At 44.3% G+C, this 47,135-nt stretch carries 41 protein-coding genes; 29 read left to right on the top strand and 12 right to left on the bottom strand.

From position 1 onward, the window contains the following. Positions 1-161 precede the first annotated feature (161 nt). Entirely contained in the window at positions 162-1,301 is a 1,140-nt protein-coding gene (gene nspC, locus AB4307_RS15325; protein ID WP_017063550.1) for a carboxynorspermidine decarboxylase, read from the top strand. Positions 1,302-1,387: 86 nt separating this feature from the next. Here nspC and AB4307_RS15320 read toward each other — a convergent pair whose 3' ends face one another. Continuing rightward, positions 1,388-1,900, bottom strand: a complete 513-nt coding sequence (locus AB4307_RS15320) for a glycine cleavage system transcriptional repressor (protein ID WP_372132334.1) — start codon at positions 1,898-1,900, stop codon at positions 1,388-1,390. A gap of 267 nt (positions 1,901-2,167) precedes the next feature. Continuing rightward, positions 2,168-3,076: a DUF3943 domain-containing protein gene (locus tag AB4307_RS15315; protein WP_017069173.1), complete on the bottom strand. Its 909-nt coding sequence runs from the start codon at positions 3,074-3,076 to the stop codon at positions 2,168-2,170. A gap of 212 nt (positions 3,077-3,288) precedes the next feature. Between AB4307_RS15315 and AB4307_RS15310 the strand changes: the two genes are divergently transcribed. Next, the gene (locus tag AB4307_RS15310; protein ID WP_372132331.1) at positions 3,289-4,527 is read left to right on the top strand and encodes a CinA family nicotinamide mononucleotide deamidase-related protein; all 1,239 of its coding nucleotides are present in this window, start codon (positions 3,289-3,291) and stop codon (positions 4,525-4,527) included. Positions 4,528-4,701: 174 nt separating this feature from the next. Here AB4307_RS15310 and AB4307_RS15305 read toward each other — a convergent pair whose 3' ends face one another. The 3 genes from AB4307_RS15305 to AB4307_RS15295 are packed head-to-tail and all read right to left on the bottom strand — an operon-like array spanning position 4,702 to position 8,619. Further along, on the bottom strand, positions 4,702-5,547 hold the full coding sequence (locus AB4307_RS15305; protein ID WP_017091586.1) for a dimethyl sulfoxide reductase anchor subunit family protein: 846 nt from the start codon (positions 5,545-5,547) through the stop codon (positions 4,702-4,704). A gap of 1 nt (position 5,548) precedes the next feature. Further along, on the bottom strand, positions 5,549-6,169 hold the full coding sequence (locus tag AB4307_RS15300; RefSeq protein WP_004733360.1) for a DMSO/selenate family reductase complex B subunit: 621 nt from the start codon (positions 6,167-6,169) through the stop codon (positions 5,549-5,551). A gap of 11 nt (positions 6,170-6,180) precedes the next feature. Continuing rightward, positions 6,181-8,619: a DmsA/YnfE/YnfF family dimethyl sulfoxide reductase gene (locus tag AB4307_RS15295; protein WP_017069171.1), complete on the bottom strand. Its 2,439-nt coding sequence runs from the start codon at positions 8,617-8,619 to the stop codon at positions 6,181-6,183. Positions 8,620-8,817: 198 nt separating this feature from the next. Between AB4307_RS15295 and AB4307_RS15290 the strand changes: the two genes are divergently transcribed. Both AB4307_RS15290 and napF read left to right on the top strand, forming a co-directional pair. Further along, entirely contained in the window at positions 8,818-9,384 is a 567-nt protein-coding gene (locus AB4307_RS15290) for a molecular chaperone TorD family protein (protein ID WP_372132327.1), read from the top strand. Then, entirely contained in the window at positions 9,384-9,899 is a 516-nt protein-coding gene (gene napF, locus AB4307_RS15285; protein WP_137001113.1) for a ferredoxin-type protein NapF, read from the top strand. The genes AB4307_RS15290 and napF overlap by 1 nt, the downstream gene beginning before the upstream one ends. A gap of 172 nt (positions 9,900-10,071) precedes the next feature. Here napF and yfaE read toward each other — a convergent pair whose 3' ends face one another. The 4 genes from yfaE to ubiG form a co-directional block, all read right to left on the bottom strand. Continuing rightward, positions 10,072-10,350: a class I ribonucleotide reductase maintenance protein YfaE gene (gene yfaE, locus AB4307_RS15280; RefSeq protein WP_137001112.1), complete on the bottom strand. Its 279-nt coding sequence runs from the start codon at positions 10,348-10,350 to the stop codon at positions 10,072-10,074. Beyond that, positions 10,350-11,483 (bottom strand): class Ia ribonucleoside-diphosphate reductase subunit beta, encoded by a 1,134-nt coding sequence (gene nrdB / locus AB4307_RS15275; RefSeq protein WP_017063554.1) that lies wholly within the window; start codon positions 11,481-11,483, stop codon positions 10,350-10,352. Before nrdB ends, yfaE begins: the two co-directional genes overlap by 1 nt. 103 nt (positions 11,484-11,586) lie before the next feature. Next, a complete protein-coding gene (gene nrdA / locus AB4307_RS15270) occupies positions 11,587-13,869 on the bottom strand; it encodes a class 1a ribonucleoside-diphosphate reductase subunit alpha (protein ID WP_017060992.1) in 2,283 nt (760 codons plus the stop codon). A gap of 508 nt (positions 13,870-14,377) precedes the next feature. Continuing rightward, positions 14,378-15,121 (bottom strand): bifunctional 2-polyprenyl-6-hydroxyphenol methylase/3-demethylubiquinol 3-O-methyltransferase UbiG, encoded by a 744-nt coding sequence (gene ubiG, locus AB4307_RS15265; protein ID WP_372132323.1) that lies wholly within the window; start codon positions 15,119-15,121, stop codon positions 14,378-14,380. Positions 15,122-15,379: 258 nt separating this feature from the next. Here ubiG and gyrA point away from each other — a divergent pair, with 258 nt between their 5' ends. After that, positions 15,380-18,022 carry a DNA topoisomerase (ATP-hydrolyzing) subunit A gene (gyrA, locus tag AB4307_RS15260; protein WP_017072500.1) on the top strand — a complete coding sequence of 881 codons (2,643 nt, stop codon included), beginning with the start codon at positions 15,380-15,382 and terminating at the stop codon, positions 18,020-18,022. A gap of 169 nt (positions 18,023-18,191) precedes the next feature. After that, on the top strand, positions 18,192-18,821 hold the full coding sequence (locus AB4307_RS15255) for a tetratricopeptide repeat protein (protein WP_017066842.1): 630 nt from the start codon (positions 18,192-18,194) through the stop codon (positions 18,819-18,821). A gap of 25 nt (positions 18,822-18,846) precedes the next feature. Here AB4307_RS15255 and AB4307_RS15250 read toward each other — a convergent pair whose 3' ends face one another. Both AB4307_RS15250 and nrfA read right to left on the bottom strand, forming a co-directional pair. Next, positions 18,847-19,191 (bottom strand): rhodanese-like domain-containing protein, encoded by a 345-nt coding sequence (locus AB4307_RS15250; protein WP_017063559.1) that lies wholly within the window; start codon positions 19,189-19,191, stop codon positions 18,847-18,849. A 125-nt stretch (positions 19,192-19,316) separates the two neighbouring features. Continuing rightward, positions 19,317-20,747: an ammonia-forming nitrite reductase cytochrome c552 subunit gene (gene nrfA / locus AB4307_RS15245; RefSeq protein ID WP_372132320.1), complete on the bottom strand. Its 1,431-nt coding sequence runs from the start codon at positions 20,745-20,747 to the stop codon at positions 19,317-19,319. Between the two features lie 482 nt (positions 20,748-21,229). On the opposite strand from nrfA, the gene nrfB reads away from it, so the two are divergent. The 15 genes from nrfB to AB4307_RS15170 all read left to right on the top strand — a co-directional run bounded on the left by nrfB (position 21,230) and on the right by AB4307_RS15170 (position 36,108). After that, the gene (gene nrfB / locus AB4307_RS15240; RefSeq protein WP_008222036.1) at positions 21,230-21,814 is read left to right on the top strand and encodes a cytochrome c nitrite reductase pentaheme subunit; all 585 of its coding nucleotides are present in this window, start codon (positions 21,230-21,232) and stop codon (positions 21,812-21,814) included. Positions 21,815-21,817: 3 nt separating this feature from the next. Next, positions 21,818-22,504, top strand: a complete 687-nt coding sequence (gene nrfC, locus AB4307_RS15235; RefSeq protein WP_017060985.1) for a cytochrome c nitrite reductase Fe-S protein — start codon at positions 21,818-21,820, stop codon at positions 22,502-22,504. Positions 22,505-22,506: 2 nt separating this feature from the next. Beyond that, a complete protein-coding gene (nrfD, locus tag AB4307_RS15230; RefSeq protein WP_372132317.1) occupies positions 22,507-23,481 on the top strand; it encodes a cytochrome c nitrite reductase subunit NrfD in 975 nt (324 codons plus the stop codon). Between the two features lie 167 nt (positions 23,482-23,648). Next, entirely contained in the window at positions 23,649-25,565 is a 1,917-nt protein-coding gene (locus tag AB4307_RS15225; RefSeq protein WP_372132314.1) for a heme lyase CcmF/NrfE family subunit, read from the top strand. Continuing rightward, complete coding sequence (locus tag AB4307_RS15220) at positions 25,546-26,100, top strand: DsbE family thiol:disulfide interchange protein (RefSeq protein WP_017063563.1); 555 nt, start codon at positions 25,546-25,548, stop codon at positions 26,098-26,100. Before AB4307_RS15225 ends, AB4307_RS15220 begins: the two co-directional genes overlap by 20 nt. Next, positions 26,097-26,537, top strand: a complete 441-nt coding sequence (nrfF, locus tag AB4307_RS15215; protein ID WP_372132311.1) for a heme lyase NrfEFG subunit NrfF — start codon at positions 26,097-26,099, stop codon at positions 26,535-26,537. The genes AB4307_RS15220 and nrfF overlap by 4 nt, the downstream gene beginning before the upstream one ends. A gap of 89 nt (positions 26,538-26,626) precedes the next feature. Next, positions 26,627-26,803 carry a hypothetical protein gene (locus AB4307_RS15210; protein WP_017063565.1) on the top strand — a complete coding sequence of 59 codons (177 nt, stop codon included), beginning with the start codon at positions 26,627-26,629 and terminating at the stop codon, positions 26,801-26,803. Positions 26,804-27,052: 249 nt separating this feature from the next. Beyond that, positions 27,053-27,649 carry a GTP cyclohydrolase II gene (locus AB4307_RS15205; protein ID WP_009848836.1) on the top strand — a complete coding sequence of 199 codons (597 nt, stop codon included), beginning with the start codon at positions 27,053-27,055 and terminating at the stop codon, positions 27,647-27,649. A 176-nt stretch (positions 27,650-27,825) separates the two neighbouring features. After that, positions 27,826-29,085, top strand: a complete 1,260-nt coding sequence (locus AB4307_RS15200; RefSeq protein WP_017063566.1) for an imelysin family protein — start codon at positions 27,826-27,828, stop codon at positions 29,083-29,085. A gap of 111 nt (positions 29,086-29,196) precedes the next feature. After that, positions 29,197-30,585: a di-heme oxidoreductase family protein gene (locus tag AB4307_RS15195; protein ID WP_372132308.1), complete on the top strand. Its 1,389-nt coding sequence runs from the start codon at positions 29,197-29,199 to the stop codon at positions 30,583-30,585. Positions 30,586-30,744: 159 nt separating this feature from the next. Further along, entirely contained in the window at positions 30,745-31,806 is a 1,062-nt protein-coding gene (locus AB4307_RS15190; protein ID WP_372132306.1) for an imelysin family protein, read from the top strand. Continuing rightward, positions 31,796-32,884, top strand: a complete 1,089-nt coding sequence (locus AB4307_RS15185; RefSeq protein WP_372132336.1) for a DUF1513 domain-containing protein — start codon at positions 31,796-31,798, stop codon at positions 32,882-32,884. Before AB4307_RS15190 ends, AB4307_RS15185 begins: the two co-directional genes overlap by 11 nt. Positions 32,885-32,964: 80 nt before the next feature. Next, positions 32,965-34,503, top strand: a complete 1,539-nt coding sequence (locus AB4307_RS15180; RefSeq protein ID WP_372132303.1) for a L,D-transpeptidase family protein — start codon at positions 32,965-32,967, stop codon at positions 34,501-34,503. 197 nt (positions 34,504-34,700) lie between these two features. Next, on the top strand, positions 34,701-35,249 hold the full coding sequence (gene mepK, locus AB4307_RS15175) for a peptidoglycan L,D-endopeptidase MepK (RefSeq protein ID WP_017060953.1): 549 nt from the start codon (positions 34,701-34,703) through the stop codon (positions 35,247-35,249). 205 nt (positions 35,250-35,454) lie between these two features. Continuing rightward, complete coding sequence (locus AB4307_RS15170; protein ID WP_017060954.1) at positions 35,455-36,108, top strand: MBL fold metallo-hydrolase; 654 nt, start codon at positions 35,455-35,457, stop codon at positions 36,106-36,108. 111 nt (positions 36,109-36,219) lie between these two features. On the opposite strand, the gene AB4307_RS15165 is transcribed toward AB4307_RS15170, so the two are convergent. Then, on the bottom strand, positions 36,220-37,020 hold the full coding sequence (locus AB4307_RS15165; RefSeq protein ID WP_372132301.1) for a DUF2982 domain-containing protein: 801 nt from the start codon (positions 37,018-37,020) through the stop codon (positions 36,220-36,222). A 220-nt stretch (positions 37,021-37,240) separates the two neighbouring features. Between AB4307_RS15165 and AB4307_RS15160 the strand changes: the two genes are divergently transcribed. The 8 genes from AB4307_RS15160 (at position 37,241) to AB4307_RS15125 (ending at position 47,019) form a co-directional block, all read left to right on the top strand. Continuing rightward, on the top strand, positions 37,241-37,633 hold the full coding sequence (locus AB4307_RS15160) for a hypothetical protein (protein ID WP_017060956.1): 393 nt from the start codon (positions 37,241-37,243) through the stop codon (positions 37,631-37,633). 553 nt (positions 37,634-38,186) lie between these two features. Then, the gene (locus AB4307_RS15155) at positions 38,187-39,281 is read left to right on the top strand and encodes a TRAP transporter substrate-binding protein (protein WP_017060957.1); all 1,095 of its coding nucleotides are present in this window, start codon (positions 38,187-38,189) and stop codon (positions 39,279-39,281) included. A 197-nt stretch (positions 39,282-39,478) separates the two neighbouring features. After that, complete coding sequence (locus tag AB4307_RS15150; RefSeq protein ID WP_017060958.1) at positions 39,479-40,024, top strand: TRAP transporter small permease subunit; 546 nt, start codon at positions 39,479-39,481, stop codon at positions 40,022-40,024. 9 nt (positions 40,025-40,033) lie between these two features. After that, positions 40,034-41,317 carry a TRAP transporter large permease gene (locus AB4307_RS15145; RefSeq protein WP_029235146.1) on the top strand — a complete coding sequence of 428 codons (1,284 nt, stop codon included), beginning with the start codon at positions 40,034-40,036 and terminating at the stop codon, positions 41,315-41,317. 104 nt (positions 41,318-41,421) lie between these two features. Further along, entirely contained in the window at positions 41,422-42,777 is a 1,356-nt protein-coding gene (locus AB4307_RS15140; protein WP_019821218.1) for a cache domain-containing protein, read from the top strand. Further along, positions 42,770-43,408 (top strand): response regulator transcription factor, encoded by a 639-nt coding sequence (locus AB4307_RS15135; RefSeq protein ID WP_017060961.1) that lies wholly within the window; start codon positions 42,770-42,772, stop codon positions 43,406-43,408. Before AB4307_RS15140 ends, AB4307_RS15135 begins: the two co-directional genes overlap by 8 nt. A gap of 169 nt (positions 43,409-43,577) precedes the next feature. Next, positions 43,578-45,176, top strand: a complete 1,599-nt coding sequence (locus AB4307_RS15130) for a BCCT family transporter (protein WP_372132298.1) — start codon at positions 43,578-43,580, stop codon at positions 45,174-45,176. Between the two features lie 271 nt (positions 45,177-45,447). After that, positions 45,448-47,019 carry a BCCT family transporter gene (locus AB4307_RS15125; RefSeq protein WP_017060963.1) on the top strand — a complete coding sequence of 524 codons (1,572 nt, stop codon included), beginning with the start codon at positions 45,448-45,450 and terminating at the stop codon, positions 47,017-47,019. Positions 47,020-47,135: the final 116 nt, after the last annotated feature.

The raw sequence follows: 47,135 nt of genomic DNA, 5'->3' as shown, positions 1-47,135 counted from the left end.
ATGGATTGTTCCCTTTTCGATGATGATAGCCTTGAAGCTTTGGTATCATTTATTTTGATTTTGTAACTCACTGCGCTCGGACAGGACAAAATCAAAATAAATCACACCAAAATTGTTAATTTACCTTTCCATCTATTGATGCTGCTTGAGTGTTTACAAAAATGACGTTTAAGAAAGAAGAACTAAAAACCCCATATTTCATGATCAACGAAGACAAGTTGATTGCGAACTTAGAAAAAGCCAAGCAACTGAAAGAGATTTCAGGTGTGAAATTGGTACTTGCGCTTAAGTGCTTCTCGACTTGGGGCGTGTTTGACATCATCAAACCGTACCTAGACGGTACTACTAGTTCTGGCCCTTATGAAGTGAAATTAGGTCACGAAACTTTTGGCGGTGAAACTCATGCTTACAGTGTGGGCTACAGTGAAGATGACGTGAGAGAGGTTGCTGACATCTGCGACAAGATGATCTTCAACTCTCAAAGCCAACTTGCTGCTTACCGTCATATTGTTGAAGGTAAAGCTTCACTGGGTTTACGTTTAAATCCGGGCGTGAGCTACGCAGGGCAAGACTTGGCGAATCCAGCACGTCAATTCTCGCGTTTGGGCGTGCAAGCTGACCACATCAAACCAGAAATTTTCGATGAGATTAATGGTGTGATGTTCCACATGAACTGTGAGAACAAAGACGTCGATGCGTTTATCGGCCTGCTTGATTCAATCTCAGAACAGTTTGGTGAGCACTTAGATAAGTTGGACTGGGTGAGCATGGGCGGAGGTGTGTTCTTCACATGGCCTGGCTATGACATCGAAAAACTCGGTCTTGCGCTGAAAGCCTTCTCTGAAAAGCACGGTGTGCAGATGTATCTTGAGCCGGGTGAAGCGATCATCACTAAAACAACCGACCTAGTTGTGACAGTGGTCGATATTGTTGAGAACGTGAAGAAAACAGCGATTGTGGATTCAGCGACTGAGGCGCACCGCCTTGACACGCTTATCTACAATGAGCCCGCATCAGTATTGGAAGCATCAGAAACAGGCAGCCATGACTACGTGATTGGTTCGTGTTCATGTCTTGCGGGCGATCAGTTCTGCGAAGCGAGCTTTGATGAGCCACTTAAGATTGGTCAAAAGCTGCATCTGTTAGACAGCGCGGGTTACACAATGGTGAAATTGAACTGGTTCAATGGCCTTAAAATGCCTTCAATCTACTGTGAACGTAGCAGTGGTGAAGTTCAGAAGCTAAATGAATTCGGCTATGAAGACTTCAAACGCTCATTATCACAATGGTCAGTTAAGTAACTGAATCACAAGTTCAGAGCAATACAAAGAGCAGCTAATGAGCTGCTCTTTTTTGTTCTTTAATTTTGTTCTTTAATTTTGTTTATTTAGCTTTCAATCATCACACGAGTATCTTCACTGAGCGTTTCGAGTTCATTAACTACGTCGTCGATCTGTACTTCGATTGGCAGCTTAACGGCGATTTTTGATGTGAATAGACTTGAGCTAACACCGCCGCCACCAGCGATAAAGACGCGGTGACAATCCATATCGAGAATACTGATTCCTTGTCTATCCAATACATGAGTCACTTCGTTGACGATACCTGCTCGGTCGTTAGAGTCGAGTCTCAAGTGATGGACCGTGTCTTGAACATTGTGTGTATGATCGGAATCGACAAACTGCACGATGAGATCTGGATTGGTGCTGAACGCTTCTTTTACAATCGATTCGTTGATGGCTGGAAGTTGAACCTTTAGTACGCCTGCGACTTGGTCTTCAATAAAGTTCACTTTACTGATGAGCCATTTGCCGTCGTTTTCGTGAGTAACCGCAGCAAGCTGTTTGATTGTTGCTGGTGATGCTTTTCCGATAAAGTTTACGATAAATGTACTGTTCATATCAGCCCCCAAGGTTTCAATTATTCTTTGCTAATTAAATGTTTGATATCACGCGATAAAGTTCTTTAATTTCAGTGTAGAAGGTTACATCGAACAATGTTTGACCTAGGTCAATTTTTGAAACTAAGCTTCGATGCAAAAAAAGAGAATGAAGAGTAGGGCACAAAAAAAGCGGCTAGAGAGCCGCTTTTTAGAAGAGTTGTCACTGTGATTGATGATTCAGCAACTTATACTCAATAACTTATATTGAGTAGTACTAGAGACGAATTAGAACGTTACTTTGAAGTTCATACCAACAAACTGAGAGTCGTATGGTGCGCCAGCATCGTAAGCAAAACGTGCAGCGTCTTGGTTATCCCACCAAGGGTTAGTATTCAGGTTAACTTCTGCATCACCGCCCCATGCGTCACTTACCCAGTAGTGAATGTGTCCAACAGGGTTAAGGAAGAATAGCGACACATCACCCATGGTTTGAGAGCCCATCACTTCGCCACCTGAAGCAATGATATCCTGCTCTGCTTCTAGCATCATTTCACCGACAACCGCACCGAAGAAAGGTGTGATGAAGAGATCTTGCCATGAAGGTACTTCTGCAAACGCTTCTACGCCGTATTCCCAGAAGAACGTCGACATAGTCCAAGAGTATAAGAATGACTCAAACTCGTCGTAACCTGCGTGTCGAGCTGCGGTGTAGTAAACACCACCGAAATATGGGTGCATTACGTAGTTTAGGAAGTGTTCGTCACGGTCCCATGTTGGACCAGCAGAAACGTTATCTTTCCACTTTTTACCTAATGAGCTGATATCACGTTGGTCATCATCCCACTTAGTAATACTTTCAGGGAGCAGAGTCATTAGACCCACTGTCGCGACACTCAAGCCAAGAATGGTGTAGGTTTGACCCATTAGGTAATCCCAATCTTTCTCCTGACTCACCAACATGTGTTTTGGTTGTTGGATTGAGAAGTCGTACTCATCACTCGATTCGCTCAGTGCGTAATTGGTACTAGGCTTGTAGGTGTACAAGTTGTCATTAAAACAGTAATCTTGAGCACATTCATCCGAGTAAGAAAGGTTGATTGGCTGGTCGAAGTCGTATTGGCTTGCAACCGAGTTAACTGACATTAGCATTGAAAATGCGGCAGTAACCTTTGCTAGTAACGGTGATTTGGCCACAAGGGTCTCCATGAGAAAGTTTGGAATTGATCAGGGTCACAATTATCTATTAAATGCCTGATTTAGGGAACTAATAATTTTTATAGCTTTTCCTAAGAAAACCTTAGGTTTAACATTATTAATATTAGTGAAAAGGCGAATTGCTCCAAATTCAACCATAGACCAGTTTGTAAATAATGCAGTGTCTTTTTATGACAACAAGGGATAGAAATATGACGAAAATCGCAATGTTAAGCACAGGTGAAGAAGTTCTTCATGGAGACATTGTAGATACAAACGCAGCTTGGATGTCTGCTGAGTTTTATCAGCATGGTTTTGCGCTTGCTAAGCGCTCAACTGTGGGAGATCAAATGAATGCTCTTGTTGAAGAACTGCTGATGCTGAGCTTTAACTATGATGTGGTTATCGTTAATGGTGGTTTAGGCCCGACAACCGATGATATGAGTGCTGCCGCCGCTGCAGCTGCTTCCGAGCAGAAACTCGTCATGTTCCCTGAATGGCTTGCTCGTATGGAAGAGATGTTCTCTGGACGTGGCATGCCAATGCCAGACAGCAACCTTAAACAAGCTTTGTTACCTGCGAGTTCAAAGATTGTCGATAACCCTGTGGGGACGGCTTGTGGCTTCAAACTGAAAATTAACGATGCGACTTTCTATTTCACGCCGGGTGTACCAAGTGAATTCAAGCGCATGGTGACGTTTGAGATTCTTCCTGACTTGTCGTGTACCTACCCTCAAGTGGTTGCCTCTGAATGCAGTCGACTGTTTACGTTTGGTTTGTCTGAGTCCGGTATCTCTGATGTTTTGGATCAACTAAAGCTGCCAGAAGGTTATGAACTTGGTTATCGCTCTTATCTGCCGTTCATTGAGGTCAAACTGTTTGGTCCTAAGGCAGACTTAGAAACTCGCGTTAAGCTTCTGCAGATGGTTTACAAGCTGCTAGAGAGTAATGTCGTTAGTGTTGATGAGCCGATGATTGACCATATTGGACACATCATGGCGGAAAAAAAGAAGACGTTATCTGTGTCTGAAGTGTCGACCAAAGGTTCACTGTCAGCGTGGCTGCAATTGAATGAGCAGATAGAAGATTGCTTCGGACACTCATGGGTGATGGCTGAGCCAAAAGAGAGCGAACTTGAAAAGAGCGATCCATTAGCCGCGACCTTTGCGCTGGCTGGAGCAACAAGAGATAAGTGCGGAACTGAATTGGCTTTGGTGACTGGTAAGCTGGAAGGCAACACATTCAGCGTTGCATTGTCGACTGAAGCAGGCGAGTGGGGGCAGGTACTTGAGTTTTATCGTCAGTACTCGCGTGAAGACCAACGCAACGTGATTAAGACCGTTGCCGCCGATATGCTGAGAAGGCATTTAGATAACAAACCGATGTTTGGTACTTATTCTTCGGTTAAGCGATTAAAAGACATGTTTATTCCAGCGGCTATCATTAAGTAGCTATGTAAGCTAACGATGTAAGCGAACTCGCTAAGTCTGTATTAAAAACGCTAGAAAAAACGAAATAAAAAGGCCCAACATCTAAATAGGTGTTGGGCCTTTTGTTTATCTAGCCTTCTAGATAACCAAACAAGCAGCGATGTTTACACGCAACTCATGTCTGTAAGAACTCGATTACAAACCGCTTGTCATATGTAGGCTGTAGAACAAACCACGGCCGATTAACTCTGAAGCCAAGAACAATACTAGTGCTAAGCCAAGGTTAACTGGGTTCACTTTTGCTTTGTTCAGCATCGGTAGAATCCAAACTAGCAAGCTTGCCATCAGCAGTGCCACTTGAAGAATCACATAGCTGCCTAAACCGTCAACCAACTCAGACGCTTTAGCTACTGAAGTTTGGATGTCACCGATTAGGTTCAGTTTTCCTACTGTCACAATCAAGCTAATAGCAACGGCAATAACAGCCAGCATCGTGATGTTACGGTCAACCGTAAAGCGGCTGTCGTTGGCGAATACAATCACGAACTGAGACAGCAGCAAGCCGCCCACAACCATCGTCATGATGAAGCTCAGTGGTGTGTAGATGTTGTCCCACGTCGGTACAGTGTTGATCATGTATACGTTGATCATCGCGTACATGAAGATAACACCCAGTACCATCGCGCCAACCATCAGTGCTTTCTGGATAGCAACGCCACCTTTCTTAAGCACAGACAATAGCCATTGCAGGCCACCGACAGCGAAGAATGCCGCACCGAAGAACACTTCGTTAGACAACCAAGCAGAGCCTAGTTGGTTAAAGGCATTAAACGCGCGCAGTGGAGAACCAAGGTGCGTTGTCGAGAACATGAAGCCAAGACCCATTAGTGCCCACAGAATGAACATTGGAACCTTGTAGCTGTTCAGCTTCTCTTCGTCATGACCAAGTACCAGTGCACGTGCGCCAATCAGTAAGTAACCACCAACCGCAGTTTGCGCCAGCACAGTAAAGAAGATTAAAGACCACTCATGAAAAATCATCTTACACCTCCTTCGGGTTTGCTAGGTGACCACTGGTATCGCCAGTCGGCTTCGCGTTTTTGTTCAGCTTAATCACGATGTTCGGTAGCGTTTCTGTTGAAGATGGCAGTGGAGCCACATCCGCACCAGAGCCGTACTTCTCGCGAAGTGTATTGATTTCGCCAAACTCCAACGCGCGAAGTGGGCAAGACTCAACACAGATAGGCTGTTTGCCTTCAGAAACACGTTGGTAACAACCATCGCATTTCGTCATATGACCTTTCTTAGCATTGTATTGTGGTGCGCCGTAAGGACACGCATTGCTACAGTGCTGACAACCAATACATACGCTCTCATCAACCACAACCAAACCGTCTTCATCACGTTTGTGCATTGCGCCCGAAGGACACACTTTCACACACGCTGGGTTAGTACAGTGGTTACAAGCGATAGATAGGTAGTAAGAAAAGACATCTTTCTGAACCCAGGTATCACCATCTTGAGTGAAGCCACCACCGGCATATTCGTATACGCGACGGTAGTTCGTTTTGATGTCTAGATCATTATAATCTTTACAAGCAAGCTGACAGGTTTTACAACCCGTGCATTTACTTGAATCAATGTAAAAGCCGTATTGTTTCATTCCAACCTACCTTATGCTTTCTTTAGCGCTTTGATTTGAACTAGGTTTGTATGCTGAGGGTTACCCTTAGCAAGTGGGCTCGGGCGCTGAGTCGTCAGCACGTTGATAGAGCCTGCATGGTCGATCTTCTGACCATCTGGTGCGTACCATGCACCTTCGCCTAGTGCGACAACTCGAGGAAGAATCCTAGGTGTCACTTTCGCTGGAATATGTACTTCGCCACGGTCGTTGAAAATACTCACCATGTCGCCGCTATCAATACCACGTTCTTTTGCATCGATTGGGTTGATCCACAACTCTTGCGGTGCTGCTGCTTTGATTTCTGCAACGTTGCCGTAAGTCGAGTGAGTACGAGCCTTGTAGTGGAAACCGGTTAGCTGAAGTGGGTACTTCTCTGCTAGTGGGTCGTTATGACCTTCGAAAGAGTCCGCGTAAATCGGAAGTGGGTGAATCACTTCGTCTTCTTTCAGCTTCCAAGTCTTCGCGATATCAGCCAGTTGCTCTGAGTAGATCTCGATCTTGCCACTTGGTGTGGTCAGTGGGTTCGCTTCAGGATCTTTACGGAAATCTTCATAAGCGATGTAGTGGTGGTCGTAGCTACGTTTGTAGATACCCAGCTCTTTCATCTCTTCGAAGGTTGGCAGTGTTGGATCGTTCTTACGAGTTTCTGCGTAAAGGTGCTCAATCCATTGCTCTTGAGTACGGCCTTCGGTGAACTCTTTTTCTACGCCCATTCGTTTCGCAAGCTGAGTACACATCTCGTAGATAGATTTTGCTTCAAACTGAGGCTCAATCGCTTTCTGCGCGTAGATGAAGTAAGGCATGTTCGCCGCTTTACCGTCCATACACCAGTCGTCTTGCTCAGACGTTGTTAAGTCTGGCAGGATGATATCGGCGTACTTCGCTGAAGACGTCATATGGTTATCAACCACGACAATCATTTCACACGCACTTTCATCTTGAAGAATCGCGTGAGTCTTGTTGATGTCTGAGTGTTGGTTAATGATGCAGTTACCTGCGTAGTTCCAGATCATCTTGATTGGGTTCTTAAGGCGCTCTGCACCGCGAACACCATCAGTGATGTCGGTCATTTCATGGTGACGGTAAATCGCGTCTGTCCACATGAACATTGAAATAGACGTTTCAACTGGGTTTGGCACAGTAGGGAAGCGCACAAATGGAATGTTGATGTCGCTTTCACGAGCGCCTGTTGAACCGCCTGATACGCCCACAGAACCAGTGAGCAGTGACAGCATCGCGATTGCACGACACGCTAGTTCACCGTTCGCAGTGCGTTGTAAGCCCCAACCTTGGTGAATCGCACATGGTTTCGCTGTGCCCATTTCACGGCCAAGCTTAACGATGGTGTCAACTGGAATACCCGTGATCTTAGAAGCCCATTCTGGTGTCTTCTCTACGCCATCTTCACCTAAACCTAGGATGTAAGATTTGTAGTCGCTGTTTTTAGGCGCTGATGCAGGAAGGGTCTTCTCATCGTAACCGACACAGTATTTGTCTAGGAACGGTTGGTCGACAAGGTCTTCAGTGATCATCACGTGTGCAAGACCCGCTACCAATGCCGCATCTGTAGAAGGACGAATTGGGATCCATTGATCTTCACGGCCACCGGCAGTATCGGTGTAGCGAGGGTCGATGATGATCGTTCTTGCGTTTGATTTGTTTTTGCTTTCAACGTAGTGGTGGATCTGGCCGCCACCAGACATACGTGTCTCAGCAGGGTTGTTACCAAACTGAATGTTAAGTTTAGTGTTCTCTAAATCAGAGAAAGAGTTGTTGTTTGCCCAACCGCCGTAGGTGTAGCTCAAGCCTTTCGTGATTTGCGCTGTTGAGTAGTCACCGTAATGGTTTAAGTAACCACCACTTAGGTTCATTAGACGAGCAATCAGCGTTTGAGCTGGTGGCCAAGATTTAGTAACCGTGCCGCCCAGCGTACCTGTACCGTAGTTTAGGTAGATAGTGTCGTTACCGTAGTCTTTGATAAGGCGTTGCATGGTGCCAGCGACTTCATCATAAGCCTCTTCCCAGCTAATACGCTTAAACTTACCTTCACCACGTTTACCCACACGTTTCATTGGGTACTTTAGGCGATCTGGGTTATAAACACGGCGGCGCATCGAGCGACCACGTAGACACGCACGAACTTGGTGATGACCGTATTCGTCAGTGCCTGTGTTGTCTGTTTCTACGTATTTGATTTCACCGTTTTGTACATGCATACGCAGTGGGCAGCGAGAGCCACAGTTTACTGTACATGCACTCCATACGATTTTCTCATCCACATTTTCAGCAACTGCAGCCGCTACTGGTTTGGATTTGAAAGGTAATGCAATACCGCCCGCAAGTGCAGCTGCACTACCTACTGCAGAGGAAGCTTTCATGAAGCCTCTTCGAGTAAGATTCATTACCCCAGATTCTTTCTTATTCGTCATTCTAAGATGCCTTTTGCTATTGATAGCGAGCACTTTATAGGTAGTTTGTTCTTTATGTATTTATTTCGAATTATTGATTGATTGGCATCAAATAAGTGTGGAATTTAAAGTTTATGAATTGAATGTATAAAATAGATCAAAGAATGAAATGAGTTAATTAATATAATTATCTTTAAACCTATAACGGTATAAATAATAATGATTATCGATACGCATAAATTGTTGGGTTCGCTATTTTATCAAGCGACAAGTAAAGAACAGTTAATCACCATTGTCAAAGCTTTGGTTGAGAGCGAAGTACTCTCTGAAGAATGCTTGCAGGCATTAAGAAGCGAAGACGAAGATGCGCTCGCAGCAGAGTTCAGCCGCCTGTTTGAAGGCGTTGGAGACATGCCAGCTCCGCCTTGGGGTTCTGTGTACCTAGATAAAGACCGCGTTGTGTTTGGTGCTTCTACGGTTGAGTATCGCCAGTTTTTAGAATTGAATCAGATTGAATTAGACACTGGGTTAAGAGAGCCGGAAGATCAATTTGGTTTAATGTTATTCGCTCATGCGTATTTGTTAGAAAATAATAATATTAATTCAGCCGGTGAATTGCTTGAGGGTCACTTATTAACTTGGTCTTCTGTTTATTTAGAAAAACTAAATAAAGCATCAGAGTTATCTTTTTATAAAAAGCTATCGGTTGATGTAATAGATTGGTTTAAGTACTTAATATCTGAATATAATTTAAACGTTGCTACTAAAAAGTTATATATCGACTAATGTCTGAACAAATAAATTCAAATAGACGCGGTTTCTTAACTCGACTTTCTAAACCGGTTAAAGCAGCCGCGAATTATGAAGAGATATCACAGCGCTTGCATGCAAGACCGCCAAGAGCGGTCGATGAGGTGCTGTTTGAGCGTCTTTGCGACGGTTGTGGATTGTGTGAACAATCGTGTCCAAATAGCGTTATTGAGATGCTAGAGGGCAGTGCGCTGCTGAATTTGGATTACAACAGTTGTTCTATGTGTAACAAATGCACTGAAGTGTGTCCGACCGACGCACTTCATCCAACGGTCACGCCTTATATCGACCTCAAGCCGAGCTTTGCGGATAGCTGCAATAATTACATGCAAATGGACTGTTCAGCATGCCAAACGGCGTGTTCAGCTGGTGCAATACACATCGAAGTAGGAGAGTTGCCTACAGTGGACAAAGATAAGTGTAACGGCTGTGGAGAGTGCCGAAGCGCTTGTTATATTGGCTCTGTGACTCTTAACCTGACTCAGCAATAAACGTTTGGCTTTGTATGACACAAGCCAACAGGAAGATTTGGTTAAGTGATAGACGAGTCGCTTTAGATACCTAAAGACATAAATAGAAAAGGGTCCGCATTCCTAAAGGAAGCGGACCCTTTTTTGATTCTTATTGACGATATTCGAACAAAGTGACCTAAAGCCAGCTGGCTTATGCGCGTTTTTGCTTGTTTCTATGAATAACGTTACTCAGCGATAGCTCAGTCTTTGCTTTACAGATACAAGGCAATATCTCATTACTTTGCGTGTAAGCCATAGCAAAACCAACGTACTCGACCTCACCAGAATCCAACGTGCAGCGGCAAGCGCCACAGTGACCATCTCGGCAGTTGTATTCTGGCTCTAACCCAGCTTGTTCCATTGTTTCCAACAGAGTGTTTGAAGGGTTAGATTCAATTGAAGTCAGTTTGTTGATTTTGATTGTTGGCATTACAGCTCAAATCCTTCAAAGTCGTCAGCTTTTACTTCGTTGTCGATTTGGCCAACTAGGTAAGAACTGATTTCTGCTTCTTGTGGAGCAACTTGAACGTTATCTGAAGACAACCAAGCGTTGATCCATGGAATTGGGTTCGACGTTGCTGCTGGGTAAGCCGTACCTAGGCCAACAGCCTGCATACGGATGTTGGTAATGTACTCAACGTATTGGCAAAGAATGTCTTTGTTCAGACCAATCATAGAGCCATCTTTGAATAGGTATTCTGCCCACTCTTTCTCTTGCTCAGCCGCTTCTTTGAATAGGTCGAAACACTCTTGCTTACACTCTTCAGCGATCTGCATGAATTCAAAATCATCTTGACCATTGCGTAGCAAGTTGATCATGTGCTGTGTACCAGTAAGGTGAAGGGCTTCATCACGAGCGATTAGCTTGATGATCTTCGCGTTACCTTCCATTAGCTCACGCTCAGCGAATGCAAATGAACATGCGAAACTTACGTAGAAACGAATCGCTTCTAGTGCGTTTACAGACATTAGACATAGGTAAAGTTTCTTCTTCAGGTCGTGAAGTGAAATCTTAACGTCTTCGCCGTTGATGCTGTGGTTGCCTTCACCGTAGCGGTGGTAGTCAGCCGTTAGCTTGATTAGGTCGTCGTAGTAGAAAGCGATGTCTTTAGCACGCTTCAGAATCTCTTCATTTTCAACGATGTCGTCGAATACTACGCCTGGATCATTCACGATGTTACGGATGATGTGCGTGTAAGAACGAGAGTGAATCGTTTCAGAGAAAGACCAAGTTTCAATCCAAGTTTCAACTTCTGGTAGAGATACCAATGGAAGTAGGGCAACGTTAGGGCTGCGGCCTTGGATTGAATCTAGAAGCGTTTGGTACTTCAAGTTAGAGATGAAGATGTGCTTTTCATGCTCAGGAAGCTTGTTGTAGTCGATACGGTCGCTAGACACGTCTACTTCTTCTGGACGCCAGAAGAAAGAAAGCTGCTTCTCGATAAGCTTTTCGAAGATTTCGAATTTTTGTTGGTCGTAACGTGCAACGTTTACCGACTGACCCAAGAACATTGGTTCTTTTAGTTGGTCATTTTTTTGCTGAGAAAAAGTACTGTAAGCCATAAATGCCTCAAATCCTTTAAAGACCCGTAATAAAACGGACCCTGTTAATGCTTTAAACCCAGAGAAGATAACTCTTCTCTGGGGTCTTAATGTTTATTGCGGTTTAGATCTTACAACCGCCGCCTTCACAATCTTCTTCCGGCACTTGAACTGCATCGCCTTGGTCGTCTTTAGCACCATCACGAGTGTTATGGTAGTAAAGCGTCTTAACACCGTACTTGTACGCTGTTAGTAGGTCTTGAAGCAGCTTCTTCATTGGTACTTTACCGCTGTCGTAAACACTTGGGTCATAGTTAGTGTTTGCAGAGATAGCTTGGTCAACGAATTTTTGCATGATACCCACTAGGTGTAGGTAACCGTCGTTAGAACCAATGTTCCAAAGTAGCTCGTAGTTCTCTTTAAGATTTAGGAAATCTGGAACCACTTGCTTAAGGATGCCGTCTTTCGATGCTTTCACTGATACGTAACCACGTGGTGGCTCGATACCGTTAGTCGCGTTCGAGATTTGAGACGATGTCTCAGAAGGCATAAGCGCTGTTAGCGTAGAGTTACGCAGACCGTGCTCCATGATCTCTTCACGTAGAGAATCCCAATCGTAGTGCAGTGGCTCTTCACAGACTAAGTCGATATCTTTTTTGTAAGTATCGATTGGCAGTAGGCCTTTCGCGTAGTTGGTCTCGTGGAAAGATGGGCAACGGCCTTGCTCTTTCGCTAGTTCAACAGATGCTTTTAGCAAGTGGTATTGAATTGCTTCAAAAGTACGGTGAGTCAGGCCATTCGCGCTGCCATCAGAGTACTTAACACCATTCTTCGCTAGGTAGTATGCGTAGTTGATTACACCTACACCTAAAGTACGACGGTTCATTGTCGACTTGTATGCAGCTGGAAGCGGGTAGTCTTGGTAATCAAGCAGTGCATCTAGAGCACGAACAACCAGCTCAGAAAGCTCTGCTAGGTCGTCCAGTTCATTGATTGCGCCAAGGTTGAATGCTGAAAGCGTACATAGTGCAATTTCGCCTTCGTCATCTTCTACGTTAGAAAGTGGCTTAGTAGGAAGCGCGATTTCTAGACATAGGTTCGATTGACGAACAGGCGCTACTTCAGAATCAAACGGGCTGTGTGTATTACAGTGGTCAACGTTCTGAATGTAGATACGACCAGTAGAAGCACGCTCTTGCATTAGCAGAGAGAAAAGCTCAACGGCTTTAACCGTTTCACGCTTCACTGAAGGATCGTTTTCGTACTTAACGTATAGCTCTTCAAAACGGTCTTGGTTTTCGAAGAACGCATCGTAAAGGCCAGGTACGTCTGAAGGTGAGAACAGGCTGATGTTGCCACCCTGAACTAGGCGAGAATACATAAGCTTGTTCAGCTGTACGCCGTAATCCATGTGACGAACTCGGTTCTCTTCAACGCCGCGGTTGTTTTTCAGTACTAATAGAGACTGAACTTCACCGTGCCATAGTGGGTAGAATACCGTTGCTGCACCGCCACGAACACCACCTTGAGAACAACATTTTACTGCTGTTTGGAAGTATTTGTAGAAAGGGATACAGCCTGTGTGGAACGCTTCACCATTACGGATTTCAGAACCAAGTGCACGGATACGACCTGCGTTGATACCAATACCAGCACGTTGAGATACGTAACGAACAATTGAGCTTGCTGTCGCGTTGATTGAATCAAGGCTGTCACCACACTCGATCAGTACACAAGAACTGAATTGACGAGTAGGCGTACGTACACCAGACATGATCGGTGTAGGTAGAGAAATCTTAAACGTAGACGATGCGTCGTAAAAACGTTTGATGTAGTCAAGACGAGTCGATTTCGGGTATTTAGCGAATAGACACGCAGCAACTAAAATGTAAAGGAACTGAGCACTCTCGTAGATTTCTTTCGTTACACGGTTTTGCACGAAGTATTTACCTTCGAGCTGCTTAACCGCTGCGTAAGAGAAGTCTAAGTCACGTTTGTGGTCGATGTACTCGTCAAGCTCTTCGAATTCAGCTTTCGTGTAATCTTCCATAAGGTGGCTATCGTATTTACCCATATCAACCAGTTTTGCAACGTGGTCATACAGTGCAGGCGGCTCGTATTCGCCGTACGCTTTTTTACGTAGGTGGAATACAGACAGACGTGCTGCTAGATATTGGTAATCAGGAGTCTCTTCAGAGATTAAATCCGCTGCTGACTTGATGATAGTTTCATGAATGTCAGTAGTGGTGATGCCATCGTAAAACTGAATGTGAGCTTTCAATTCTACTTGTGATACAGAAACATTGTGCAAGCCTTCAGCTGCCCATGTAATCACGCGATGGATCTTCTCTAGATCGATCGTTTCTTTGCGCCCGTTACGCTTGGTAACAGTAAGTTGTTGGTTCATTCTGCTTAATTTCCCTAACAAAACTGAACAAGGCCGTGTTTTTGTGTATTTCTGTGTAATTTTTGTAAATTACGTTTCGGCTTTGTGATCTTGGTCTACCCATACATTGTAGTTCAAACACAACATATAGGGGTCATTTGTTTGTTGGGTTACAAGATAGTGCTACAACTGATATTTTTCAAGGTAAAGAAATGGGGTTGCTTGTGGATAAGTGGTGGATTGAAAAAAAACTGTAAGTGACCACTAACTGATGAGGTTATATGTGACTTGATTGTATAAAAGTCGGCTTTTAATGATGCTTTATTTTTGCACGCCCATAAAAAAAAATCCCTTGATCTTTGGCCAAAATGGGCGATTGATTTTAGGCGATTAAATTTAAATCGAGGTGGTCAAAATGGAAGCTAGCGCACGAAATTTAGACTGAAAAAAGTCGCAAAGTTATGGTAATTGCAACTCTTTTCATTCGTCTTTTTTACAAAAGGTTTTACGGTAGGGCTACCGATATTTTTTAGCCAAAGTTTTGCGTGTGGACGATGTAGTTTACGTCTACATTTGTGCCTAAACGATAAGTGTCCGTAAGAGGATTGTAGTGCAGCCCTGTAATCCCTAGTTCTTGCAGCGGAGTGTTATCGACCATCTTGATAAGTTCTGCAGGGCGAATGAACTTCTCGTGCTCATGAGTGCCCTCAGGAACAATCTTAAGTAGCTTTTCTGCACCAACAATAGCGAACAGGTAAGATTTGAAGTTACGGTTCAAGGTAGAGAAGAACACGTGACCACCCGGTTTCACTAATTTTGAACATGCACTAATCACAGATTGTGGATCAGGAACGTGCTCTAGCATTTCCATACATGTCACCACATCGTAAGTTTGTGGATTCTGTTCTGCATGGTCTTCGATGGTGCTCTGGATGTAATCGAGCTTGGTGCCAGTTTCCAATGCGTGAAGACGTGCCACTTCTAGCGGTTCTTTACCCATATCTAGGCCAATGACTACTGCGCCCTCAACAGCCATGCTTTCAGCCAAAATGCCGCCACCGCAGCCAACATCGAGGACTTTCTTACCAAATAAACCTTCGGTCTTTTCTAGCACGTAATTTAGGCGCAGTGGGTTGATTTGATGTAGAGGCTTAAACTCGCCTTCCAGATCCCACCAGCGCGACGCCATGTCTTCGAATTTTTTGATTTCTGCTGGGTCTACGTTCTGTGATTTAGTCATAATCGGCATTTCCAAGTTAAATAATGCATCCATGAAATTGCAGGCATTATAACTTGCCTTTTCGCTCTGACCAGAAGATCTACAATTTTGCTAGTTTATTGGATGTAAAGTGACCATGTTTCAGCAAGATATGATGCGGAGGTGCAATTTCTCATCAATTGATTGGCTACAAGGGTCACAAGATGGTAAAAGGAGAGGGAAAGTGATGCCTCCGTAGGTAAATTTGTGTTATATTTTTCGGTCTTATACGTATTCAAAAATACGATCTGACTATAGAGGGAAAATGGCTCTATGAGCGATCTAGCGAAAGAGATCACGCCCGTAAATATTGAAGATGAGCTTAGAGGTTCATACCTAGACTACGCGATGTCCGTCATCGTTGGTCGTGCCCTTCCAGATGTGCGTGATGGCCTAAAACCTGTACACCGCCGCGTTTTGTTCGCGATGAATGTACTAGGTAATGATTGGAACAAACCATATAAAAAGTCTGCTCGTGTAGTAGGTGATGTAATCGGTAAATACCACCCACATGGTGATAGTGCTGTATACGATACTATTGTTCGTATGGCGCAACCGTTCTCACTGCGTTACATGCTAGTTGATGGCCAAGGTAACTTTGGTTCTATCGATGGCGACTCCGCGGCTGCAATGCGTTATACCGAAGTTCGTATGGCGAAAATTGCTCACGAGCTCCTGGCTGACCTTGATAAGGAAACTGTGGATTACGTACCGAACTACGATGGTACAGAACAAATTCCAGCAGTACTTCCTACAAAAATTCCTAACCTATTGGTAAACGGTGCTTCTGGTATCGCAGTAGGTATGGCTACCAACATCCCACCACATAACCTTGGTGAAGTTGTTGATGGCTGTTTAGCATTTATCAATAATGAAGATATCACTATTGATGAGCTAATGGACTATATCCCTGGTCCTGACTTCCCAACAGCAGCACTTATCAGTGGTCGTAAAGGCATCGTAGATGCTTACAAGACTGGCCGCGGTAAGGTTTACATGCGTTCAAAAGCGGATATCGAAGTAGAGAAGAATGGTAAAGAAACCATTATCGTTACTGAGATCCCTTACCAAGTAAACAAAGCTCGTTTGATCGAGAAGATTGCTGAACTGGTTAAAGATAAGAAAGTAGAAGGCATCAGTGCACTGCGTGACGAGTCTGATAAAGACGGTATGCGTATTGTTATTGAATGTAAGCGTGATGCAGTAGGCGAAGTGGTTCTTAACAACCTATACGCTCAAACTCAACTGCAAACGACTTTCGGTATCAACATGGTTGCGTTGAATAACGGTCAACCACAGTTGTTCAACATCAAAGACATGCTTAAGTGCTTCGTAGACCACCGTCGCGAAGTTGTGACTCGTCGTACTATCTTCGAATTGAAGAAAGCACGCGACCGTGCACACATCCTTGAAGCATTGTCTCTAGCACTTGCTAACATTGATGAAATCATTGAACTGATCAAGAGCGCGCCAACACCAGCAGAAGCTAAAGTTGGTTTAGTGTCTCGTGGTTGGGATCTTGGTAACGTTGCTTCAATGCTTGAGCGTGCAGGTACTGATGCGGCTCGTCCTGATTGGTTGGAAGACCAATACGGCATCCGTGATGGTCAATACTTCCTAACGGAAACACAAGCACAAGCTATTCTAGAACTTCGTCTTCACCGCCTAACTGGCCTAGAGCACGAGAAGATTCTAGACGAGTACAAAGCCCTTCTAGAAGAAATCGCTGAGCTAATGCACATTCTTGCAAGCACTGAGCGTTTGATGGAAGTTATCCGTGAAGAACTTGAAGCAGTACGTGAAATCTATGGCGACGAGCGTCGTACAGAAATCACAGCGGCAGTTCATGACATCGACATGGAAGAGCTGATTGCTCAAGAAGACGTTGTAGTAACGCTTTCTAACGCAGGTTACGTTAAGTACCAAATCCTAAGCGACTACGAAGCTCAGCGTCGTGGTGGTAAAGGTAAGAGTGCAACTAAGATGAAAGATGAGGATTACATTGAGCGTCTGCTTGTTGCTAATACTCACGATAACATCCTATGTTTCTCTACTCGTGGTAAGACATACCGTCTGAAAGTTTACCAACTACCATTAGCAAGTCGTACTGCTCGTGGTAAGCCTATCGTGAACATTCTTCCTCTAGAAGAAGGTGAACGTATTACGGCTATCCTGCCTGTTTCTGAGTTCTCTAACGAGAAATTCATCTTCATGGCAACGGGTGACGGTACAGTTAAGAAGACATCACTGGATCAATTCGCAAACGTACGCGCTAACGGCCTAATCGCAGTTAACCTACGTGACGACGATTCACTGATTGGCGTTGACATCACTAACGGTGATAGCGACATCATGCTGTTCTCTAAATCGGGCAAAGTTGTTCGCTTTAACGAGGACAAAGTACGTGCAATGGGCCGTACTGCCTCTGGTGTTCGTGGTATGAAGCTTCCAGAAGACGATCAAGTGGTTTCACTGATTGTTCCTTCTAACGAAGGCGATATCCTAACTGTGACTCAAAACGGTTACGGTAAGCGTACTGAACTAGCTGAATACCCAACGAAAGGCCGTGCAACGCAAGGTGTGGTTTCTATCAAAGTCTCTGAACGTAATGGCCCAGTTGTTGGCGCTGTTCAAGTTGAAGAAGGCGACGAAATGATGATGATCACCGACGCAGGTACGCTAGTACGTACTCGCGTTGCGGAAGTGAGCCAAGTTGGTCGTAACACTCAAGGTGTAACACTGATTCGTACTTCTGACGACGAGAACGTTGTAGGTCTACAACGTATCGACGAAGTAGAAGAAGCTGAGGTTGTTGAAGGCGAAGCTGAAGTAGCAAACGCTGAAGCAGCAGTCGTTTCTGAATCAAGTGAAGAGCAAGCATCAGACGCTTCTGATAGCGAGCAAGACACTGAGTAATCTTTCACTTCTATAAATAGAAGTTGAGACAAAAAGCCGAGCCATTGTGCTCGGTTTTTTATTACCTAGAATTTGGCTGTGACTTGTTTAAAAGCCAATAGCTAAACCTCGATCAATATTGTTTTAGTGAGAAAAAGGTACAGTAAAGCGTCAATGAAAGGAGAATGGAATGGATATCTGGTTACTGATTGCTTTGCTGCTAATGAGCCTATTTCTAGTGGCAATCGTGATCGCATCAAACAGAAAAACCAGTCATCTTAAAGGCAACCTCCTTATTTCATGTGTGGCGATATTAGCCAGCATTCTGGTTTGGTCTCAGATGAAACAAGAAGCCCCTCAACTTACTTCAAGTGACGACAGCAGCTATACAGCAACAGATTTCCAAAATGAACTTCAGCAGAGCCTGGAGCAAGACCCTAATCAATCAGACCTTTGGTTTAAGCTTGGTGGTGTTTATATGCAGAAAGGGGAGTTTGATGCTGCATTTACCTGTTACGACTATGCGATTCGTTTAGACCCACAGGCGCCTTCAGGGCTTTATGCAGCTAAAGCGAGCGCCTTGTATTACCTAAGTTCACAGGCGATGAGTGATGATGTGAAAGTGCTCTTAAATCAATCCATGGAGCTTGATCCCAACGATCGTACGGCATTGATGTTGATAGCGACCGATCACTTCATCAGTATGCGCTACCAACAAGCGATCGATGCTTGGACTCAAATTCTCGATTCTAACCAGAAAGGCATTGATCGTGTCTCTATCATCCATTCGATCAACCAAGCTAAGCAAATGATCCGTTAAACGGGCACTATCTGTAATTTCGAGATTATTTGCTTTCTTGCATCTCAATTAAACCGCCAGCGTTGTGGATCTGTGTAAACCCTTGAGCTTTCAAATACTGGTAAGCTTGTCCTGAGCGGTTACCACTGCGGCAATACAAAACGATAGGTTGAGCTTTGTCTATGCTGGCAAAGTGCGTAGCGACTTCAGAAAGAGGGTAGTTAATCGCATTGTCCAGATGACCTTGCTTGAACTCTCCTGGTGTCCTGACATCAACGACCAGCGCACCTTCCTCAATCATTTCCCACCCTGTTTCTGCTCGTTCTGAGGCGTGAAGTCCTGAACTTGTTAATGCGATGCATAATGCCGAAAGCGAAAGTAAGTGCTTCATTCTTTGTTCCTTGAATTAGCTAAAAGGTAATGTGAAATTGGGACGGTTGAGTGCGCCCAAATCTAAAAAACCAGCCACACCTTTACAGTGTGACTGGTTTTATCTTATTGGTCTATTTGAAGGAACTAGTATTCGTAGTTAGCTTCACGCTTTTCAGCTTGCTCTTCCCACTTAGGAACCACGGTGTCTAAGAAGTGTTGCTTCTCAGCATTCATCTTATCCATGTCCATTCCTAGCGCTTTCTGAGCGGCTTCTTTGGTTGAGATATCTGGAATCTCGATTGGATCGGTAATGCCTTTCTTCGCAAGTAGACGAACAATCTTAGTTCGCGCGTCTGCTGCGCGGTCAACCGCCGTTCCAAGAACCTCTAGGGCTACTTCAGGCCCGTGCATGTGAACACCATGAGATGCGATAGCGTAGTCCCAACGCCATTGCGCATGACGAATATCTTGTAAGATAGGTGCCATCTCTTGTTCTGTTGCGCCTGCTTCCCATGCTGCGCCTGCTTCAAAGTGAGCGGCTACGATTTGTTTCTCAGCGGTCAGCTTCATGTTTAGTACTTGAGCTTTGCGGCTTGAAACGATGTTACGCATGGTCTCTTTAGATTGAGTATGGCAGTTAGCACAAGTGTCTTCGAAGCGGTCAAACGGGTTACCTACTTTATGGTCGGTGTAAACGGTACCGTCTTCTTTCGTCACTTTAGGCATGTGGCAGTCAACACAAGCGACGTTGTTCTTACCGTGAATACCTTCACGCCAAGTTTCGTAACCTGGGTGCTGAGCCTTTAGCATTGGTGCTTTAGAGACTTTATGTGTCCAATCTTTAAAACCAATCTGATCGTAGTACTCTTCCATCTGTTCAACACGCGTCCCTTTATCCCAAGGGAATTTCACACCTTTTGTTGGACCCGTGAAGTAGTATTCCACGTGACACTGAGCACACACAGAGGCTTGCTGATCAAAGCGACCTTGCTCTTCGAAGTTCTTCCCAATCGCATCGAACGCACGTTCAACATAAGGACGAGTGATCTTTAGTGCAGGTTCGCCATTTTTAAAGCCTTCACTTTGAGTATCGTGACAGTCGGCACAACCAATTGGATTGACTATCTCGCTGCCAAGACGAGCCCATTTACCTTCAAAGTAGCCGTCTTCACCACGCTCTTCAATAACGCGTGCTACGTCTGGGCTTTTACAGCTCCAGCACGCCATTGGCATTGGGCCTGAATTTTCGTCGGTTGGTCCGCCAGTACGCAGGGTTTGTCTTACATCATCAACCGCATAAAAGTGGCCGCGGGCTTTGTTGTAGTCTTTCGCGAAACCGTAGCCCGCCCATAGAATAACCATGTTTGGATCTTCTTTTAGTGCGTCTTCAATGGCTTCGCTCTCTGACGTTTGTCTCCATGAATGATATTGATCTGGGTGGTTTTGCTCGAACTGGTCGTTACGAGGATCACCAATTTCTTTTTGTTCAGACGCAGCAAAACTGGTCGCGCTTGCTAGTGATGCGCTAACCATTAATAGTGCTGTGACGGAATTACGTATCCAGTGCTTTTTCACAGTGATATCTCCAATATACTGATTTTTATACCAAGCGTTGTGAGTTTGCTATTCAAATTAAGAACTGGAGAATTGCTGTTTATATTAATTCATAAATAAACACATTTTGTTACGTGTCGGATGTTTGCATGTTTTAGATCAATTAATGACAGTGACTTCAATCACGTTGAAGTTTATATAACCCTAAAGGGGTATGTGGACATCAAGTTAGACTGGTCTTATTGAGAATTATTATCATATATAACAAACAATTACCCGACATGCCCTCACTATAAATAGGGTGATTGTGTTCACATATTACCCTTTGTATATTTCGCTTTACCTAATTAGGGGTATATTCTAAATATAGAAAGCGTTGTGGCTTATCCAAAATAAGAATTGATATCATTTAAGCGGTAATAATATCGTTTAAGGGTACTTTTGTTTAACCGGAATATTATTTAGTTGAGAGTTAAATAATGCCGGTATAAGGAAAGGATAAAATGGGCAATATTAAATTGGCCATAGTCATAATGCTTAAATCCCTTCTAGCATTCTGCCTCTATGGTTATTCCATTCATGCTGTTGCAGAGCCTGCTGTTACGCCAGTAGGAGAGTCAACAAGACATGAAGTCGAATTAATACGTGACAAAGATTACAAGTGTGTCCAATGCCATAAAGATTCTAAAGAAACGGTATTTGGTTCACATGGTGAGAGTGCGCACGCTTTGCTTGGCCGTGAAGTGAATTGCACAGATTGTCATAGTTCTATTGGCCCCGATCACCGTGATGGTGCACCTGAGGTGGTGAAGTATCGCGCGGCTCAATCACAACCCGGAACCGAAAAGGTTTTCCTCGATCCTAGCTTAATCCTAGATGCCAACAGCCAATGTATAGATTGTCATAAGCCTGATGATCTGCGCGAAGCGAGTTGGACTCATGACGTACACGCACAAAACTTAACGTGTTCAAACTGTCACGATGTGCATGCGAGTGAAGCGAAGGTGCTTGGCTTAGATAAAAAGCAAACCATCAAGCTGTGTGTGGATTGCCATTCAGACTTCAACCAGAAGAAAGAAGGGGAGTAATCTATGAGCTGCTCAAGAAGAAACTTTTTAGCTGGCGCGGGTGCCGTTATTTTCACAACTGGTGTTGCAGGTACTGCAGCGGTTACAAGCCGCAAAACGCTGGCTAATGTTCAGGAAGATGGCACCAAGCGTTACGGAATGGTTCATGACGAAACCGCTTGTATTGGCTGTACTGCTTGTACTGAGGCGTGTCGTGAAGTAAACAAAGTGCCTGAAGGCGTATCGCGCTTAGAAATCATAAAGAGCGAACCTCAAGGTGAATATCCAAATGTTGATTACCGTTTCACTCGTAACTCTTGTCAACATTGTGATAATGCACCTTGTGTGATGGTTTGCCCAACAGGCGCCGCCTATAAAGATGAGAAGACAGGAATTGTTGATGTACATAAAGAGAAGTGTGTCGGCTGTGGTTATTGCCTGCTAGCTTGTCCATATCAAGTGCGCTTCTTCCATCCTAAGAATAAGTCGGCCGACAAATGTAACTTCTGCCGCGATACCAATCTTGCGCAAGGTAAATTACCTGCTTGTGTTGAATCTTGCCCTACCAATGCGCTGATATTTGGCGACTTAAATGACCCTAAGAGCGAGATAAACCAGGTACTTAAATCTGAAGTGGTTTACAGAGATAAGGCTTATCTAGGAACTCAGCCAAAACTCTATAAAGTGCCACACCAAAAAGGGGAGATTTGATTATGAGTGCATGGGATACAGCGTTTCAATCAGGTACCGTGGTTTGGGACTGGATCATTGCTATCTATCTGTTTTTGGCGGGTATGTCAGCGGGTGCAGTGATGATCTCGATTTACCTTAAGAGAAAGGTGATTGAGGACGATCCAGCGAATAATGGTGTATTAAAGGCAACGGCTTTTCTAGCACCATTCGGGATCATCTCAGGTTTATTGATCTTGGTTTTCCACCTGACGAAACCACTATCATTTTGGAAGATCATGATCTTTTATAATCCGACGTCAGTGATGTCGATGGGTGTGATCTTATTCCAAGTGTATATGGTGATCCTATTTGTTTGGATCGGCATTATATTCCGAAATCAGATTGCCGTATTCTTGAGTGATCAAGCATGGTTAAAAGGGCGACTCGATTTTGTCAGTAACTGGATTGGCAAATTAGAATCTTTTGAGAATGTTTTTGAAATATTCTTAGCTGTGCTTGCGCTATTACTTGCGGCTTACACTGGCTTCTTACTCTCTGCGCTAAATACCTTCCCAATGCTGAATAACCCAGTGTTGCCGATATTGTTCTTATTCTCGAGTTTATCCTCGGGAGCGGCGGCATGTATTTTATTTGGTGTGTTGGTCTTTAAGGAGTCTCCGCATAGTGCGAGTATTTCTTGGATCCACGGCTTCGAACGTCCTGTTGTTATGTTTGAACTGTTTGTCCTTGTTACTTTCTTCACTGGGTTGATATTTGCTGGTGGTCAAAGTGAGCAGGCAGTATGGAACGCGATTGGCGGTGGTTTCTGGGCAAGTTGGTTCTGGTATGGCGTAATTGGTGTGGGTATGGCTTTACCCTTGTTGCTTAACGCCGTGACACCAGCATCGGTTCGCCATAGTACTGTGTATATTTTCTCTGTTACTTCATTGAGTCTGATGGGCGTATTAATGCTAAGAACGTTTGTCCTTTATGCAGGACAATTAACGTTAGCTTAATTTCGCTCAAGGTTATAAGTGAGTGGATGTTGGATACTAAACATCTGCTCACTAAATTTCTTTTCGCTGAGTAGCAATAGCTAGTTGAGTTACATCAGCTAGTTGAGCAATCAATGCCAATAATGGTTTAACTTGGTTCTGCTTAGGTAGAGCCTGATTGAGGTGATATGGTCGGTTCTTTGGGGCTGTTTAGTTTAATTTTGGTCGCTGTTCTCAGCAGCATTATCGCTGTGTATTCGATGTATCAAATGCTAACTAAACAAGCACAAAATGTGGCTTTAATTCGCAGTTTCTCCCTCTCTAGCGCTTTGTTTTCCATTGGCGCTATCGTTTTACTTGGCTATGCCTTTGTAGGTGACGACTTTTCCATCCTCTATGTTGCAGAACACTCCAATACTCAATTACCCACCTTCTTCAAAATGGCCGCTGTGTGGGCTGGACATGAAGGCTCATTGCTATTTTGGGTCTTAACCATTAGCTGTTGGTCGGGTGTGATTGCCCTACAAAAGCAATATTCTTCTGAGTATCAGAGCCACGTATTGTGGGTGATGAATGTGTTACTCGCGATATTTGCATGGTTTACCTTATTTGCTTCGAACCCATTTGAACTGAATTCGACCTTGCCACTTGAAGGGCGTGACCTTAACCCAATGCTGCAAGACGTTGGTTTGATATTCCATCCGCCTCTGTTGTATTTGGGTTATGTTGGTTTCTCTGTGGTCTTGGCATTTGCTGTGGCCGCTTTGCTGGTGGATCCGATTGAGTTCGATTGGGTCGCTCATTGTCGCAGTTGTTGTTTGGTCGCTTGGATCTTTTTAACCGCAGGGATCATTCTTGGTTCTTGGTGGGCATACTACGAGTTAGGGTGGGGTGGTTGGTGGTTCTGGGACCCGGTAGAAAATGCCAGCCTATTACCTTGGCTAACATCAACCGCTCTATTGCACAGTTTGGGTGTTGCTAAAGGCAAGCAACAGTTGCTGAAGTGGTCACTTAGCCTTGCTTTCATTACGTTTTGTTTAAGTATCCTCGGTACTTTTATTGTTCGATCTGGCGTCCTCACTTCCGTTCATGCTTTTGCTGTTGACCCAACCAAAGGTATCGCGCTGTTGCTGATACTGGTTTTGGTGTTAGTGAGTTCGTTTTCTCTTCTTATTGTTCGTGGTGAATCTTTCGAGTCGAATCCAATCACTAGCTTTGCGAGCAAAAGCTTTTTGAGCTTAGTTGCGGTGCTTATTTTTGTTCTCGCGACTGCTGTCGTAGTGTTCGGCACGTTTTATCCCATGGTATTTGAACTGCTTGGACTGGGAAATATCTCGGTCGGTGCACCTTACTTTAATCTCTTGATTGCACCTTTGGCTTTGCTTGCGTTGGCTGTCGTCGGCCTTGCCCCATTGCTGAGTATTAAGCCTCAAGCATCGAAAGGCGTTATTACGTTGATCGCTCTAGCATCTATTTGCCTCGGGTTTGTCTGTTACGCTTTGCAAGTAGAGAAGGTCCAAGTGATGGTGCTGATGACATGGTCACTCGCATTTTGGGTTTTACTCACTCATGTGTATGGCTTGGCAGTAACGCGCAGTTCCAAGTTTCAACGTAAAGTCTGGGTGATGACCTTTGCCCATGTTGGGGTTTCAGTGTTAGCGATAGGTGCCGCGATGAACAGTTACCATTCATTTGAGCGAAGTTACAAATTGAGCCCAGGTGAAGAGGTTGAGTTTATGGGTTGGACGCTCTCTCATCGTGATACCGAGCTCTATGTCGCCTCCAACTTTACTGCAGAAAAAGCGATACTCGAATTAGATGCTAGCGAGCAAAGCTTTTCCATCGCGCCAGAAAGAAGACACTACCAAGTTCGTGTTATGAACATGAGTGAGCCTGCAATGAAGTGGTTCTGGCATGGCGATGTTTATATCACCATGGGCGAGAAAGTCGATTCCACCGCTTACGCATTTCGTGTTCAGTATAAGGCGTATGCGCGCTGGATCTGGTTTGGTGGGCTGTTCTCCATTATCGGCGCTTTGCTCTCATTGACTCATCGTAAAAAGAAAACCGTTAAGGCGTCACAGTATGCATACCAGCGTTCGTAACAAGCTAATTACTCTAATTGCCTTAGCATTGATTGTGGTGCTGGGATTTGTCTTTGCGCTTGATAATAAGCAGCAGTCGACCATTGTGTCTGAACAACAAAGGGCATTTCCAGAATTTACATCGACTGCGTTAGTGAATAGTGAAGGCGTCAATGGTCAGCAGAAAATTACGCTTACTGATGTCACGCAGCACCCTTATCAACTGGTTAATGTATGGGCATCTTGGTGCGGGATATGTAAAACCGAACATTCATTTTTGCTTCAACTTCACGATAAAGGCATTCCCATCGTTGGGCTTAATTATCGAGATAACTCTGGGGCTGCGATTAACGTGTTATCGAACGATGGCAACCCGTACTCAACCGTGATCAGTGACCCTCAAGGCAAGTTAGCATTAGAGTTGGGCGTAATCGGCACACCTGAAACGTATTTGGTTGATGCTAATGGCCAGATCATTAAAAAGCTATTGGGCGTGATTAATGAAATGGTATGGAAAGATGAACTTGCGATGTATTTTGATGGTGTGAATGGATGATGAAGTCTCTAGTACAAACCTTGTTTATGCTGTCAGCTCTTTTAGTGATTAGCCTTTCAACCATGGCTGAAGATCTGTTTACTGCCAGTAATAAAGAGACGAGTATTCAAGTTGAACTGTTTGAGTTTGAAAACCCAGAACAACAGCAACGTGCTATTAGCTTGGCGAAAACGTTACGCTGCCCACAATGTCAAAACCAAAATCTGATTGAATCCAACTCACCAATAGCAAAAGACTTACGCCTTGTTGTGTTCAATATGGTGAAAGCAGGGAAGAGTAATAATGAGATTACTCGATATATGACGGAAAGATTTGGTGAATTTGTACTTTATAAGCCGGCGATGAAGGTTTCAAATCTATTACTTTGGTTGCTACCGAGCCTATCATTTCTCTTATTTATATATTTATCAGTAAAAAGTGTTAGGAAGAGCTCATAAAAATTGTGTATTACTGTTTACCAATTGACCTGTATTTTGTAACATTGACTGATTATAAAGGCTAAGCACTGCTATATAAGGATGTATCTGTGGATAACGTAATCTCAAATTTAAAGAAAGAGTTCCATACTCATGTCCGATCTGATAAATGGGCAGAAAAATACAGTGCAAAGTCGAGCATTTCTACGCTTACTCAAGAAGAGTTAACCGAATTAGAGAACGCTTGGGTTCAGCTTGTCATCTGGAAGCAAACTCAAGTAAGTTGATCGTTCTGTAAAAAATCGTAGTCTTAGCCGCAACTGATTAATTTATAACCCCATGTTGGTCATCCCAATGTGGGGTTTTTTCTTATGTGAAAAATAATTGTTATATTATAACAATTTGTACGAGGTCGACCTTGAAAAAAATTGTTAACAGCCTCATAGTGTCTATCATTAGATAGTTAGCTACAAAATATTGCCTAGACATATAATGTAGTGTTGTTAAATACATCGAATTTTCAAGTGAGTATAGCTATGGCGGAAGTGCGTGCCAGAATAGATTTCAAAGTAGGGGTAACAAGCAGTATAGATGCTGAACTTCTGTCTTTTCATGGATTGAAAACAGATAAAGAGCATGTTGCTGTGATATTTAAATCAGCAGACAAGACACAAGACATACCTCTTGTTCGTATGCACTCTGAGTGCCTGACTGGTGATGTTTTCCATTCTTCTCGCTGTGACTGTGGCGAGCAGTTAGACGAAACCATTAGAATTATGGGTGAGACGGGTGGGGTGATTCTTTACTTACGCCAAGAAGGTCGTGGTATTGGCTTGTACAACAAAATCGATGCGTACCGTCTGCAAAGCGAAGGCATGAACACCTATGAAGCCAACAACCACCTAGGTTTTGGCGATGACCTACGCGATTTTACTGAAGCTGCTGAAATGCTACGCGCCTTAGGTACTACAAAAATCCGCTTAGTCACCAACAACCCTAAGAAGATCAATGAGCTAAAATCTTTTGGTATTGAGATTGAAGAAGTGGTGAATACCTCTGCTCATATCAAATCGGGTAATGAAAGCTACCTGAAGGCAAAAGTCTCACACGGTAAGCATAATCTGGATATCTGATTAGCCTCTTTGTTACGCTTAACATAAAAATGTTTAAAGACCTCACATATGTGAGGTTTTTTTGTATTTATCTTGCAATAAAATTGTAAGTTTGTATTATTTGAATCCGTAGTGCAAATGATAATGGTTTGCACTATTACTACGAATAATAATTTAAAGCTCAACAAGGATGCTTCATGACCATTAAATCTTTAGTGACAAAAGCCGTAACTTCGTCACTCATTTTTGCCTCTGCTTCTTCTTTCGCAGCAGTAACTCAAGATCAAGTTGTAGAACATTACGCAGATATTGCGCATGCAGTGTTTGCAGATTCAGTAATTACAGCTAAAGCGTTGAACTCTTCTATTGATACCTTCTTAGCTTCTCCTTCTGCTGGCAACTTCGAACAAGTAAAACAAGCTTGGCTTGAGTCTCGCGTACCATACCAACAGTCAGAAGTTTTCCGCTTCGGCAACGCTGTTGTTGATGATTGGGAAGGCCAACTGAACGCATGGCCACTTGATGAAGGCCTGATTGATTATGTTTCGACTGATTACCAATATGAACTTGGTAACGAAGGCGCTAGCGCAAACATCGTGGCTAACAAGACTTTCCAAATTGGTCAGACTACCGTTGATGCAACCAACATCACCCCTGAGCTAATCGCAGACTTGAACGAGATCGGTGGTTCTGAAGCGAACGTAGCGTCTGGCTACCACGCAATTGAATTCCTACTTTGGGGCCAAGATTTAAACGGTACAAACAGCGGTGCAGGTGAGCGTGCTTACACTGATTTCGTTGTTGGCGCTGAGTGTACTAACGGCAACTGTGACCGTCGTGGCGCATACCTAAAAGCATCTGCTGAGCTACTTATCCAAGACCTAGAATGGATGGAAAAGCAGTGGGCTGAAGGCGAGAAAGGCAACTACCGTCAAGAACTGCTTTCTGAATCTAGCGAAAACGGCCTACGTAAAATGTTATTCGGCATGGGTTCACTGTCTCTTGGTGAGCTTGCTGGTGAGCGTATGAAGGTGGCTTTAGAAGCTAACTCTACTGAAGATGAGCACGACTGCTTCTCTGATAACACGCACAACTCTCACTACTACAACGAGCAAGGCATCTACAACGTTTACACGGGTCTATACAAGCGTGAAGACGGTACTCTGCTTTCCGGCCCAAGCCTGTTCGACCTAGTAGAGCAAAAAGATGAGCAAGCTGCGAAAGAGATTCAAAAGCAGTTTGACCTAGCACGTGCACAAGTAGGCGAATTAGTAACGTCTGCAGAGAAAAACAACCAGCACTTCGATCAGCTAATCGCTGCTGACAACGCTGCGGGTAATGCACTAGTAAACAAAACAATTGTTGCGCTAGTGTCTCAAACAGCGGCTATTGAGCGTGCTGCGGGTGTGATTGGCATTGATAGCCTAAACCCAGACACAGCGGATCACGAGTTCTAAGAACCCGAGCCGACACAAATGTAAGGGCTCTGATTGAGCCCTTAATTGTTTGATCCTCAAGAAAGCCACACCCACATAAAAACTAAAATCAAAAACACAGCAAGGCAATGTATGAAGTCGTATCTCTCAGCCTCACTATTAACCGCACTGTTTTTCGTATCTCCATTACACGCTCATGAAACCTACTCTGGCGGCAAAACGACCGTGAAGAAAGAAGGAGCGAACGCTTTTTCCCTTCCCGCAGCCAATCTACCAATGAGTAAGCGCTTGGATTTCAGCGTAGGTAATAGCTTCTTTAGAAACCCTTGGGTTCCTGCACCGTCATCAACCGATGCTCGTGATGGGTTAGGACCACTATTTAATACTAACGGCTGTCAAAACTGCCACATCAAAGATGGTCGTGGTCACGCGCCAGAAGAAGGAGATGAGAACGCAGTATCCATGTTGGTTCGTTTAAGCATTCCGGCTGAAACGCCTGAGCAGCGACAAGCCTTCATTCGAGATGGTGGAATTCCAGAGCCGACGTACGGCGGTCAGCTACAAGATTTTGCGCTTCAAGGTGTAAAACCAGAGGGCAAAGTGAACATTAGCTACACGGATGTTCCTGTTGAATTCAAAGACGGCACCGTCGTTACTCTGCGTAAACCCACTTTAAATATTACTGAACTTGCTTTCGGCGAGATGCATCCTAAGACCGAGTTTTCAGCTCGAGTGGCGCCGCCAATGATTGGTCTTGGTCTGCTTGAGAGCATCCCACAAGAAACGATTCTTGGCTTCGCGAAGCAACAAGCTGCGGACAGCCAAGGCGTAACAGGCAAAGCCAATTATGTTCTTGATGTTCAAACTAACGAAATGGCGTTGGGTCGATTTGGTTGGAAAGCCGGACAGCCAAACCTAATGCAACAAAATGCTGCAGCATTTAACGGCGATTTGGGCTTAACAAGCAGTTTGTTCCCGAACGAAAACTGCACATCAGCTCAATCAACCTGTGATGATTTTCCAAATGGTGGTGAACCTGAAGTCAGCGATAATATCCTAGATTTTGTTGAGTTCTATTCGCAGCATTTGGCGGTTCCAATTCGTCGCAACGTTGATAAGCCTGCGGTTGTTCAAGGTAAAAAACTGTTTAAAGCTATTGGTTGCCAAAGTTGCCACCAAGCTGAAATTCGCACAGCAGAACGTGAAGGCTTACCTGCGTTGTCTAAACAGCTAATCAGCCCATATACCGATATGTTACTGCACGATATGGGAGAAGGCTTAGCCGACAATCGCCCTGAGTATCTTGCCAATGGTCAAGAGTGGCGTACCACACCACTTTGGGGATTAGGTTATACCAAAGAAGTGAACGGTCATACGTTCTTACTTCATGACGGTCGCGCAAGAAACGTTATGGAAGCGGTACTTTGGCATGGTGGTGAAGCAGAAATGGCAAAACAAAAAGTATTAGCTTTGAGTAGCAGTGAACGCGAAGCACTACTAGCGTTTTTGGACTCATTATAGGCTGTCTTGAATTCAGTTAAGCCAACGGCTTAGTTACTTAAGAAAACCGCTAACAAAAGACTGACTACCGCTGAACTTGTAGGGATACGAGGCCAGCGGTCGTTTCATATTTATTGAACTCATATAATTAAAAGAAAAACTAGGAAGTAAGGTAACAGCATGGCACATAAATTTTTGTTAATGCCCTTGTCGGTATTAATCATGGCAGGCTGCCAGTCATCGGGTGAGCAAACGGCTTCATCTGAGGTTAACGGTGTCTCTTATCAAGCAGACACGACTGCTCATATCAGCCGTAGCGTGTATCAACAAGAGTTTGATTCAGCCGTGCTATTCGCTAAGCAAGCCGGTGAGCTGGAAGTCTTGATGCAGGGTTACTGTGAAACCAACAATATTGAGCTGGATGCGTTGGAAAATCAGTGGCAGCTCACCATGAACAGCTGGATGGCACTGCAAGGACAAGAAAGAGGCCCAACAGCGGCATTGGAACAGAGCTGGAATGTTCAGTTTTGGCCAGACAAAAAGAACACCACAGGTCTAAAAATGCGTCAACTGACTCAGCAAGATAAAGCTTGGTCACAAGATGAAATCGCACAGCAGAGTGTGACTGTTCAAGGGCTTGGCGCCTTGGAGTGGTCTCTGTACGACGAGCAATCTCCATTACTGCAAGACAAAGCGTCTGGTTGTCTATCTTCACAAGCGATCGCACAAAACTTGGCAATGAAATCGGCCTCTATTGCTGAGGCATGGCAGGTTAACCCTTGGTTAGCGCTAGACGAGACTCGTTGGGAGTCTGAATACATCGCTTTATTGACCAACCAACTTGATTACAGCATGAAAAAGCTGAGTCGCCCGATGGCGAAAATTGGTCATCCGCGTCCTTACTTCTCAGAATCATGGCGCGCTCAAACCTCAATGACTCAGCTGAAAGCGAACGTAGCGGCGCTAGAGAAATTGTACTTAGCAGATGGTAGTGGTCTTGATGGTTTATTGAGAGAGAAGGGCTTAAATGACCTTGCCGATCGTGTTGCAGCCCAGTTCACGTTAACGTTAGATACTTGGCCGACAGATTCTAGCTTGTTTACTCTCCTACAGAGCAAAGAAGGCTACCGAGATGTGCTGACTCAATACAACAAACTAGAACGTTTGAAGTACCTGATTCATGAAGAAGTAGCGATAGAGCTTGGCGTGGTAATAGGATTCAATGCTACCGATGGTGACTGATATTACGCGAAGAACGTTACTCAAGGCTGCACTGGGTTGTGCAACTGTTCCATTACTTCCATTTGGCTGTGCGAGTCGAAAGGATGAGGCGAGTGCGTCGAACGATCCCCAACTGATTGGTTGTGCGCTTAATGGTCGTGGTCAATATTCTGCAGTTGTGGCTGACGAATTTGGCATGCCACTGAGCCAACTTCCCATCCCCAATCGTGGCCATGGCGTCGCGATTTGCCCAACCTCATCGCATGCGGTGGTTTTTGCTCGTCGTCCTGGTGACTATTTTATGGTGTTTGACTATAAAAACGGTCAGCAGATCAAAATGGTCGTCAAAGGTAACAACCGTCACTTCTATGGTCATGGCGTTTACTCATTAGATGGCAACTTACTGTATGCCACTGAAGGGAAAACGGACAGCAGCCAAGGTGTGATTGGCGTTTACGATGTCGCGCAAGGCTATCGTAAGGTCGAAGAGTTCAGCGGTTTTGGTATTGGGCCTCATGAAGTGATCATCATGCCGGATGGTAATCTCGCGATCGGCGTTGGTGGCGTTCATACTGATGGTAGAACACCGAAAAACCTCGATTCGATGCAGCCGAGCTTGAGTTATGTTTCTCCTGAAGGTGTGTTACTTGATCAGGTTGAATTGTTGGATAAGAAGCTGAGCATTCGACACTTAGCCCATGATGGTGCTGAATCCGTGCTTTGTGGCCAGCAATATCGTGGTGAACCAGATGAGTATCCTTCGCTATTGGCGATGCATACTAAAGGCGGAAAGTTTGAATCACTGAACGCAGAGCCAGAGCAATGGGCAAGGTTCAATCACTATATCGCCAGTATTGCGGCGTCAGATGATTGGATTATTGCGACTTCGCCAAGAGGCAACTGCTACGGTATTTGGTCTAAAGAAACCAAAGAGTTAGTAGAACTCTCTGCATTATCTGATGCTTCTGGCGCTGTGCTGCTTGATGGTGAGTTTCGATTAAGCTCTGGGGCGGGAAGTGTGGTAAGCCAGAGCAAGCCTTATGAGAAATCAACTCAACAATCATCGGTCCAGTGGGATAACCATTGGAGTTCAATCTGATTTATAAAGCCTCTTAAAAATAACATGCTTACTCCGATTTCTTTGCCATACTTATGAGATGGTTGGTGATGGAGTTAAGCATGTTCGCAAAATACTTCTGTGGATTATTAGTTCTAGTTTCTGTGCACGCATGGAGCTATACGAGTTCTGACGAGAGCCGATTTATTCCGGCTGATTCGGAGCTCTCTTTTATGCTGATTTATCCAGAGCTTACCCAGAGTATTTATCAAGACTCGTCTCTGCCTATTCTTTGGGATTCACCTGAACTTGTTAAGGCGTTTGAATTTCAATTGTCGCTTCTCGAACAAGCTCAAATGGCACCACTCTTCGATCGACAACTCAAGCAAATTCGTCACTATCAATCCCATGCTCAATGGCAAGAGTTGGACATATTACTCACCGATACTTTTATCTACTACCTGAGCTACGTTGAAAATGCGCCGCTTGCCGGTAAAGATTGGTACTTCTCGGGCAAGTTGCATTCCAAATTACCTGCGCCTTCTCCGCATATTCTGATGAGCTTAAAAAGCAGCGTTGCCAATGATTACTTATTGGAGATGGTGTTGTCTTACGCGCCGCCTGTTGGGGATTTTGACCAATTCAAAGCAACCTATTCGGTGTTAGAAACCGCCTCTGAACTCAATATTGAACGATATAGACAGAAAGGTTTGAAGCGCTTGGGTGACGAGCTTTCAGACAAGACGGTTCTTGTTGAGCGCATTGCTTTGGTTGGTGTTGATACCTCGATGATCGCGGTCGATTTTCCCAAGTTCGATCGAGATCTGCAAAAGGCGATTAAATCTTTCCAACGCATGCACGGTCTTACGGATGATGGGATCATCGGGCCAGACACGATCAAATGGATCAATATGGGCTTTGATGATCGACTTACTTCCCTAGCATTGAACGCCGAGCGTGCCCGCTTATGGCCAAGAAATAGAGACTCACTGATTGTGGTGAATGTACCTAGTTTTGATATGAAGTATTGGGAAGATGGGGAAGAGGTTTTTGAATCTAAAGTTGTGGTTGGGAGAAAATCGAGAAAAACACCACTCTTAGAGATAAAGCTTGATTCGGTTATCTTAAATCCGACTTGGAACGTGCCATGGAAAATCATGGTTAAAGATATCTTGCCTAAAGTAAAAGCCGACGAGAGTTATCTTGAAACACACAATTTTCAAGTGATCGATGGTTGGCGTTCGATGGAAACTGTCGATACTACCGAGATAGATTGGCAAACGATTAACTTTAGCTCTTTTCCTTATCGAATGCGCCAGCAAGCAGGCTCTAGTAACGCATTGGGTTTGTATAAGTTCAATACGCCCAACAAGCGAGCCATCTATCTCCATGACACCCCAAGTAAAAGCTTGTTTAACGATGACTTCCGCGCCTATAGCTCTGGTTGTATTCGTGTTGAGCATGCCGAGGAACTCGCGGAGTTGTTATTTGCGACTAAGGTAAAGAAAGTGCCGAATCAGGATGATGAACTTGCGCCCAATACTAAGGTTCGTCTCAAGAAGCGAATTCCAGTGCATATCATTTATCAAACCGTGTTGTTTGAAGAAGGAGGCATACAATACCGCGGTGATATCTACCAATATGATAAAGAGGGCGGTTGATTGAAATATGGTCAAGAAAGGTGATCTTGACTGAAAAATGACAACCAAGCTTCTATTGATAAAATTATAATGAGTATCAATAACTAACCGTGCAAAGGTTACAAATACTAACGTTTTGCACGGTTTTTGTACGTTGACGCAGCAAATTCCATTATGTATCGTGCATTTTTCGTTCGATCTAATTGGTTTTTTGCTGTATGTCTCAAAGTTTATTTTCACGCCGTCAGTTTCTGACTTACGCTGGTGGTACTGCTGTAGTCGCCTCTCTTACTCCTTCTATCGCTTTCGCTTCATACCCGGATCAACCAAGAACGATTAGCATGAACAATCTTCACACTGGTGAACGATTAGAGACTTGTTATTTCGATGGCACTAACTATGTTGGTGACGAGATGGCACGCCTTAGCAAACTGTGCCGTGACTTCCGCCGCAATGAGATTCATCCAATGGATAAGAACCTGTTTGATCAGATCACTCAGATTCAAAATGTACTGGGTATTCAAAAAGAAGTTCAAATCATCTCTGGCTACCGCTCTCCAGCAACCAACGAAGCGTTGCGCTCTAAGTCGAGTGGTGTCGCTAAAAAGAGCTATCACATGCTTGGTAAAGCGATCGATTTTCGTATCGATGGTGTTGATTTAAAGGAACTGAGAGACGTAGCTAAAAGTCTGCAAGCAGGTGGTGTTGGTTATTACGCTCGTAGTAACTTCATCCACATTGATACTGGTCCAGTTCGCAGCTGGTAGAGCTAAGCTGAGTTATTGAGTGATACGGTAGGCACTTGTCAAAGTAGACATCCAATGTCATAGTTTGCCCAAATTTCAGTTTGTTCTAATAATTCGGTTTATTGCTGCTCAGTTTGTTGCTGTTTAGTTTGTTATTGTTGGGTTTGTTGCCAATAACATAGCGATATTCGAGTTGTTCACCAGATTCGCTCTTTAAGGTTTGTATATGTCTCTTAAGTATCAAGTTGTACCTGTTACCTCTTTTTCTCAGAACTGCTCGATTGTGTGGTGTGATGAAACCATGGAAGGCATCGTTGTCGATCCGGGCGGTGATGTTCAACAACTCGCGGCTATCATTGAAGAACTCGGTGTTAAGGTTGTGAACTTGGTACTGACGCACGGTCACTTAGATCATGTTGGCGGTACGGTACCACTTGCTGAGATCTTGAAGGTTGAAATTGTGGGCCCGCATAAGGCAGACAACTTCTGGCTACAAGGTCTAGAGAATCAAAGTCAGATGTTTGGTTTCCCACTGTGTAAAGCTTTTGAACCAAACACTTGGTTAGAAGAGGGCGACAAAGTCACTTTTGGTAATCAAGTGATTGATGTGATTCACACGCCGGGCCACACGCCAGGTCACGTTGTACTGTTCAGTGAGCAAGCTCGTTTAGCGTTTGTGGGTGATGTGTTGTTTAACGGCGCAATTGGCCGTACTGACTTCCCACAAGGTGACTTCAATACGCTTATCGCTTCAATCAAGACTAAGCTTTGGCCACTAGGCAGTGACGTAACATTCGTTCCGGGCCATGGTCCTGAATCGACATTCGGTCGCGAGCGTGCATCAAACCCGTTCGTCGCAGATGAAATGCCTCTGTACTAATTAAATCTTTGATTTTACAACCGATTATTTGTGTCGATTGATTGAAAATGAAGCTTAGCTTTTGTCCTGAAAGCTAAGCTTTTTTATTGTGTGTGAACTTACTGGTAAACCTTAATCAGAAAGACGTTCAGCGGCAGCCAAGTAGCGTCGAGCCAGCCCCACAAACTCTTCTCCACTCATATTCAAATCATGGGTTGATATGAAAATGTCATAACCGTGGAAACCCCTTTGATACTTCATTCTGTTGGCAAGCATCGCCTGTAAGCCAGAATAGTCTTTAATCACCGCGTTTTGATTGTTTGTTTCATTCGGTGAATCAAGGTTGTCTTGTGATTGGTTATCGTTGAAATTAACGTCGTCGGTATTCTGTGACTCTTTATATTGGCTTAGTTCGATACAGCCACTTTCAGTACAACGCGCGTAGTAATGCGATGAGTCGAGAACCATATCCTCAAAGTTGGACTCTTTGCCTGCTTGCTTCGCTCCTAAGTACAAAAGTGCTCGTTGGCTGAGCAATAATTCACAAGTTATTTTAGGGCAAATCGAATCGAGGTAGGGCGAGTAATCTTTTACTTTAATTCCGACCCAGGGCAGAGGTTGATGCCAACCATCTTGTTCATAAGTGCAAAGACCAATTTTTTGGATGTTACTCCATTTTAAAACCCAACCCCCTTTGTAAAAGTGCTGCTGAAAATGAGTCGGGGTAAGTGTGAACATCACTCGGCTGCGCAGCATCAAATAGTAGCCAGTTCCCAGAAGCGCAATACTGCAAAAAGCACCCACGATCAGTAACTTTGGATTGTCACTGTAGAGCGCAACGATCAAGTAAATGAAGCCTAAAATAACGGCGAGGATACGGTACGAGCGAGTGAATGAAGGCAAAGAGAAATTACTAAGGTGACGAGTGTCCATAGGCAACACCAAGTTTTCATATTTTTGTCTGGATGGATAACCAGTGTATATGACCCTGAATTGATAAGTCGATGTTTAAATAATAGACGCTAGTAGACAATATCGGTATTTTTCGTCGACTTTCGACGCTTCACTCTACAAATAGCTCCTGTTTTTTGGTATAAATCGCGCTTCAAATTTTCACCACTGCGAAAAGAGCAGTGAACTGGAGAAATATTCAATGAGACTTGCTCATAAGCGTAAGGTGCAGGCTAAACTGCAGAAACGCACTAAAGCGGCTGTAGTTAAAGCAGTGGCAACGCCGAAAAAAGCGAAGCCTGTCGCAGAGAAAGTTGTAGCAGAAAAAACTGTAGCAGCAAAACCAGCGGTAGAGAAAGCAGTAGCAGCAACTAAAGAAGTTGCAGTAGCACTGACTCCTAAGCAACAACAAGTTCTAGACATCGTTGTTAGCAATGCTGAAGGCATTAACCCTAAAGGTATCGGCCTAGAAGCTGGTCAAGAAGACGCGAAAGCAGCTTCATGGGCAACAGGCGCATTGAAAAAACTTCTTGAAGAAAACCTAGTAGCGAAAGAGCAGCTAGCAGGTAACAAGGTTATCTACAAAGCTATCTAATCCTGTGGGATTACATTCGCTTCGTTAAGTTTTTAAGCCTCGATTTTCGAGGCTTTTTTGTATCTGGCACATTATGCCAAGTCCGAGCCCAAATCCAAGCCTAAACCTAGGCTCTATAATCTCAATTCCAATTCGATATACGGCTTAACTGATTAGTGTTGTCTCGTGTCAGAGCTTCGAATCAGCAAGCACTAAATTAGGGCGTTAGCTAGGTAGATCAAGAGAGCAAAGCCTTGATTTTTTCCCCTAAAATACAGCAATGAATAGAGCTTCATCACGAAATGGCAATCAATTGTTAAGAGTATTTAATTATTAATACTTAGGTATTTATCAATACGCATTGCCTTGGTGAATATCCAAACTCCTTTGAAATCGACACTATTCAATCATCTCCTACGTAGTTCTACTTAATCCTTTGGTCTAATACGTAACTTTGTTAACGCCATGCGTGCGTGCTCTCCCTGATATCTTGTTGCCTCATCACGGTGCACTCTTATGTTGAATCATAAAAAATGCTCATAGAAAGAGTGTTAACCCAACAAAGGACGTGAACATGAGTCTCATTTCTAACTCCCTCACACGAGTTTTTAAAAACGTTGCAGTAACTGCTGCGGCTTGTTTAGCTTTGGTCGCTACTGGTGCTACAGCCGCTGATAAGGTTTACCGTTTAAAACTTGCGGAAACTTGGGGACCAAACTTCCCAGTTTTCGGTGATGCAACCAAAAACATGGCGGCGATGGCTGAGAAGATGTCGAATGGTCGACTGCAAATCAGAATCGATTCAGCAAACAAACACAAAGCACCTCTTGGCGTTTTTGACATGGTTAAGTCTGGTCAATACGACATGGGTCACTCAGGCTCTTACTACTGGAAAGGTAAAGTTCCAAACACTCTTTACTTCACTTCTATGCCTTTCGGTATGACGCCTGCAGAACAATACGCGTGGTTCTATCACGGTGGTGGTATGGAGTTAATGGAGCAGGTTTACTCTCCACATAACTTGATGTCTTTCCCTGGTGGTAACACGGATATCCAGATGGGGGGTTGGTTTCAAAAAGAGATCAACAGCGTTGAAGATCTACAAGGTCTGAAAATGCGAATCCCGGGCTTTGCAGGCGAGATTCTTGCTGAGCTAGGTGCTAAACCGACGAACATTGCCCCAGGTGAACTTTACACGTCTCTAGAGCGTCGCACGATTGATGCACTAGAGTGGGTAGGTCCATCGCTGGATTTACGAATGGGCTTCCACAAAATCGCGCCTTACTACTACACAGGTTGGCACGAGCCGGGTTCAGAGCTTCAATTCCTAGTGAACAAGCGTACATGGAACAAGCTGCCTGAAGACCTACAAGAAATCTTACGTGTTGCAATGCGTACTGCGGCTTACGACATGTACACACAAGCAACGCACGAAAGTGGTAAGAACTGGGTTTCAATGAAGACAGAATACCCAGATGTACAAGTGAAAGATTTCCCACCAGAGGTTATGTCTGCTCTGAAAGAAGCGAACGATCGCCTACTGGCTGCACATGCTGAGAAAGATGAGCTAGCAAAAGAGATTCAAGCTTCACAAGCAAGCTACCTAGAGCAAGTACGTTCATGGACGGATATTTCACATAGAGCTTATCTAAATAGCCAAGCGAAATAATCGACAGTTGTTGAACTGAATCTAAATGAACCCGAAGCTTTTCTTATTGAGTATTTAAGAGTGAATAAGCCGAGGGTTCATTTAAAACATAATAACTAAGCAGGATAAATCCTGTATTACGCTCAAGAACCTTTTCTACGTCCTACAGCTCGTTACCTCAGCTGCGCGATGTCTTTTCAAATTCCATGGAGTCGGGAATGCGAAGTCTAATTTATATTGAACGCCTGTTTAATCGTATCGGTGACGCACTGGGATGGCTTTCCAGTATGTTGTTTATTTTACTTATCGCCAACGTCGTGTATGACGTTGTCATGAGATATGCCTTCAACGATGTCTCTATCGCCTTCCAAGAGATGGAATGGCACCTTTTCTCCGCCGTTTTCCTACTCGGTGTTCCTTATGCCATCAAGGCTGGTGGCCATGTTCGAGTTGACGTGTTCTATGAGCAACTGAGCTTTAAAGCACAAGCGATTATTGACCTGCTTGGCACGCTTATCTTTCTACTTCCGTTTTGCCTGCTGGTGGCTTGGTTTGGTATCGATGTTGCCAAAGAGAGTTATGAACTGGGTGAAACCTCAGGCGATCCCGGTGGCCTGCCGTATCGCTGGATCATCAAAGCTATGATCCCGCTGTCATTCTTTTTGATGGCACTTAGTGGCGTAGGTTTGATCCTGCATTCACTGAATAAGATTTTTAATCCGCATCTTATCCATGCAAACAATATTCATACAAAAAACAAGTAGAGGCTGAACATGATTGGAATAGTAATGTTTTTCGTAGCCTTGTTTGCGCTTTTACTTGGCTTCCCAGTGGCGTTTACCTTTGGTGGTATCGCGTTAATCTTTGGTGTTTGGGCTGAGGGCATTGAAATGTTTGCCTTCATGCCATATCGAATTCAATCCATTATGGAAAACACGGTTCTGATGGCCGTTCCATTGTTTGTTTTTATGGGGCTCGTTCTACAAAAGACCAAGCTTGCTGAGCAGTTGCTTGAGTCTATGGGGCGACTGTTTGGCGGCGTTCGTGGTGGTATCGCGATTTCAACCGTATTAGTAGGTTCACTACTTGCGGCTTCTACTGGCGTGGTTGGTGCTTCTGTTGTTGCTATGGGACTTATCTCCCTACCTGTAATGCTCAAGTACAATTACGACAAAGGCTTAGCCTGCGGCACTATTTGTGCGTCTGGTACGCTAGGGCAGATCATTCCACCCTCCATCGTATTGATTCTATTGGGTGATGTTCTAGGTGTTCCTGTAGGCGACTTGTTCCAAGCGGCGATTTGGCCAGGCGTGATGCTGGTCGGCGCGTACATCGTTTATATCTTGATATACGCAAAGCTACACCCTGAAGCGGCTCAACCTATTGAACGTGATGACTCCATCAGCCGTAAGCAGGAAGTGTTTAATGCACTGAAAGCGATTCTTCCGCCTCTAGCGTTAATCATTGTTGTACTGGGCTCTATCTTCGCAGGTGTTGCTACGCCAACAGAGTCAGCCGCATTAGGTGGCGCGGGTGCGATGATACTTGCACTGCTTTACGGTCAATTTAGTTGGTCGATGGTGTACGAGGCGTCGAAAGAGACGGTGAAAGTAACGGCGATGGTATTTGCTATCTTGTTGGGTGCAACGGCATTCTCAATGGCGTTTACCTACACTGGTGGCGACTATCTGGTTGAAGAGTGGATGCTACAACTGCCAGGTGAAAAATGGGGCTTCCTGATCATTACCATGCTGGTGATTCTGATTCTGGGTTTCTTCATCGACTTCGTAGAGATCTGTTTCATCATCGTGCCGATCATTGCGCCAGTTGCTGAACTGATGGGCATCAACATGACATGGTTCGCTATCCTTATTGCGATGAACCTACAAACTTCCTTCTTAACGCCGCCATTTGGTTTTAGTTTGTTCTATTTAAAAGGCGTAGCACCGAAAGGCGTGACGACTAAGGACATCTACCGAGGTGTGATGCCGTTCATTCTGATTCAAATCCTCGTACTTGGATCACTTCTCGCTTTCCCATCTTTCTATGGAATGTGAGTGAAGCCAAGAATGTGAATGATATGTTTCGACGGCTATCTATAAATTGCTAAAGTAAAACGGCTTATTGATGTTCAGTAAGCCGTTTTTTGTGAGGGAAAGGAATGCCTCTAAAAGCCAAGCTGATTTTGCTGACGTTGCTCCCGTTGCTGCTGGTAACGGCGAGTATTAGTTGGATCTCGCTGCACCAGACTAAGACGTTAGGCGCTAAAGAAGTCGAGATCTTTAGAGACAGCCTAATCAAGTCACGTGAAAACGCCCTCAAAGACACGGTTGATCTCGCGTTCGACGCCATAGAACACGTCTATAACGATCCAAATATCCAAGAAGCCCAAGCCAAAAAAAAAGTTCGAACCATATTGTCTAAACTTAGATATGGCTCTGATGGGTACTTCTTCGCATACGATCGCCACGGGACCAACTTGGTTCATCCAATTCAGCCAGAATTGATAGGCCAAAACCTACTCCAACTGCAAGATGAAGATGGCGATTTTCTGATAGAGGCTCTGTTAAGAGAAGCGCAAACCGGAGGCGGGTTTCACCAGTATTTGTGGCAAAAACCGTCGACGGGTGAGGTGGTGTCTAAGCTGAGCTACGCCGCTTGGTTAGAGCGTTGGGACTGGATGATTGGCACCGGCTTGTATATTGAAGACGTACACCAAGAAGTGGCTTCGATGCAGGCTGCGATAAATAAGAATATTGAAACCACGTTCTTTTCGATTGTGGTGATTTTGAGCGTAACGGTCGCGGTCATCATCGTGCTGACCTTGGCTATTAACATGCATGAACATCGGATTGCTGATAACAACTTAAAGGAGCTGGCGCATAAGACGGTGATGTTCCAAGAAGACGAGAAGAAGCATCTAGCGCGTGAGTTGCATGATGGTATTAACCAATTATTAGTGTCGAGTCGTTGCCATTTGGAACTGCTCGGTAATAAGCTACAAAATGAAGACCTTAAAGCACATTTGAATAAGTCGCAGCATTCACTGATGCGAGCAATCGAAGAAGTGAGGCACATCTCGCATCAACTTCGTCCAAGTTCGTTGGATGATATTGGTTTAGAGGCGGCATTGTCTTCATTGTTGTTAGATTTTCAGGCGCATTCGGGTATTGAAGTAGAAACCTTGTTTAGCACTCAACAGGGTAAGTTGAAATCTGAGGCTGCGACAACCTTGTATCGAGTGGTGCAAGAGTCGCTGAATAATATCGAGAAACACGCGCAAGCGACCAAAGTAACGGTTATCGCTCAGCAAATTGGTAATGTGTTGCAACTACTGATTCAAGATAACGGTGTCGGTTTCAACACCTATAAAGCGATGGAAAAACGAGGGATCGGGCTGCGTAACATGAGAGAGCGAGTGGAGTTCATCGGTGGTGACTTTGAATTGATGAGTGAGATTGGCCTCGGAACGGAAATTACAGTGTTACTGACACTAGAGGGATTAATGAATGAGTGAAGTTATTCGAGTTGTGATTGCTGACGATCACCAAGTGGTACTGGATGGCTTTATGGCGAGATTGGAACTCGAGCCAGATATTAGCGTGATAGGTACCGCCAGCAATGGACTAGAAGCGGTAGAGGTCGTTAAGTCTCTGCGCCCTGATGTGGTGTTGATGGATATCAGCATGCCTATCATGAATGGCATTGATGCCACCCATCTGATTAAAGAAGAAGACCCAGAAGCCAAGGTCCTGATGCTGACCATGCATAACAACCGTGAATACATCATGAAGGTGATGCAGTCGGGGGCTGTCGGCTACATGTTGAAAGAGATTTCGGCTGAAAAAATGGTGCAGGCAATCAAAACGGTCAATCAAGGCTCGACCTATTTCTGTGAAAAAGTCACGCAGAATTTGTTTACTCAGCCGATTACTCCGACGCCATCGGTCAAGAATCCATTGAGTAGACGTGAAGAGGCTGTGCTGAAATTAGTCGCAAAAGGGGAGAGCAGTAAAGAGGTCGCAAAGGCGCTGAATATCAGCTATCGAACGGTAGAAACCCATAGGCAAAATATTAAGCATAAGCTCGATATTCACTCTACGGCAGAGCTTGCTAAATATGCGGTCAGCTCCGGGCTTGTGGACTGATCTTACGCTAAATAACGTTAAATGTGTAATTTAATTACTAAATGTGTAATTTACGCCTCCTTTATGGAGGTTTTTTTAGTATTTTTGCGACAGGTTGATATTCTTCTTTTCGAAATTTAAGCGCCGAATGCAATGTTGCAAACTGTGCGCTGCAAATTAGAGAGGAAGCATGGAGCCTGTAAAAGATAGGTATAGTATTGAAAATACCGATTATACAGTAGGACAAGATAACGTTCAGAAATGGGGTTTTGATGTTCATAACCCAGTATTTGGAATCAGTGCAGGGGCGATCATTATCTTCCTGTTGGCACTTCTAGTCGCAGACCCTGAAACCGCAAAAGCGGCGCTTGATGGAATCAAATGGAAAGTCATTGGTAACTTCGATGGTTTCTTCATGTGGGCAGCAAACATCTTCGTAATTTTCTGTTTTGCCCTCATTGTCTCCCCGTATGGCAAGATACGTATTGGTGGCAATGATGCCAAAGCAGAGCACTCAAACCTATCTTGGATGTCGATGTTATTCGCCGCAGGAATGGGTATTGGCTTAATGTTCTGGGGTGTTGCTGAGCCAGTAGCTTATTTCACTGGCTGGTATGAAACACCACTAGGTGTTGAAGCTTACTCTCCTGAAGCGGCGAAGTTGGCTCTTGGTGCAACCATCTACAACTGGGGTCTGCACGGTTGGGCGATTTACGCGGTTGTTGCTCTAGCGCTTGCCTTCTTCACCTTCAATAAAGGTTTACCTCTATCAATCCGCTCTATTTTCTACCCTATCTTGGGTGATAGAACTTGGGGTTGGTTTGGTCATATTGTTGATATCGTCGCTGTGCTTGCAACGCTATTTGGCCTTGCAACTTCATTGGGCTTAGGTGCTCAACAAGCGACCAGTGGTATTAACCATGTATTTGGTACCGATGGCGGTATTGGCATGCAGCTGATTGTTATCGCTGTGGTTACTTTCTTAGCGACAATGTCCGTGGTTCGTGGCATCAACGGCGGCGTAAAAGTGCTAAGTAACGTGAATATGCTGGTGGCTTTAGGCTTGCTGATCTTTGTTACGATTGCAGGTGGCATGGCGGGTATTAAAGCAATCCCAACCGCGCTAATGGGCTACATTGAAAACTTCATTCCCTTAAGCAATCCTCACGGTCGTGATGACGAAACGTGGATGCAAGGTTGGACGGTATTCTACTGGGCGTGGTGGATGTCTTGGTCACCATTCGTAGGCATGTTCATCGCTCGTATCTCTAAAGGTCGAACGATTCGTGAATTCATCGTTGCTGTATTGTTCATCCCAACGACAGTAATCATCATCTGGATGGCTATTTTCGGTGGCATCGCGATTGATCAAGTGGCGAACAAGGTGGGCGAGATTAGTGTGAATGGTCTGCAAGATATTACACTTTCTCTTTTCCATACTTACGATGCTCTGCCAATGAGCTCTGTGCTTTCAGTGGTATCGATTGGTTTGATTATGGTGTTCTTTATCACCTCTTCTGATTCAGGCTCATTGGTTATCGATAGCATTACCTCTGGCGGTAAAGTGGATGCACCGGTTCCACAACGTGTATTTTGGGCGTTGATGGGCGGCGCGATTGCAGCGGTTCTACTATGGGTTGGTGGTACGGAATCTATTCAAGCACTGCAAGCTGGAACGGTATCGATGGCGCTACCATTTGCCTTCATATTATTGCTTATGTGCCTAAGCTTATTGCTAGGTTTACGAACTGAAAATCAATTGGTTAAGCACCAAAATGCTTTGAGTTAAAAGTATTTTTGATAAAAAGGTCGACAGGGTCGACCTTTTTTTCGTCATATACTTGAGTAATTACGTGAATATTGTTTGAAATTCCATCGAACCGATTCTAGTTTACTGAAAACAACAAGTTAACCTGCTAAACTTCAGACATCCAAGTATTTGAATTATTGTGACAACAGCTTGTACTACTTGGATCGTAGGTTCGAGTTTGTAATTAAGTCGCAGGTAAGTAAGGAATACGAGGTCAATAGACCCTAATAGAATTCCGTAGAGAGGGATGATGACTAAAGGTATAGATAAATACAGTATCGACAGTACGGATTACACTGTCGGTCAAGATAACGTCCAAAAATGGGGTTTTGATGTTCATAACCCAGTATTTGGTATTAGTGCGGGACTTATCGCTTTGTTCCTGATCGGTGTTCTTATTACAGATACCGCTTCAGCAAAGGCTGCGCTAGATGGCGTTAAAGGCCAGATTATCAATTCGTTTGATTGGCTTTTCATCTGGTCGGGTAATATTTTCGTAATTTTCTGCTTAGGTTTGATTGTTTCTCCGTACGGCAAAATCCGCCTTGGTGGTGTTGATGCGACGGCAGATTACTCATTCTTCTCTTGGCTATCGATGCTGTTTGCCGCAGGTATGGGTATCGGCTTGATGTTCTGGAGTGTGGCAGAGCCAGCGGCTTACTTCACGGGTTGGTTTGAAACTCCGTTAGGTGTTGAACCAAACACACCAGAAGCTGCAAAACTGGCATTGGGCGCAACCATGTATCACTGGGGTCTACACCCTTGGGCGATTTATGGCGTAGTAGCACTGTCACTTGCGTTTTTCTCTTACAACAAGGGATTGCCTCTTTCTATCCGTTCTATCTTTTACCCAATTTTAGGTGATAGAGCTTGGGGCTGGGCAGGTCACATTGTTGATATTCTTGCTGTACTTGCAACGCTATTTGGTCTGGCGACATCGTTAGGTCTTGGTGCACAACAAGCGGCAAGTGGTATTCAGCATGTATTCGGCATTGAAGCGGGCTTAGGTCTGCAAGTTATTGTGATTACAGCGGTGACTTTATTGGCGGTAGTATCAGTACTTCGTGGTATTGATGGTGGCGTTAAAGTTATCAGTAACATCAACATGTTGGTGGCTTTCCTACTGCTTATCTTAGTGGCTCTAATCGGCTACGCGGTGACTTTAGGTTCTATCCCAACGACATTGATGGCATACATTGAAAACATCATTCCGTTGAGTAACCCTCACGGTCGTGAAGATGAAACGTGGATGCACGGTTGGACTGTATTCTACTGGGCTTGGTGGATCTCATGGTCTCCATTCGTAGGTATGTTTATCGCACGTGTTTCTAAAGGTCGTACCGTTCGTGAGTTCATCACAGCAGTACTGATTGTACCGACTACAGTGACTATCATTTGGATGTCAGTATTCGGTGGCATGGCGATTGACCAAATCGTGAATAACGTTGGTATTCTTGGTCAAGACGGCCTAACAGATGTATCACTAGCAATGTTCCAAATGTTTGATGCACTGCCGTTCGGGACTCTGCTTTCAATCATTGCGGTTGTATTGGTTCTAGTATTCTTCATTACATCGTCTGACTCAGGCTCTCTAGTAATCGACAGCATCACCGCGGGTGGTAAAGTTGATACGCCTGTGCCTCAACGTGTGTTCTGGGCGTTCCTAGAAGGTGCGATTGCTGTGGCTCTATTGTGGGTTGGTGGTACTGAAGCAGTACAAGCTCTACAAGCGGGTGCAATCTCTACAGCATTGCCATTCACCATCATTCTATTACTGATGTGTGTGAGCTTGCTAATGGGTATGCGTACAGAAAAACGCTAGGCTTTGTAAGCTGAAATCTACTGCAATTTATACGCAGTAGAGTGGTAAATAATATGAAGGCAGAAGAGGAAACTCTTCTGCCCTTTTTGTTTCTTCTGTCCCGTCCTGAAATGTGT

It is taken from the genome of Vibrio sp. 10N.261.52.C2 (assembly GCF_041471425.1).
In the GTDB taxonomy this organism is placed as follows: Bacteria; Pseudomonadota; Gammaproteobacteria; order Enterobacterales; family Vibrionaceae; genus Vibrio; species Vibrio crassostreae_C.
Note: the sequence above shows the minus strand (reverse complement) of the source record. Positions and strands in the feature narration are given on the sequence as shown.

What these genes read in the sequence shown, in the direction of transcription:
- nspC (WP_017063550.1), top strand. Translation starts at nt 162, where the DNA reads ATGACGTTTAAGAAAGAAGAACTAAAAACCCCATATTTCATGATCAAC.
- AB4307_RS15320 (WP_372132334.1), bottom strand. Translation starts at nt 1,900, where the DNA reads ATGAACAGTACATTTATCGTAAACTTTATCGGAAAAGCATCACCAGCA.
- AB4307_RS15310 (WP_372132331.1), top strand. Translation starts at nt 3,289, where the DNA reads ATGACGAAAATCGCAATGTTAAGCACAGGTGAAGAAGTTCTTCATGGA.
- AB4307_RS15305 (WP_017091586.1), bottom strand. Translation starts at nt 5,547, where the DNA reads ATGATTTTTCATGAGTGGTCTTTAATCTTCTTTACTGTGCTGGCGCAA.
- AB4307_RS15300 (WP_004733360.1), bottom strand. Translation starts at nt 6,169, where the DNA reads ATGAAACAATACGGCTTTTACATTGATTCAAGTAAATGCACGGGTTGT.
- AB4307_RS15295 (WP_017069171.1), bottom strand. Translation starts at nt 8,619, where the DNA reads ATGACGAATAAGAAAGAATCTGGGGTAATGAATCTTACTCGAAGAGGC.
- AB4307_RS15290 (WP_372132327.1), top strand. Translation starts at nt 8,818, where the DNA reads ATGATTATCGATACGCATAAATTGTTGGGTTCGCTATTTTATCAAGCG.
- napF (WP_137001113.1), top strand. Translation starts at nt 9,384, where the DNA reads ATGTCTGAACAAATAAATTCAAATAGACGCGGTTTCTTAACTCGACTT.
- yfaE (WP_137001112.1), bottom strand. Translation starts at nt 10,350, where the DNA reads ATGCCAACAATCAAAATCAACAAACTGACTTCAATTGAATCTAACCCT.
- nrdB (WP_017063554.1), bottom strand. Translation starts at nt 11,483, where the DNA reads ATGGCTTACAGTACTTTTTCTCAGCAAAAAAATGACCAACTAAAAGAA.
- nrdA (WP_017060992.1), bottom strand. Translation starts at nt 13,869, where the DNA reads ATGAACCAACAACTTACTGTTACCAAGCGTAACGGGCGCAAAGAAACG.
- ubiG (WP_372132323.1), bottom strand. Translation starts at nt 15,121, where the DNA reads ATGGATGCATTATTTAACTTGGAAATGCCGATTATGACTAAATCACAG.
- gyrA (WP_017072500.1), top strand. Translation starts at nt 15,380, where the DNA reads ATGAGCGATCTAGCGAAAGAGATCACGCCCGTAAATATTGAAGATGAG.
- AB4307_RS15255 (WP_017066842.1), top strand. Translation starts at nt 18,192, where the DNA reads ATGGATATCTGGTTACTGATTGCTTTGCTGCTAATGAGCCTATTTCTA.
- AB4307_RS15250 (WP_017063559.1), bottom strand. Translation starts at nt 19,191, where the DNA reads ATGAAGCACTTACTTTCGCTTTCGGCATTATGCATCGCATTAACAAGT.
- nrfB (WP_008222036.1), top strand. Translation starts at nt 21,230, where the DNA reads ATGGGCAATATTAAATTGGCCATAGTCATAATGCTTAAATCCCTTCTA.
- nrfC (WP_017060985.1), top strand. Translation starts at nt 21,818, where the DNA reads ATGAGCTGCTCAAGAAGAAACTTTTTAGCTGGCGCGGGTGCCGTTATT.
- nrfD (WP_372132317.1), top strand. Translation starts at nt 22,507, where the DNA reads ATGAGTGCATGGGATACAGCGTTTCAATCAGGTACCGTGGTTTGGGAC.
- AB4307_RS15225 (WP_372132314.1), top strand. Translation starts at nt 23,649, where the DNA reads ATGGTCGGTTCTTTGGGGCTGTTTAGTTTAATTTTGGTCGCTGTTCTC.
- AB4307_RS15220 (WP_017063563.1), top strand. Translation starts at nt 25,546, where the DNA reads ATGCATACCAGCGTTCGTAACAAGCTAATTACTCTAATTGCCTTAGCA.
- nrfF (WP_372132311.1), top strand. Translation starts at nt 26,097, where the DNA reads ATGATGAAGTCTCTAGTACAAACCTTGTTTATGCTGTCAGCTCTTTTA.
- AB4307_RS15205 (WP_009848836.1), top strand. Translation starts at nt 27,053, where the DNA reads ATGGCGGAAGTGCGTGCCAGAATAGATTTCAAAGTAGGGGTAACAAGC.
- AB4307_RS15200 (WP_017063566.1), top strand. Translation starts at nt 27,826, where the DNA reads ATGACCATTAAATCTTTAGTGACAAAAGCCGTAACTTCGTCACTCATT.
- AB4307_RS15195 (WP_372132308.1), top strand. Translation starts at nt 29,197, where the DNA reads ATGAAGTCGTATCTCTCAGCCTCACTATTAACCGCACTGTTTTTCGTA.
- AB4307_RS15190 (WP_372132306.1), top strand. Translation starts at nt 30,745, where the DNA reads ATGGCACATAAATTTTTGTTAATGCCCTTGTCGGTATTAATCATGGCA.
- AB4307_RS15185 (WP_372132336.1), top strand. Translation starts at nt 31,796, where the DNA reads ATGGTGACTGATATTACGCGAAGAACGTTACTCAAGGCTGCACTGGGT.
- AB4307_RS15180 (WP_372132303.1), top strand. Translation starts at nt 32,965, where the DNA reads ATGTTCGCAAAATACTTCTGTGGATTATTAGTTCTAGTTTCTGTGCAC.
- mepK (WP_017060953.1), top strand. Translation starts at nt 34,701, where the DNA reads ATGTCTCAAAGTTTATTTTCACGCCGTCAGTTTCTGACTTACGCTGGT.
- AB4307_RS15170 (WP_017060954.1), top strand. Translation starts at nt 35,455, where the DNA reads ATGTCTCTTAAGTATCAAGTTGTACCTGTTACCTCTTTTTCTCAGAAC.
- AB4307_RS15165 (WP_372132301.1), bottom strand. Translation starts at nt 37,020, where the DNA reads ATGGACACTCGTCACCTTAGTAATTTCTCTTTGCCTTCATTCACTCGC.
- AB4307_RS15160 (WP_017060956.1), top strand. Translation starts at nt 37,241, where the DNA reads ATGAGACTTGCTCATAAGCGTAAGGTGCAGGCTAAACTGCAGAAACGC.
- AB4307_RS15155 (WP_017060957.1), top strand. Translation starts at nt 38,187, where the DNA reads ATGAGTCTCATTTCTAACTCCCTCACACGAGTTTTTAAAAACGTTGCA.
- AB4307_RS15150 (WP_017060958.1), top strand. Translation starts at nt 39,479, where the DNA reads ATGCGAAGTCTAATTTATATTGAACGCCTGTTTAATCGTATCGGTGAC.
- AB4307_RS15145 (WP_029235146.1), top strand. Translation starts at nt 40,034, where the DNA reads ATGATTGGAATAGTAATGTTTTTCGTAGCCTTGTTTGCGCTTTTACTT.
- AB4307_RS15140 (WP_019821218.1), top strand. Translation starts at nt 41,422, where the DNA reads ATGCCTCTAAAAGCCAAGCTGATTTTGCTGACGTTGCTCCCGTTGCTG.
- AB4307_RS15135 (WP_017060961.1), top strand. Translation starts at nt 42,770, where the DNA reads ATGAGTGAAGTTATTCGAGTTGTGATTGCTGACGATCACCAAGTGGTA.
- AB4307_RS15130 (WP_372132298.1), top strand. Translation starts at nt 43,578, where the DNA reads ATGGAGCCTGTAAAAGATAGGTATAGTATTGAAAATACCGATTATACA.
- AB4307_RS15125 (WP_017060963.1), top strand. Translation starts at nt 45,448, where the DNA reads ATGACTAAAGGTATAGATAAATACAGTATCGACAGTACGGATTACACT.